This is a genomic window from Pseudomonas sp. GW821-FHT07G06 (assembly GCF_058986625.1).
Genome location: NZ_JBYSVW010000020.1, coordinates 57,149 through 114,819, shown reverse-complemented (window position 1 = coordinate 114,819; position 57,671 = coordinate 57,149). Strand labels below are relative to the sequence as shown.

Sequence of the window (57,671 nt, the reverse complement as noted above, 5' to 3'; positions counted from 1 at the left end):
ATCGCACGGAACGCCGGTTGCTGGCGTATGGCGCCGGGCTGATCGGCCTCGGTTTGCTGTTCGGCGCGTTGTTGTCCTGGTGGCTGAGCCGCGCCCTGCGCAGATTGACGGCGTACGCCCAAGGCGTCAGTGCGGGCCGGCGGGTTGAAGTGCCGCATTATCGCGGTGGTGAGCTGGAACAATTGGCCACGGCGGTGGAGCAGATGCGCACGCAGCTTGAAGGCAAGGCCTACGTCGAGCGTTACGTGCACACACTGACCCATGAGCTGAAGAGTCCGCTGGCAGCCATTCGTGGCGCGGCGGAATTGTTGCAGGGCGATATGCCGCTGGTCCAGCGGCAGCGTTTCGTCGGCAACATCGACAGCGAAAGTGCGCGCATGCAGCAGTTGATCGAGCGCTTGCTGAATCTGGCGCAAGTCGAGCAGCGTCAGGGGCTGGAAGAACGCGTCGACGTGCCGCTGGGTGCTTTGGTGAGGGAGTTGCTGAGTGCTCAGGCGGCGCGAATCGAATGCCGTCAGTTGCAGGTGGAACAAAGCATTGCAGCGGATCTGATGTTGAGCGGCGAGCCGTTTTTACTGCGGCAGGCACTGGGCAACCTGTTGGAAAACGCGCTGGATTTCACCCCGGCCAAAGGCGTGCTGCGCCTCGGTGCCCGGCGAATTGACGAGCAGGTCGAGTTCAAATTGTTCAATCAGGCCGAGGCCATTCCGGACTATGCGTTGCCAAGGCTGAGCGAGCGTTTCTACTCGCTGCCGAGACCGGACAGCGGGCGCAAAAGCACCGGGCTTGGGCTGAACTTTGTCGAAGAAGTGGTCAAGCTGCACGGCGGCACCCTGAGCATCGGGAATGTCGACGGCGGAGTGGAAGTGACCGTGCACCTGCCTTAGGGCCGGCTCAGTCTCCACACAGTCTCCACATTCCCTCCATTCATTCCTCACACAGCCACGCCAGACTTTCCCCATCCAAAACAGGGAGAGTCCCATGAACCGTAGCCTGACCCTAAAACTCGGGGCGATTGCCCTGTTGATTCTGTTGTTGCTGATCCCGCTGCTGATGATCAACGGTGTGATCCGCGACCGTCAGCAATTGCGCGACGGCGTGCTCGACGACATCGCCCGCAGTTCCAGTTTCAGCCAGCAGGTGAGCGGTCCGTTGCTGGTGGTGCCGTATCGCAAAGTGGTGCGCACCTGGAAGACCCGTGAAAAAACCAACGAGCGTTATCAAGACATCAGCGAAGAGCGCGGTCGTCTGTACTTCCTGCCGGAACGCTTCGAGCTCGACGGCCAGGTGCAGACCGAGTTGCGTTCCCGGGGGATTTACCAAGCGCGGCTGTTTCATGCCGACAATCGCATTAGTGGGCTTTTTTCGCTGCCGGCGCGGCTTGGTATCAAGGAAGACTTTGCCGATTACCGGTTCGACCAGCCGTTTCTCGCCGTTGGCATCAGCGACATCCGTGGCATCGAAAATGCCTTGAAACTCGAGCTCGACGGCCAGAGCCTGGACTTCATTCCCGGTAGCCAGGTCGGCTGGCTGGGTGAGGGCGTGCACGTGACACTGCCGGCGCTGAACACCGAACAGGCCGCGGAGCTGGCTTTCGGTTTTAACCTGCGCCTGCAAGGCACGGGCGTGTTGCAGGTATTGCCGGTGGGTAAAACCAGCACCGTCTCGCTGAGCGCCGACTGGCCTCACCCAAGCTTCATCGGCAACTATCTGCCGGCCCAGCGTAACGTCACCGATCAGGGGTTCACCGCCAATTGGCAGGCGTCGTTTTTCTCCACCAATCTGCAGGAGGCCTTGAGCAGCTGTGTCACTGGCGGTGACTGCGCAGCCTTCAGCGGCCGCAGCTTCGGTGTGAGCTTTATCGACCCGGTGGACCAGTACCTGAAAAGCGACCGGGCGATCAAATACGCACTGCTGTTCATTGTCCTGACGTTCGCCGGTTTCTTCCTCTTCGAAGTGTTGAAAAGCCTGGCCGTGCACCCGGTGCAATACGCGCTGGTGGGGGTGGCCCTGGCGTTCTTTTACCTGCTGTTGCTGTCGCTGTCCGAGCACGTCGGTTTTGGGCTGGCCTATCTGTTGTCGGCGGCGGGCTGCGTGTTGTTGATCGGTTTTTATGTGTGCCATGTGCTGCGCAGCGTCGTGAACGGGTTGAGCTTCTCCGCGGGACTGGCGGCGTTGTACGGCCTGCTTTACGGCGTGTTGAGCGCCGAGGATTACGCGCTGTTGATGGGCTCGTTGCTGCTGTTCGGTTTGTTGGGTGTGTTCATGGTGCTGACGCGCAAGCTGGATTGGTATGGGGTTGGGCAGAAAGCGGTGAAACCGTTGGACTTCGATATTGGAGCGGTGCAATGAACCGGTCGGTGGGGTTGCGCGAGGATCAGCGCTGGAGCGAGGTGTTAGTGACGCTGATTTTGCAGTGGTTGCCTGATGAACCGCGTTGGTATTTTCGCGAGCAGGCTCGCTCCCACAAGGGTTCTCCAGTGAATACAAAATTTGTACGCACCGACGACCTGCTGTGGGAGCGAGCCTGCTCGCGAAGCGGCCAGTACTGCCGGCGAAGTTCTAAGCCTTCGGCATCGTCGCAATCATCGAAGGCCGCTGGCTCACCTCGAAGTACCACCCCGCCAGCTGCGGATTCGCCGTGCGCCAATCCAGATCCGGATGGCGCAGGTCCAGGTAACCCAGTGCACAGGCCACGCTGATCGCGGCCACGTCGAAGTGGCAGGTCAGCTCGGCAATCGCGTCCTTTTCCAGCAAGGCCAGGGCGCGGCGGATCTTGTCGCGCTGGCCGTCGAGCCATTCGTCCCAGTGTTTCTCCGGGGCACGCAGGGCGACTTCGTAGCGCACCAGCACGGCCGCGTCCATGATCCCGTCGGCAAGGGACGCGAGGGTCAGGCGCCGCCAGCGGGCCGAGCCTTCGCGGGGAATCAGCGGGTTGCCGACGTGTTGCTGATCGAGGTAGTCGAGGATGACCCGGCTGTCATGGATGACATTGCCGTCCGCCAGGCGCAGGGCCGGGATTTTGCTCAGGGGGTTGTCGTCGATCAGGGTCGTGTCCGGGGTGACCGGGGTGAGGACGCTGGTCTGCAGCGCCACGCGGTCCTGTTGACCGGTTTCGTGCAGCAGCACCATGACTTTGCGAACGAAGGGAGAGAGCGGGTTGTGGTACAGGGTCATGCTCGGGGCGGACATGGCAGCGTCTCGATCGGTGGCAGAGTCGGGCAGCATAGCGTGTTGGAGCGATAGCTCAAGATGGCAAACACCCCTGTAGGAGCGAGCTTGCTCGCGATGGACTTGAGAGCGCCGCTGGGTGTCAGGTTCCCCGCGTTATCGTTAACGTCCATCGCGAGCAAGCTCGCTCCTACAGGGGGTTAGCGGCGTTGCAGGAGGCCGCGTAGGGCCAGCACAGCCGGGATGCCCAGCCCCACCCAGCTCAGTGAATCCCACACACCATCCCCGAGCAACGCGGCAAACAGCCCTGCCGCGCTGAGCACCGCGATGACGGTGGGAATGGCAAAGACCTTCCAGAAATTCGACTGCCGGGGCTTCATGCCACGTTCTCCGCTTTTTCCAGCACAGGCCTGGCAACCTTGCGCCGCACCACCCACAGATAGACTCCGCTGCCGAGCACAATGATGGTCAGCACATCCAGGGTCGCCCAGAGGATTTGCATCGGCATGCCGCCGTAGTCGCCGAAGTGCAGCGGTTGCGACATGCCCATGGCATCCATGTACCAGGGCCGCTCGGCTACGGCAGTGACTTGCAGGGTACTGGCGTCGATCAGCACCGGCGTCAGCAGGTGCGAGGTCAGGTGCGTGCTGCCTTTCATGAACACCGCGTAATGGTGCTCGCTGGAAAACCGCGTGCCGGGGAAGGCGATGAAGTCCGGCTGCATGCCCGGCGCGACTTCCTTGGCGATGTCGAGCAGACGGGTGGCCGGCGCCAGGTGCGTCAGCGGTGGCGCATCACGGTACGGCGCGACCATCGCGCTCAGGCTGTCGTTGCGCCAGGCGGCAATGATCAGGTCGGCGCAGGCACTGATCACGCCGGTCACGCCGACCACCAGGGCCCAGGTCAAGGTCACGACGCCGATCAGGTTATGCAGGTCGAGCCAGCGCAGACGGGTGGATTTGTCCTGGCGCACGGTGGCGAACTTCAGGCGGCGCATGAATGGCAGGTACAAGACGGTGCCGGAGACGATCGCCACCACGAACAGAATCCCCATGAACGCCAGCAGCAGTTTGCCCGGTAAGCCGGCAAACATGTCCACGTGCAGGCGCAGCATGACCATCATGAAACCACCGTTTGCCGACGGCATCTCCAGGGCCTCGCCGGTACGGGCGTCGAGCATGAAGGTATGGGACGAATTGGGTTCAGTGCCGGCGGTGGGGGCCATGATCGCAATCGCGGCATTGGGTTCGTCATCCTCGAAGCCGAAATACTGCATGACTTCGCCAGGGCGATGCTTTTCAGCCGCCGCTACCAGCTGCTGCAGATCAAGCAGCGGGGTGTCTGCCGGCATCTGCTTCAGCTCGGCCGCATCGCCGAGGAGATGGTCGATCTCGTGGTGGAAGATCAGCGGCAGGCCGGTCAGTGCCAGCAGCAACAGGAACATCGTGCAAATCAGGCTGGTCCAGGTATGAACAGCGGACCAGCGGCGAATTGTTTTACTTTTCATTTCATAGCCTTCAGAAAAACCAAAGCCGTCCTTTGGGGACGGCTTGGTCATAGGGCGTGTCAGCTCAAACTGTTACCACTTGTACGTTGCACTGGCGACGACACTGCGCTGGTCGCCGTAGTAGCAGTAGAAGCTGTCGCAGGTCGAGATGTAGTCCTTGTCGAACAGGTTGGTTGCGTTAACGGCCAGCGAAGCGCCCTTGAGGCTGTTGTCCAGGCGGCCGAGGTCGTAGTGTACCGCGGCGTCGAACACCGTGTAGGCGTCGGCCTTGCCCAGCCAGGTGTTGGCCTCGTCGCCGTAAGTGTTGCCGGTGTAGCGCGCGCCGGCGCCGATGCCGAAGCCGTCGAGTACGCCGTTGTGCCAGGTGTAGTCGCCCCATACCGATGCTTGCTGGTTAGGCATCAGTTGCAGGCGATTACCCTTGAATGCGCCGTCTTGCACTTCGGACCTGGCCAAGGTGTAGGCGGCGGTGACCTTGAGGTTTTCGGTGACGTCGGAAACGGCTTCCAGCTCCAGGCCTTTGACTCTCACTTCGCCGGTCTGGCTGGTGATCGTCACGTTGCCCACATTGTTGGTGACGGAAACGTTTTTCTGGGTCAGGTCATACACAGCGGCCGTCAGCAGTGTGTTGCTGCCTGGTGGCTGGTACTTGATGCCCAGTTCCCACTGCTTGCCTTTGGTCGGCTTGAACGAATCGGTCGGCGAGGCGACGGCATTGCTGGCCGGCTGGAACGATTCGGCGTAGGACAAGTAAGGCACGAAGCCCGAGTCGAATACATAGCTGATCGCCGCGTTGCCGCTGAAGTTTTTGTCGCGCTCGGTGTTGGTGGCATCGCCCTTGTTGAAGAATTTGGTACCGGTATGTACCCAGTCTTCACGACCGCCGAGGGTCAGGCGCCATTGGTCGAGGGCCATTTGATCCTGGACGTACAGACCGGTCTGGTAGGTCTTCTGGTCATAGTCATAAAACGCCGAGGAGCGTGGTGGACGGGTGATCGGCAAGCCATAGACCGGATCGTTGACGTTGATGGCCGGTGCGCCGCCAAAGATCGAGGTGTAGTTGGTGTTGCTGCGCTGGTGGTCCAGGCCGATCAACAGCGTGTGATTAATGTCGCCGGTGGCGAAGTCGGCCTGGAGGTTGTTGTCTACGGCGAACTGGCTGATGTCTTCGTCGACATTGGTCGTGCCGCGCCCGGTGTTGCCTTCATCGTCTACGACAAATCCGATGGAGGGGAAGTAGCTGTTGACGGTCACCGTCTGGAACGACAGGTCCGACTTGGTGTAGCGCAGGTTCTGGCGGAACTGCCAGACATCGTTCAAGCGATGCTCGAAGGCATAACCCAGTGCGTAATAGGTGCGGTCGTAGAAATCGTAGTCCGGATCACCCAGGTTCTTGTGGTGCGAGATCTTGCCGAACGGCATGTCGATCTTGGTGCCTTGAATCGGATAGAACTGGCTGGTAACGCCGGTATCGTCACGGGTGAACTGTGTCAGCAGGGTGAAGCGGGTGTCTTCGTCGATGTTCCAGGTCAGGCTTGGCGCAATGTTGTAGCGCTTGTCATCGATATGGTCGATCTGGGTGCCGCCGTCACGCACCACGCCGCTCACGCCATAGAGAAAGCGGCCTTCGTCGTCGATCTTGCCGGTGCTGGCGAAGTTGATCTGGCGATGGTTGTCGCTGCCGTACTGCAGCTGGATTTCGCTGCTGGCTTCGGCGCTCGGGCGACGGCTGACCATGTCCAGCAGGCCGCCTGGTGGGGTCTGGCCGTACACGGACGAGGCCGGGCCGCGCAGCAAGGCCAGGCGGTCGAGGTTCCAGGTTTCCTGTTTCGGGTTGGCGTATACGCCTTTTGGCAGGGGCAGGCCGTCGAGGAATTGAGTCGGCTCGAAACCACGCACGCGCAGCCAGTCAGCGCGGGTGTCGCTGCCGTAGCTGCTGGCGGTGATGCCCGGCAGGTAGCGCACGGCGGCGTCAAGGGTATGCGCGTTGCGATCGTCCATCTGCTCGCGCGTGACGACCGAAATCGAGCGCGGTACCTCGACCAGCGCGGTATCGGTCTTGGTGCCGGCGGCGGTGCGCTTGGCCACGTAGCCTTGCACCGGGCCCCAGGCGCTTTCAGCGTCTTCCACGCCAATCACGCTGGTTGCCGGCAGAGCCATCACACCCTCGGGCACGGCCACCAGGCTGTAGGTGCCGGCACTGCTTTGCTCCAGTTGCAGCCCGGTGCCACGCAGGGCCTCACGCAGGGCGCCGGCGGCGTCGAACTGGCCGTTGACTGGCGCCGAGGTTTTGCCTGCCGCCAGGGATGGGTTCAACGACAAGGCCAGGCCGGCCTGGCTGGCGATCTGGTTCAGGGTGCTGGCCAGTGGTGCGGCTGGCAGGTTGTAGGCGCGAACGCTTGACGCCTGCTCAGCGGCGACCAGTTGGCTGCTGGCCAAAGGAGTGCAAAGGGCAACGGCGACCGCCAGCAAACTGGGGCGCAACAGGGTGTTCAGCGAACGGGACATACAGCGGCTCCTGAATGGAAACATTTCTCAATTGCCTGTGTGCCGAACGAGAATCAGAAAGTGATAGGGCTGGATGAAAATAATTTCTATTCAGTTATTCAATAAGCACTGAAGGGTTTCAGGCGTGCGCCTTTGTGGCGAGGGGGCTTGCCCCCGTTGGGTCGCGAAGCGGCCCCCTGCATTTTCCTGACAGACTGTGTTCGCTGACTTTACGACTGCTTTGCAGCCGAGCGGGAGCAAGCTCCCTCGCCACAAAGGGGCTGTGTGCGGGTTCAGGGCTTTGTTTCGGCCTTGGCTACTACCTTCACCCACCATTGCGTGTGCTGTTCGATCTGCACGGGCAGGGTCGGCAGCAGGGCATTGAGCGCCAGGTCGGTGTCACGCAGCGGGAAGCTGCCAGTGATGCGCAGGTCGGCCACTTCCGGCGCAACGCCAACGTAACCGGTTCGATAGCGACCGATTTCATGCACCAGATCTTCCAGCCGCGTGTTGTCCACCACCAGCATGCCGCGGGTCCAGGCATCCGCGCCGAAGTTGACGGCCAGAACCGGGCCCAGGCCGTTATTGCGGATCAACACCTGCTGGCCTTCGCGCAGAATCTGTTCATCCGGGCTGGACTCGGGGTGAACCGCCACCGCCGACTGCAACACACTCAGGCGTGTGCCTTCTTCTTCACGCTTGACCAGAAACCGCGTACCCAGTGCGCGCATGCTGCCTTCACGGGTTTCGACGATGAACGGCCGGGGATCGCCGTGACCGGTTTCAACCAGGATTTCGCCTTCCTGAAGCACGATGCGCCGCTGCTTCTCATCGAAGCGCACATCCAGGGCACTGTGGGTGTTGAGATTGACCAGCGTGCCATCCGCCAGGCGCAGGGTGCGCTGCTCGCCAACGGCGGTGCGCTGGTCGGCCAGCCAGTAATCGATCGGCAGGTAACGTGGCCCGGCAAACAGCGCCAGGCCGATCACGGCCACCACGCTCGCCACGCCATTGCCGAGCTTGCGCACCCGTCGGCGGATGCCTTCGCGCGATTGCAGCAGGGCAGTGCGGGCCGGGCCACTGGCTGCGCTGAAGCGTTGGTCGAGCATGCCCAACTGGCGCCAGGCGCGGGCGTGCTCTTCGTGGGCAGCGTGCCACTTGGCGAATTCTTCGCGCTCTACCGGGTTGGCGCCCTCCATGGACAACTGCCAGGCAATCGCTGCGTCAAGCACGTTGGCCGATACCGGTTTGGAATTGACCGGGTTCATGTCGGCTCACCGTACAGCGCGATGTAGCATTGGCGAATGCCCTGGGCCAGGTACTGGCGCACCCGCGGCACCGATACCCCCAGGCGCTCGGCGATTTCTGCGTGGCCAAGACCGTCGAGACGGTTGTAGAGGAACGCCGCCCGGGCCTTGGTGGAAAGCTTGCCGAGCAAACGGTCGATGTTTTTCAGGTCTTCGAGGATCATCTGCTGCTCTTCCGCCGACGGTTGTTCGGCTTCGGGAATCAGCATCAGCTCGGTGAGGTAAGCCTGTTCCAGCGCGGCGCGACGGAAGTAATCGAACAGCAGGCCCTTGGCGATGGCAACCAGGAATGCCCGCGGTTCGCGTGGTTCCTTCAGTTCCTCACGGCCCAGCAAGCGCACAAAAGTGTCCTGGCTCAGGTCTTCGGCCCGCTGTGGGCAGGCGACATTGCGTCGAAGCCAGGCCAATAGCCAACCGCGATGGTCGCGATATAACGCACCGACGAGCTCACTTTGAGGGCTTGGGACTGACGACACGCCGCATCACCGCTTGGGAAGTGTTAACTAACGAGAATTGTTCGCGATTGTGGCAGAGGCGCGGGAGGTCCGCAATCGGCGTTGGTCGGGAGACCGCGTCATCGTTCATCGCGGTGCAAGCCCGCTCCCACAGGGGGTTCGGTACTCCTGTGGGAGCGGGCTTGCCCGCGATAAGGCCAGAGCAGGCGCCGAAGACTAGAAGGACGGCGCTTGCTGCCGACGCTTCCACTGACTCAAGCGCTGTTGCAAATTCAGCGGGCTATGAATCTGCTGCTGCCGCGCGCGGCTGAACAGGATCAGCGCCAGCTCAGCGGTGGCCAGGGCGTCGGCGCTGGCGTGGTGACGTTCGAAGACTTCGAGCTTGAACCAGTCGATCCAGTCGTCCAGCCCGGCCTCGCGAAAGTGCGCCTGGGGGCATAGCAGCGGTGCAATGTCCGCCACGTCCAGAAACGGATGCTGCAACTTGAAGCCCAGGTGATCTTTCAGCGCACGGCCGAGCATGTGCTGGTCAAACGGCGCGTGGAAGGCCAGTACCGGGCTGTCACCGAGGTATTCCATCAGATCCACCAGCGCTTCTGCGGGATCGCTGCCCGCCGCAATGGCGCTGGGGCCAATGCCGTGGATCAGCACGCTGGGGCCGAGTTTGACTTGCGGATATTGCAAAGTGCGTTCGAACAGTTGGCGAAAGTCGATGGCCCCGTCCTCGATCGCCACCGCGCCAATCGACAACACATGGTCCTTGTTCAGGTTCAGCCCGGTGGTTTCCAGATCGAGCACCACCCAGCGCTGCTCACGCAGGCTGCATTCGCCCAGGGCGGTAGCGGCCGGCAAGCGATCCAGGCGATGTTGCAGGTCGGCGGGCAGGGTGGGGCTCGGCGGGCGCAGCCAGGAAAACAGGCTCATAACTGATACCGCAAGGTCAGGCTGCTCTGCAGGCGTTGGGCCTGACGCAGGGACTCACGCAGGATGCGCCGGTCCAGATGATTGAGGCTGTCGGGATCGACCCGGTTCGAGTAGGGAAAATTCTCCCGGGTCTGTAATTGATGTTGCTGCATGCGGGTTTGCTGAATGAAGTGATAGGCCTCTTCGTACGCGGCGCCGTCCAGGGGTTCGATGACCTCTTTGGCGACCAATTGGCGAAAACGCTCCAGCGTGTTATTGGCTTCGATGCCATGGGCCAGGGCCAGCAGTCGGGCGCCATCGACAAACGGTGCCAAGCCCTGGATCTTCAGGTCCAGGGTGGCCTTCTCGCCATTTTTGCGCGTCAGCACGAACTCGCGCAAACGCCCTACGGGGGGGCGATTGCGCAGCGCATTCTCGGCCATCATGCGCTGGAACAAACGGTTGTCGCCAACCTGATCGAGAATGCTCCGACGCAACTGCTCGCAGCCTTGCTCGCTGCCCCAGACCACGCGCAAATCGAAATAGATGCTCGAACCCAGCAGGTTCTCCGGGGTGGCCTCGCGGATGAACGCCGCAAAGCGCCGCGCCCATTCGGCCCGGGACAGGCACAGCTCGGGGTTGCCGGCCATGATATTGCCCTTGCACAAGGTGAAGCCGCACAGCGCCAGGCTCTGGTTGATCTGCTGGGCGATGGGCAGCAGCTTGCCGCGAATCTCGGCGGCATGCGCCGCATCCCTGGCTTCGAACAGAATGCCGTTGTCCTGATCGGTGTGCAGGGTCTGCTCGCGACGACCTTCACTGCCGAAGCACAACCAACTGAATGGCACGCCGGGATCACCTTTTTCGGCGAGGGTCAGTTCGATCACCCGGCACACGGTGTGATCGTTGAGCAGGGTGATGATGTGGGTGATCTGCGTCGAAGACGCGCCATGGGCCAGCATGCGCTCGACCAGTTGGCCGATTTCGCCCCGCAGCGCCACCAGGTTTTCCACCTTTTGCGCGTTGCGGATGGTGCGCGCCAGGTGCACCAGATCGACCCGTTGCAGGGAAAACAGATCGCGCTCGGAAACCACGCCGCACAAGCGTTGGTCCTTGACCAGGCAGACATGGGCGATGTGACGCTCGGTCATGGCAATCGCCGCGTCGAATGCACTGTGATCCGGCGACAGGTAAAACGGTGCCCGGGTCATGTGCCCTTCGATGGCTTCGTTGAAATCACTGCTGCCATTGGCCACGGTCTGACGCAGGTCGCGCAGGGTGAAAATCCCCAATGGCGCCTTGAGTTCATCGACCACCACGATGCTGCCGACCTGTTGTTCGTGCATCAACGTCACGGCTTCGCGCAAGGGCGTCTGCGGGGCGCATGACACCGGGTGGCGCATGGCCAATTCACCCAGTCGGGTATTGAGCGAATATTGGGTGCCGAGGGTTTCCACGGCTTTTTGCTGCACTTGCTGGTTGACCTGATCCAGCAGGCTGCTGACGCAGCGCAGGGCGAAGTTGCGGAAGGTGTCCGATAGCGAAAACAGGCGGATGAACGCCGGCTTGTTCAGTTGCAGGCAAAAGGTGTCTTCGCCGGCCAGGTGCTCGGTACGGGTCGCCCGTTCACCCAGCAACGCAGCGAGGGGGAAACATTCGCCGGTGGTGATCTCGAAGACCGTTTCGGTGCCACCTTTTGCCGTATCCGGACGCTCGCCTACGACCCGGCCTTGCTTGACGATATAGAAGTGCTCGACCGGGCCGTCGGCGGGTTTGATGATGCTCTCGCCGGGGGCGTAAAAACGCAGCTGACATTGTTCGACCAGATACGCCAGGTGCGCGTGTTCCATCTGGTTGAACGGCGGGAAGCGCTGAAGGAATTGCAACGTGCCCTGGATGTTCTGCAACACCGCGGTTTTCCCTGCCTGTGTGAAGGCGTCCGCTTTACTCATAACCATTACCGCAGTCTTTTTTGAATTGTTGTAGTCGGATGACTTGGACATGGTCGACCCCTGTAGCCGGGGTGCCCATTGGACGTAAGTCTAGGTAGGCCGTTAGCGCTCTGAAATGTCGGAAAAATCCTACGCAAGTGTGCGAAAAACCTCTCAGTCCCCCTATTGGAAAATTATCTGCCGGAGTGCACATTGGTGGTCAGCTTAGCGATGTCTCATAACTGTGCTAGGGAATTGAATTGAACATGTAGAGAACGCCATGTCCGACCACGATATTTTGAGCGACGCCGAGCGCGAAGCGCTGAGTGCCGTCATGCTGGAACCTGACCTGCCACCGCAACGCGTACTGATCGTCGATGACGATAAAGACGCCCGGGACCTGCTGTCAGAGATCCTGGCACTGGACGGTATTCGCTGCCTGACCGCGGCCAGTGGCGAAGCGGCACTCAAGATGCTGGAGGAGAAACCTTCGATCGGACTGGTGATTACCGACCTGCGTATGGGGCATGTCGACGGGCTGGACCTGATCCGGCAGGTGCGCGAGTCGGTACGGGCGGCGTTGCCGGTCATCATCGTATCGGGCGATGCCGACGTAAAAGATGCGATCGCCGCGATGCATTTGAGTGTGGTGGACTTTCTGCTCAAGCCGATCGATGCCGGCAAGCTGCTGGAGTTGGTCAAGCATGAGCTTGGGATGGAGCCTTAGTCCAAGCCCGCTCCCACAAAGAGCAACAAATCACACAAACAAAAAAGCCCTGATCTTTCGATCAGGGCTTTTTCATGTCCGGCGCAGACGCTCAGTTACAGGCCATTGGCGGCCTTGAATTCGCGACGACGACGGTGCAGGACCGGCTCGGTGTAGCCGTTCGGTTGTTTGGTGCCTTCGACCACCAGTTCGACCGCCGCCTGGAAGGCGATGTTGCTGTCGAAGTTCGGGGCCAGCGGACGGTACAGCGCGTCGCCGGCGTTCTGACGGTCAACCACTGGCGCCATGCGCTTGAGGCTTTCCATGACCTGCTCTTCGGTGACGACGCCATGGCGCAGCCAGTTGGCGATGTGCTGGCTGGAAATACGCAGCGTGGCACGGTCTTCCATCAGGCCGACGTCGTTGATGTCCGGCACTTTCGAACAGCCGACGCCCTGGTCGATCCAGCGCACCACGTAACCGAGAATGCCCTGGCTGTTGTTGTCCAGTTCGTTCTTGATCTGTTCGGCGGTCCACTGCGGGTTCACCGCCAGCGGGATGGTCAGGATGTCGTCTACCGATGCATGGGCACGCTTGGCCAGTTCGGCCTGACGGGCGAACACGTCAACCTTGTGGTAGTGCAGCGCGTGCAGTGCGGCAGCGGTCGGCGAAGGTACCCAGGCGGTGTTGGCACCGGCCAGTGGGTGAGCGATTTTCTGTTCGAGCATCGCAGCCATCAGGTCCGGCATGGCCCACATGCCTTTACCGATCTGCGCGCGACCTTGCAGGCCGGTGCTCAGACCGATATCGACGTTGGAGTTCTCGTAGGCGCCGATCCATTTTTCCGCCTTCATGTCCGCCTTGCGCACCATCGGGCCGGCTTCCATGGAGGTGTGGATTTCATCGCCCGTGCGGTCGAGGAAACCGGTGTTGATGAACACCACACGCTCGCTCGCCGCCTTGATGCAGGCCTTGAGGTTGATCGTGGTACGACGTTCCTCGTCCATGATCCCGACTTTGAGGGTGTTGCGTGGCAGGCCCAGCACGTCTTCGATGCGACCGAACAACTCATTGGTGAACGCGGCTTCTTCAGGGCCGTGCATCTTTGGCTTCACGATATAGACCGAGCCGGTGCGGCTGTTCTTGCGCGAGCTGTTGCCGTTGAGGTTGTGGATCGCCGACAGGCAGGTCACCAGGCCATCGAGAATGCCTTCCGGCACTTCATTGCCCTCTTTGTCGAGGATCGCGTCGATGGTCATCAGGTGGCCAACGTTGCGCACGAACAGCAACGAACGACCGTGCAGGCTCAGTTCACTGCCATCGACCGCGGTGTAGGTGCGGTCGGCGTTCATGGTGCGGGTAAAGGTCTGGCCGCCCTTTGCGACGCTTTCCGACAGATCGCCCTTCATCAGGCCGAGCCAGTTGCGGTAGATCACCACTTTGTCATCGGCGTCGACGGCGGCAACCGAGTCTTCGCAGTCCATGATGGTGGTCAGTGCGGCTTCCATCAGGATGTCTTTGACGCCGGCCGCGTCCGTCTGGCCGACCGGAGTGCTGGCGTCGACCTGGATTTCGAAATGCAGGCCGTTGTTTTTCAGCAGGATCGCGGTCGGTGCAGCGGCATCGCCCTGGAAGCCGATCAGCTGAGCGTCGTTGCGCAGGCCGGTGTTGCTGCCGCCTTTAAGGGCGACCACCAGTTTGCCGTCGACGATCTTGTAGCCGGTGGAATCGACGTGGGAGCCGGCCGCCAATGGCGCCGCTTCGTCGAGGAAGGCACGGGCGAAGGCGATGACCTTGTCACCGCGCACCTTGTTGTAGCCTTTGCCTTTTTCCGCACCGTTGGCTTCGCTGATGGCGTCGGTGCCGTAGAGCGCGTCGTACAGCGAGCCCCAGCGGGCGTTCGAGGCGTTAAGCGCAAAGCGTGCGTTCATGACCGGCACCACGAGTTGCGGGCCGGCCATGCGGGCGATTTCGTCATCGACGTTTTGCGTCGTTGCCTGGAAATCGGCCGCTTCTGGCAGCAGATAACCGATGTCTTGCAGGAAGGCTTTATAGGCCGCGGCGTCGTGTGGTTGACCAGCACGCGCTTGGTGCCAGCCATCGATACGAGCCTGGAAATCATCGCGTTTGGCGAGTAGGGCTTTGTTCTTCGGCGCCAGGTCATGGATGACCTTGTCGGCACCGGCCCAGAACTTATCGGCGGTGAGGCCGGTACCGGGAATGGCTTCGTTGTTCACGAAGTCGAACAGGACTTTGGCGACCTGCAGGCCACCGACTTGAACGTGTTCAGTCATTGCTTGCCTCACTCTGCTCAGCTATTTCGCTTTTCAGCTCTTCAAATTAACAATGAAGCCATTGGCCATTTAAACCACAAACCCCTCTGCCAGTACATGCCCATGACGGGCGGCTGGGTTGGGACCAATCAACGGCTTGGGGCCTTGCTGACAGGGCTTTCAGGGTTGCGAACGGGCCGGCGGCAGACATCGATCCAACGTTATGTAGTGCGCGCTGCGGCATACTACATGATGAATTGCGGATGTGAAAATTAGACTAATCACGTCGTTCTGCGACCCCATGACGCATTGCGGTCACGGCGCGGAACAGGATGTTCTCAAAAAACCAGTGGATTGTTCCAGCTAAATATCAAAAGTTGTACACGATTTGTTTGATCGGTCAGATCGGCGGTGCATCCCTTCGCGAGCAAGCCCGCTCCCACAAGGACAGCGCATAACCCTGTGGGAGCGGGCTTGCCCGCGAAGGGGGCAGTCGATACACCTTTGATTCCGGATCTGCCCAGGCACCTTCCAACCCTTGCCTATACTTGGTTCTCTGCAACAAAAATCATGACCAGAGGGCTGCGCCATGGACCACCTCGTACTCACCGTTTTCGCACCGGACAAGCCCGGGCAAGTCGAGCGCATTGCCCAATGCATTGCCGAGCACGGCGGCAACTGGCTGGAAAGCCGTATGTCGCGCATGGCCGGACAATTCGCCGGCATTCTGCGGGTGGGGGTGCCAGCCGAGGCCTATGACGAATTGGTCGATGCCTTGCAAGGCTTGTCCACCCTGGGCATTCGCGTGTTGATCGCCGAAAGCAGCATCGAACAATCCTGCACCTGGAAGCCGATCGCGATGGAACTGGTGGGCAATGATCGCCCGGGGATCGTGCGCGATATCACACGCTTGTTGAGCGAGCAGGGGGTAAGTCTGGAGCGGTTGGTTACCGAAGTGCGCCCGGCACCGATGAGCAGCGAGCCGTTGTTCCATGCCGAAGCGATTCTTGCCGTTCCGCTGACGCTGTCGCTGGACGTCCTGCAATCGCGCCTGGAAACCCTGGCCGACGATCTGATGGTCGAATTGGTGCTGCGCAGTGAGCCCTGATCAGGTTATCCAAGTTAAACGTGCACCGGCCTGTGGATAACCTGTAGAGACACCCCCGCCAGGCCACGCCGACCGGGGTTCTTCAGGATCTGATCAAAAAACCAGCAGTTTCAGCCACTTGCGCACAATCGGCGGGGATCACGCTGTGGATAACCTTGGGAAGGAATGTTGCAGGCCACGGGACTCGTGGCCTGTAGAGGTTTGTGTGTTTTTTGATCAGCTGCGGCGACGCAAACTGAGCCACGCATCGATGCTGTAAACCGCCAGACCGGCCCAGATGAACATGAACGCTACCAGGGTGCTGGACGACAGGTGCTCGCCAAACAGCAACACCGCTTGCAGCAGCACCAATGTCGGCGCCAGGTACTGGAGAAAGCCCAGTGTCGTGTAGGGCAAATGCCGTGCAGCCGCGTTGAAGCAGACCAGCGGCACCAGCGTGACCGGCCCGGCCGCCACCAACCACCAGGCTTCTGACGTGGTCCAGAACTCGGCCTGAGCGCTGTGGGCGGTCGGATTGAACAGCAACCAGGCAATGGCGATCGGCACCAGCATCCAGGTTTCCACTACCAGCCCCGGCAGTGCCTTGACCGGCGCCTGCTTGCGAATCAGCCCGTAGAAACCGAAGGTCAGTGCCAGCACCAGCGACACCCACGGCAGGCTGCCGACTTGCCAGACCTGTTGCGCCACACCCGCAGCCGCCAGACCGACGGCAATCCACTGCATGCGCCGCAGCCGTTCGCCAAGGATCAGCATGCCCAGTAACACGTTCACCAAGGGGTTGATGTAGTAACCGAGGCTGGCCTCCAGCATGCGGCCGTTGTTCACCGACCAGACGTAGGTCAGCCAGTTGGCCGCGATCAGCGCACCGCTAAGGGCCAGGATCGCCAGGCGTCGCGGGTTCTCCCGCAGCTCGCGCCACCAGCCGGGATGCTTCCACACCATCAGCAGCAAGGCACCGAACAGCGCTGACCACAACACCCGGTGGATGATGATTTCCACGGCGGGCACGCTGGCGATGGCTTTGAAGTAGAGGGGGAAAAGTCCCCAGATGATGTAGGCACTCAGGCCCAGAATGTACCCGCGACGCGGGTTGGCGGCTTGCATGCAGAATCCTTGCTTAGGCAGCTAACAAAGAGGGGATTGTAAGGAGATTCGTCTGCGAATGTCCTGACTGAATAGGTAGGTTATTTGTGAACATCGGTACCTGTAGGAGCGAGCCTGCTCGCGATGGACGTCAACGATAACGCGTGCTGTCTGGATAAACGCGTTGCCCTTGCGTTCTTCGCGAGCAGGCTCGCTCCTACAGGGGGGGCGGGGTGGTCAGAAGAGTTTTAGTGGCTCTTCCTGGAGCGCCGCCAATTGTTCGCGCAGTGCCAACACCTGATCGCCCCAGTAACGCTCGGTGCCGAACCACGGAAAGCTGCGGGGGAACGCCGGATCGTCCCAACGACGGGCGAGCCACGCGCTGTAGTGCAACAGACGCAGGGCGCGCAAGGGTTCGATCAGCGCCAGTTCACGCGGGTCGAAGTCGTGGAATTCGTTGTAGCCATCCATCAGTTCCGACAATTGGCTCAGGCAATCCTGGCGATCGCCGGCGAGCATCATCCAGATGTCCTGTACCGCCGGGCCCATGCGGCAGTCGTCGAGGTCGACGATATGGAACATCTCGTCGCGGCACATCATGTTGCCGGGGTGGCAGTCACCGTGCATGCGGATGTTCTGGTGCGGTGTGTTGCTGTAGGCATCCTCCACACGCTTGAGCAGATCGCGGGCCACCGATTCGTAGGCCGGCAGCAGACTGCGGGGGATGAAGTTGCCGTCGAGCAACGTGGCCAGCGAGTCATGGCCGAAGTTTTTCACCGCCAGCGCTTCACGGTGCTCGAATGGCCGGGTCGAGCCGACCGCATGCAGGCGTCCGAGCAACTGGCCCAGGCGATACAGTTGATCGAGGTTGCCCGGCTCCGGTGCGCGGCCGCCGCGGCGGGGGAACAGGGTAAAACGGAAACCGCTGTGTTCGTGCAGGGTTTCACCGTTGTGAATCAACGGCGCCACGACCGGCACCTCGCAATCGGCGAGTTCGGCGGTGAACTGGTGTTCTTCCAGAATCGCCTCGTTGCTCCAGCGTTGCGGCCGGTAGAACTTGGCGATCAGTGGCTCGGCGTCTTCGATACCGACCTGATAGACGCGGTTCTCGTAGCTGTTGAGCGCCAGGATGCGCGCGTCGCTGAGAAAGCCGATGCTTTCGACGGCATCGAGCACGAGGTCTGGCGTAAGGGTTTCAAACGGGTGGGCCATGCTGACTCCTGCGCGCAGCAGGCTGCTGCGTCCGGCCAGGCATGGTAGCGCAGACGGCAGGGCTTTAGGGGGTAGGCTTGAGATGTGCGTTGATTGCGCTGACGCTATCGCGAGCAAGCTCGCTCCCACAAGGTTCTGCGCAGGTTTCAAGTCAGCACCAATCCTGTGGGAGCGAGCTTGCTCGCGATGAGGGCCTGTCAGGCGCCGACGATCCCGCCATCTTCCCGGCTGATCGCCATCACCGAAGAGCGCGGTTTGCCGTTTGGCAGATGCTCGGGGAAGGTCGAGCCACCGTTTTCACCCGGGTGCTGGATCCCGACGAACAGGGTTTTCTGGTCCGGCGAGAAGCTGATCCCGGTCACCTCGCAGCCCACCGGCCCGACCATGAAGCGGCGAATCTCGCCGGTCGCCGGATCTGCGCAGAGCATCTGGTTATTGCCCATGCCGGCAAAGTCACCGGTGTTGCTCACATCACCATCGGTCAGGATCCACAAGCGTCCGGCCTTGTCGAAGCCCAAACCGTCCGGGCTGTTGAACATGTTTTGCGGCGTGATGTTCGACGAGCCGGCCTTTGGCGTCCCTGCATGTGCGGCCGGGTTGCCGGCCACCACAAACAGGTCCCAGGCAAAGGTGTGTGAGGCGTGATCGTCGCGCTCGGTGCGCCAGCGCAGGATCTGGCCGTAGACGTTCTTCTCCCGCGGGTTCGGTCCGCCCACCGGTTGTCCGTCTTCGCCGCGCTTGGCGTTGTTGGTCAACGTGCAGTAGACCTGGCCATCCTTGGGGCTGACCACGATCCATTCCGGGCGGTCCATGCGCGTGGCTTTCACCACACTGGCGGCGAGACGGGCGTGGATCAGCACCTCAGCCTGATCGGCAAAGCCGCTGCTGGCGTCGATACCGTTTTTACCGTGGGTCAGTTCGATCCATTCACCCTGGCCTTTCGGGTGGTCGGCGTTGCCGTCCCCGGCATCGAAACGCGCCACATAGAGGGTGCCGTGATCGAGAATGTCGCGGTTGGCCTTGGGGTTCTTGTGGTCGATCTTGTCGCGGCTGACGAATTTGTAGATGAACTCGCCGCGCTCATCGTCACCCATGTACACCACGGCATGGCCATCGCCGGTTTCGGCCAGGGCGGCGTTTTCGTGTTTGAAGCGGCCGAGGGCGGTGCGTTTGACCGGCGTCGACTGCGGATCGAACGGATCGATTTCCACCACCCAGCCGTGACGGTTGAGTTCGTTGGGGTTCTTGGCCAGGTCGAAGCGCTCGTCGTGTTGGTGCCAGTTGATCTCTTTGCTGGTCACCACCGCGCCGTAGCGTTTTTGCGCCGGGTCGAATTTCTGCTCGGCGTTGCTGCTGCCGAAGCAGTCGGTGAAGTTCTCTTCACAGGTCAGATAGGTGCCCCACGGCGTCTTGCCGTTGGCGCAGTTCTGGAAGGTGCCGAGGACGTTCTTGCCCTGGGCATCGGCGCTGGTCTTCAGCAGTGCGTGACCGGCGGCCGGGCCGCTCAGGGTGATCGGCGCATTGCCGTGAATGCGGCGGTTGTAGCGCGAGCCCTGGACGAATTGCCATTGGCCGTTCTTGCGCTGTACTTCAATCACCGACACACCTTCGCAGGCCAGCGCCTTGCGCACGTCTTCCGCCGATTGCGGCATGCCGCCGTGGGCGTAGAGGTAGCGGTAGTTGGTGTATTCGTTGTTGATCGCCATCAGCGCCCGGTCTTTTTCGCCCGGAAATTCGAACAGGCTCATGCCATCGTTGTTGTCGCCGAACTGGGCTTCCTGATGTTCGGCGCTGCCGTTGCCGCTCGGGTCGAACGCCGGGCCGTCCTTGTGCAGGGGCTGGCCCCAGCTGATCAGCACCGAGGACTTGTAGCCCGGTGGCAGGGTGATGGAGTCGCTGGTGGCGGCAGCAATGCTGTCAAAGCCCAGCAACTGGCTGTTACCGGCGCTGACGCTGGCAGCCATCACACTGCGGCTCAGCAGGTTGCCGCCGAGGAACATCGCCGCGCCGCACAGGGCACCTGCGCTGATGAAGCTGCGACGACTGAGGCCGACCATGGTTTCGAGGTCGGTGGACTGGTTTTCTTCTAATAGGCTCATTTCAGGCTCCCTGCGGTTTTGCAGACACCTTAATGATGAGTAATGAACCTTTTGTTGCAGTTTGCTTAAAGCGGCGTACCCAGCAGAACCCTGGAGGGCGAAAACTCCACGCGCACGGGTTTGCCGCAGGTCAGCCCCAATGCCTGCAGATGTGTGGGTTCGTCCAGCGCGCACAGGGTCAGGCCGTTAGGCAGGGTGATGCGCACTTCGCTGGGGCCATCGTCGGCGTCGAGAATTTTATCGATGGTGCCTTTCAGGCAATTGTTTCCCGGCGTTTCGGCTGAATCGACCTCCAGCACATCGAGCCAGCCGGCCTTGATCAAGGCCACGACTTCGGTGCCGATTTGCAGTTCCAGGCGCTCGGTGCTGTCGTGGGTGATTTGCGCATCGACGATCAAGCCTTCGGCGACTTCGAGACGAATCAGGTCGTTGCGTCCCTGGGGCTCGATCGCCATTACCTTGCCGTGTAACTGATTGCGCGCGCTGGTGCGCAGCATCAAGCGCCCGAGGAGGTCGAGGTCGCTGGCATCTTCAGCGGCTTCCAGCACCTGGGCCTGCAAGGCTTGCAGCTTCTGGTACAGCCGCAGCACCCGCTCGCCTTCGTTGGAGAGACGGGCACCGCCACCGCCCTTGCCGCCGACAATCCGCTCCACCAACGGCTTCTGCGCCAGGTTGTTCAGCTCATCGATGGCATCCCAGGCAGCCTTGTAGCTCAGGCCCGCGCTTTTTGCCGCACGGGTGATCGAGCCTTGCTCGGCGATGTGCTGCAGCAGGGCGATGCGCTGCGGACGGCGGACAATGTGCTGGGACAACAAGGTGGGCAAAGACATGGCAAGTCGCTTTGGGTGGTGGCGATGGGGAGGACGTTGGCGGCTGAAAGCCTGGGAGTCAAGTCACGCCACAATCCTTGTGGGAGCGAGCCTGCTCGCGATGAGTTCATCTCATTCAACATTGGCGTGTCTGATACACCGTCATCGCGAGCAGGCTCGCTCCCACAGGTTTTGTGCGCTCAGGTCAAACCGCGTCGCCGGGTTTTGGCGTGCGGGCCAGGCAATAGACGTCGACCCTCGCTGCACCGGCGTCGATCAACAGCCAGGCCAGGGCCTGGGCCGTGGCACCGGTGGTGAGGACGTCGTCGATCAGGGCCAGGTGCCGGCCTTTGACGGTCGCACCGGGTATCAGGCTGAAAGCGTTGCGCAAATTCTTGCGGCGCGCTTGGGCATTCAAGGCCTGTTGGGCATCGGTGTCCTGGGTTCGAAGCAGCAACCGTTCGTCGCATGGAATGTCCAGGGCGTCACTCAACCAGCGGGCCAGCATCGCCGCCTGGTTGAACCCGCGCTGGCGCAGGCGCCGGTTGGCCAGCGGTACCGGAATCAGCGCATGGGGTCGCTGCAGATCGTCTTCGAAGCGATGTTGCAGGTATTGAGCGAGAAGTTCGGCGAGCAAGCGGCCAAACGGCCACTTTGCGTTGTGTTTGAAACGGGTGATCAGGCTGTCAACCGGAAAGCTGTAGGTCCAGGGGGCAATCACGTGTTCGAAGGCCGGTGGCTGCTTCAGGCAATGGCCGCAGGTCAGGCCCGCAACCGGAAGCGGCAGGGCGCAGGTACGGCAGTGATCGCCCAGCCAGGGCAGCTCGGTTTCGCAGGCCGTGCAGACAGGGACGATGCCGTCGGCGGGCTCATCGCACAAAAGACACGATTGTTTGTTTTTTGACCAGATGTAAACCTGTCCTTTGTACTGTGGTTGACAGCGCATCGCTCTTCCTTAAATATGCCGAAACATCTGTGAGGCGGCTGGGACATTCCATGACCCAGCCGCATGCCAAAGCATAATTCAAAGGAAACGCCCATGAGCGCCAGCACCACTGCAACCCTGCGTCATGACTGGACTTTGGCCGAAGTCAAAGCACTCTTCGTTCAGCCATTCAACGACCTGCTGTTCCAGGCGCAGACGGTGCACCGTGCGCATTTCGACGCCAATCGTGTTCAGGTGTCGACCCTGTTGTCGATCAAGACCGGCGCCTGCCCGGAAGATTGCAAATATTGTCCGCAGTCCGGTCACTACAACACCGGCCTGGAAAAAGAAAAACTGATGGAAGTGCAGAAGGTCCTCGAAGAGGCCGCACGCGCCAAGGCCATCGGTTCGACCCGCTTCTGCATGGGCGCGGCGTGGAAGCACCCGTCGGCCAAGGACATGCCGTATGTTCTGAAGATGGTCGAAGGCGTGAAAGCCCTGGGCCTGGAAACCTGCATGACCCTCGGCCGCCTGGATCAGGACCAGACCGAGGCGCTGGCCAAGGCCGGCCTCGACTACTACAACCACAACCTCGATACATCGCCGGAGTTCTACGGCAGCATCATCACCACCCGCACCTACAGCGAGCGCCTGCAAACCCTGGCCTACGTGCGTGAGTCGGGAATGAAGATCTGCTCCGGCGGCATCCTCGGCATGGGCGAGTCGCTGGACGACCGCGCCAACCTGCTGATCCAACTGGCCAACCTGCCGGAGCATCCGGAGTCGGTGCCGATCAACATGCTGGTGAAAGTCGCCGGTACGCCGCTGGAAAATGCCGACGACGTCGACCCGTTCGATTTCATCCGCATGCTCGCGGTCGCGCGCATCCTGATGCCGCAATCCCACGTGCGCCTGTCCGCCGGCCGCGAAGCCATGAACGAGCAGATGCAGGCTCTGGCGTTCTTCGCCGGTGCCAACTCGATTTTCTACGGCGAGAAACTGCTGACCACCGCCAACCCGCAGGCCGACAAGGACATGCAACTGTTCGGGCGCTTGGGAATCCTGCCGGAAGCCCGCGAAGAGCACGCCGATGAAGTGCATCAGGCCGCTATCGAGCAGGCGCTGGTGGAGCAGAAGAGCAGCGAGCAGTTCTATAACGCCGCCGTCTGATCGCTCTCTGTAGGAGCTGCCGAAGGCTGCGATCTTTTGATCTTAAAAAATCAAGATCAAAAGATCGCAGCCTTCGGCAGCTCCTACAGGCATTGATGTTTCTTTCTTTTTCGCGAGGCCTGCATGTCTTTCGATCTCGCCGCACGCCTTGCTGCCCGTCGTGCCGAAAATCTCTACCGCCAGCGTCCGCTGCTCGAAAGCCCGCAGGGGCCGCAAGTGGTGGTTGATGGCCAGCCGTTGCTGGCGTTCTGTAACAATGACTACCTGGGGCTGGCCAATCATCCACAAGTAATCGAAGCCTGGCGTGCCGGCGCTTCGAAGTGGGGGGTGGGCGGCGGCGCCTCACATCTGGTCATCGGCCATAGCGCCCCGCACCATGCCCTGGAAGAAGCCTTGGCCGACCTGACCGGTCGCCCGCGCGCGCTGCTGTTCACCACCGGTTACATGGCCAACCTCGGTGCGGTCACGGCGCTGGTGGGGCAGGGTGATACGGTGCTCGAAGACCGGCTCAATCATGCGTCGCTGCTCGACGCGGGGCTGTTGTCCGGCGCGAGGTTCAATCGCTATCTGCACAACGACCCGGTGAGCCTGGCCAAACGCCTGGAAAAAGCCACCGGCAATACCCTGGTGGTCACCGACGGCGTGTTCAGCATGGACGGCGATATCGCCGACTTGCCGGCACTGGCCCGAGAGGCCAAGGCCAAAGGCGCCTGGTTGATGGTCGACGATGCCCATGGCTTTGGACCGCTGGGCGCCAACGGTGGCGGCATCGTCGAGCATTTTGGCTTGAGCCAGGATGACGTTCCGGTGCTGGTCGGCACCCTCGGCAAAGCCTTCGGTACGGCGGGCGCCTTTGTGGCCGGCAGCGAAGAGCTGATCGAAAGTCTGATCCAGTTTGCCCGGCCTTACATCTACACCACCAGCCAGCCACCGGCGCTGGCCTGCGCCACGTTGAAAAGCCTGGAACTGTTGCGCAGCGAACACTGGCGACGCGAGCATTTACAGACGTTGATCCGCCAGTTCCGCCAGGGTGCCGAACAGATCGGCCTGGAACTCATGGACAGCTTCACACCGATCCAGCCGATCATGGTCGGCGATGCCGGACGCGCGGTGCGTCTTTCGCAAATGTTGCGCGAGCGCGGGTTGATGGTGACGGCGATTCGCCCGCCGACCGTGCCTGCTGGCAGCGCCCGACTGCGGGTCACGCTGACGGCAGCCCACAGCGAGGCCCAGGTGCAGCTATTGTTAAACGGACTGGCCGATTGTTTTCAACAACTGCAGCCGGAGCCAAGCCATGCGTGATCGTTTGATTCTGCTGCCCGGCTGGGGCCTCGGCGTTTCACCGCTGGAGCCTTTGGCTGCGGCTTTGCGCGGCCTGGACGAACACTTGCGTGTCGAGATCGAGCCGTTGCCCGACCTGGAGTCGAGCGATCTTCAAGAGTGGCTCGATGAGCTTGATGCGACGTTGCCGCAAGACGCCTGGCTGGGCGGCTGGTCATTGGGTGGCATGCTCGCCTGCGAACTGGCGGCCCGGCGTGGCGATCGCTGCTGCGGCGTGTTCACGCTGGCCAGCAACGCGTCTTTTGTCGCTCATGAACACTGGTCGGCCGCCATGTCCGGGGAAACCTTCGATGCGTTTCTGGCGGGATGTGCAGCCGATCCGCGCGCGACCTTGAAACGCTTTTCACTGCTCTGTGCCCAAGGCGCCGAAGACCCGCGCGGATTGTCGCGGTTGTTGCTCGCTGGCGCACCGAGCACTGCCGCGCCAGTGCTGCTGAGCGGTCTGCAAGTGCTTGCGCAACTGGATACGCGGCAGGCACTGCAATCGTTCCGCGGTCCGCAACTGCATCTGTTCGCCGGCCTCGACGGGCTGGTGCCGGCGGAGGCGGCGGGCGATTTACTGGCGTTGCTGCCGGATATAGAAATCGGTCTGATTGAGCAGGCCGGCCACGCGTTTCTTCTGGAAGATCCCCACGGTGTGGCGGGGGCGATCCAGGCCTTTTTGCATGAGTCCGGCGATGACTGATTTATCCCTTCTCAACCTGCCCGGCGGCTTGCCCGACAAACGCCAGGTCGCTGCATCTTTCTCCCGCGCAGCGGAAAGCTACGACAGCGTGGCCGAGCTGCAGCGTGATGTGGGCAGCCAATTGCTCAGGTGCTTACCGCAGGATTTTGTACCACAGCGCTGGTTGGACCTGGGCTGTGGCACCGGGCATTTCAGTCGTGCCTTGGGTGAGCGGTTTGCGGGCAGTCACGGTGTAGCGCTGGATATCGCCGAAGGCATGCTCAACCACGCCCGGCCGTTGGGCGGTGCCACGCATTTCGTGGCCGGCGATGCCGAGCGGTTGCCACTGCAGGACTCGACCTGCGACCTGATCTTCTCGAGCCTGGCGGTGCAATGGTGTGCGGACTTCGACTCGGTGCTCAGTGAAGCTTATCGAGTGCTGAAACCGGGTGGCATGTTTGCGTTTGCTAGTCTTTGTACAGGGACGTTGTTTGAACTGCGCGACAGCTGGCGACAGGTCGATGGCATGGTGCACGTCAACCGCTTCCGGGAGTTTGGCGTGTATCAACATTTGTGCGCTGCCAGTGGTTTGCGGGTCGTCAGTCTGCAAAACCAGGCGCACGTGCTGCATTACCCGGATGTGCGCAGCCTGACTCATGAGCTCAAGGCACTGGGTGCGCACAATCTCAACCCCGGTCGACCGGGTGGTTTGACCGGCCGGGCGCGGATTTTGGGATTGATTGAGGCTTATGAGCAGTTTCGTCAGGCCCGAGGCCTGCCGGCGACTTATCAAGTGGTGTACGCCATTTTGGAGAAACCCTTATGAGCGCAGCCTATTTCATCACCGGCACGGATACGGATGTCGGTAAAACCACGGTCGCTGCGGGGCTGCTGCATGCGGCGCGCTCGGCGGGTTTGAGCACGGCGGCGGGCAAGCCGGTCGCTTCCGGGTGCGATGTGACCCCCAAAGGCCTGCGCAACGCCGATGCACTGGCGTTGATGGCGGAGTGTTCGCTGCCGCTGACCTATGCACAGGTCAATCCGGTGGCCTTCGAACCGGCCATTGCTCCCCATCTGGCGGCACGGGAGGCGGGCGTGGCGTTGACGGTGCAGTCGTTGCTGGCGCCGATGCGGCAGATTCTGGGCCTGCAGGCGGACTTCACCCTGATCGAAGGCGCCGGCGGCTGGCGCGTACCCTTGGCGGATCAGGACAATCTGTCGGATCTGGCCATTGCATTGAAGCTGCCGGTGATCCTGGTGGTCGGCGTGCGCCTGGGGTGTATCAGCCATGCCTTGTTGACCGCCGAAGCGATCGCCCGGGACGGCTTGCAACTGGCGGGATGGGTGGCCAATATCATCGACCCGAAGACCTCGCGGCTGGAAGAAAACCTCGCCACGCTGGCCGAGCGCCTCCCGGCGCCGTGCCTGGGACGTGTGCCCAAACTCAAGGCCGTGACGGCAGAAGCCGTGGCCGAGCACTTGCAACTGGACTTGTTGGACTGACGTTTGGAAATGCGGGCTTTGCCTATGACAAGGCACTGTGCCATTAGTGTTTTTGACGGGTGTTTTGCCAGTCACTCTGCTTCAATGGCCGTTGTTGATCCTTTGAAAGGACGAGTTCTCCCATGGAAATCTCAGGAAACACCGCTTTTTATGCCGGTCTGAGCACTCTTCAGACAGGGCAGAACCGTGTCGATCAAGCCGCCGGGCAAATCGCCAACACCACTCTCGAGCGTTCGCTCACCAGCCAGTCCTCCGAGGCGCAGGTCGACCGTCTGCGATCGGTTGATCGCAGCCGGCAATCGGACCTGGCCAGCAACGTGGTCGAAATGGCCCAAGGCAAGATTCAGGCGGAGCTGGGCGTGAAAGTCGCCAAGGCCGCCGATGAAGTGCTCGGAACATTGATCGATACCTACGCCTGATTCCTTGCCGAATCCGCACCTTCCAGCGCCGCGCCTGTTCGCGGCGTTTTTGTGCGTAAGTCTTTCTTGCTCAACTAATCTTTTCAGGGTGACGGGCTGCTTCGGCAGCGCGGCGGCGGTGTCGTGTGCCTGAATGTCCAATCCTGCGATGACGAACGGCAAAAGATCGACGCTTGACAAGATTTGGGCGTAAACGTATGTTTCAAACAACTGTTTGATCGCAACAACAAATCAATGCGGTCGTTCATTCCCGGTTACATCAGCAGAGGTTTATCGCTATGCCTGACTACAAGGCCCCCTTGCGTGATATTCGCTTCGTTCGTGACGAACTGCTCGGCTACGAAGCGCACTATCAGAGCCTTCCGGCTTGTGCCGACGCAACTCCGGACATGGTTGACGCCATTCTCGAGGAAGGCGCCAAGTTTTGTGAGCAGGTACTGGCTCCGCTGAACCGTGTGGGCGACCTCGAAGGTTGCACCTGGAGCGAGTCCGGCGTTAAGACGCCGACTGGCTTCAAGGAAGCCTACAAGCAATTCGTTGAAGGCGGCTGGCCGAGCCTGGCTCACGACGTCGAGCACGGCGGCCAAGGCCTGCCGGAATCCCTGGGCCTGGCCATCAGTGAAATGGTCGGCGAGTCCAACTGGTCGTGGGGCATGTACCCGGGCCTGTCGCACGGTGCGATGAACACCATCTCCGAGCACGGTACCCCTGAGCAGCAAGAGGCTTACCTGACCAAGCTGGTTTCCGGCGAATGGACCGGCACCATGTGCCTGACCGAACCGCACTGCGGTACCGACCTGGGCATGCTGCGCACCAAGGCCGAGCCTCAGGCCGACGGTTCCTACAAAGTCTCCGGCACCAAGATCTTCATCTCGGCCGGTGAACACGACATGGCCGACAACATCGTCCACATCGTACTGGCCCGCCTGCCGGATGCGCCGGCTGGCACCAAAGGCATCTCCCTGTTCATCGTGCCGAAGTTCCTGCCGAACGCCGATGGTTCGGTTGGCACGCGTAACGCCGTGTCTTGCGGTTCCCTGGAACACAAGATGGGCATCCACGGCAACGCCACCTGCGTGATGAACTTCGACGGCGCCACCGGTTTCCTGATCGGCCCGGCGAACAAAGGCCTGAACTGCATGTTCACCTTCATGAACACCGCTCGCCTGGGTACCGCGCTGCAAGGCCTGGCCCACGCTGAAGTCGGTTTCCAGGGTGGCCTGAAATACGCTCGCGACCGTCTGCAAATGCGCTCGCTGACTGGCCCGAAAGCGCCGGACAAAGCCGCTGACCCGATCATCGTGCACCCTGACGTACGTCGCATGCTGTTGACCATGAAGGCGTTCGCCGAAGGCAACCGCGCGATGGTTTACTTCACCGCCAAACAGGTCGACATCGTCAAGTACGGCGTGGACGAAGAAGAGAAGAAGAAAGCCGACGCACTGCTGGCCTTCATGACGCCAATCGCCAAGGCCTTCATGACCGAAGTCGGTTTTGAATCGGCCAACCACGGCGTGCAGATCTATGGCGGCCACGGCTTCATCGCCGAGTGGGGCATGGAGCAGAACGTTCGCGACAGCCGCATCTCGATGCTGTACGAAGGCACCACCGGCATCCAGGCACTCGACCTGCTGGGCCGTAAAGTGCTGATGACCCAGGGCGAGGCTCTGAAAGGCTTCACCAAGATCGTCCACAAGTTCTGCCAGACCAACGAAGGCAACGAAGCGGTTCAAGAGTTCGTCGCGCCGCTGGCTGCACTGAACAAGGAATGGGGCGAGCTGACCATGAAGGTCGGTATGGCCGCCATGAAAGATCGCGAAGAAGTCGGCGCGGCCTCCGTGGACTACCTGATGTACTCCGGTTACGCCTGCCTGGCCTACTTCTGGGCTGACATGGCGCGCCTGGCTGCCGAGAAACTGGCGGCCGGCACTTCCGAAGAGGCGTTCTACACCGCCAAGCTGCAGACTGCGCGCTTCTACTTCCAGCGCATCCTGCCGCGTACCCGTACTCACGTCGCAACCATGCTGTCGGGCGCCAACAACCTGATGGACATGAAAGAAGAGAACTTCGACCTGGGCTACTAAGCCTTAACGAAGTACTTGAAAAAGCCGCTGCTCCTTCGGGACCAGCGGCTTTTTTTGCTTTAAGGATTGCCCGTGGAATTAATGTTTGTAACGCCCTTTGAAAAATACCTCAGTAATTCACTCAGCAACTCGGGCTTTCTGCCGTTACAGTAGTGGGCACATTGCCATCTATTGATCTGACGGGTCGGAGCTTTACCCTTGCCGCGCTCATCTGCTGTACGTTTCAGTCATTTCCTGCCGTCATTACTGCTGTTGCTGGCGGGGCTTGCGGCTGCGTACATCAAGGATCTGAACGTCTTTTTCACCTCGCTGTTCAACGTGCTGCCCACCCTGGTGTTGTTGCTCGGTGGCGCCTATTGCGCGGTGTACCGACGCCAGCGTGAACTGTTTCTGATGGTCACGGTGTACATCGCCTACTTCCTGCTCGACACCCAGACCGACTATTACCGCGACAACGGCAAGGTGCGTGACGATGCCGCCGTGGTCTTTCACCTGTGTTGCCTGCTGCTGCCATTGTTGTATGGGGTATTCGCGGCGTGGCAGGAACGCACCCATCTGTTCCAGGACATGGTGGCGCGATTCGCAGTCTTGCTGGCGGTCGGCAGCGTGGCGCTGGGGCTTGAGCAAAGTTATCCACACGTGCTGCTGATCTGGTTGTCGGAGATTCGCTGGCCCGCGTTGCATGGCGCCTGGATGAGTCTGATTCAGTTGTCCTATCCGGTGTTCTTTGCCGCGTTTGTGCTGCTGACCTGGCAATACTGGCGCAACCCGCGACCGCTGCATGCCGCGCAACTGGTGGGATTGCTCGGGTTGTTCTGGATGTTGCCGAAGACCTTCATCCTGCCGTTCACGCTGAACATCATGTGCAGCCAGGTGATGCTGATGATCGCCGCCGCCGTTGCCCACGAAGCCTATCAAATGGCCTTCCGCGACGAACTGACCGGGCTGCCGGGCCGCCGTGCGCTGAATGAACGCATGCAACGGCTGGGACGCAACTACGTGTTGGCCATGAGCGACGTCGACCACTTCAAGAAATTCAACGATACCCACGGCCACGATGTCGGCGACCAGGTACTGCGCCTGGTGGCCAGCAAACTGTCGAAAATCGGCGGTGGCGGTAAGGCGTATCGCTATGGCGGCGAGGAATTTGCCCTGGTGTTTGCAGGCAAGACCCTCGAAGAATGCATGCCGCACCTGGAAGTCATCCGCGAGTCCATCGCCACTTACAACATTCAATTGCGCAATCAGGAAAACCGCCCGCAGGACGACAATCAGGGGCGCCAGCGGCGTGCCGGTTCCAGTGCGTCAAGTGTGTCGGTGACGGTCAGTATCGGCGTTGCCGAACGGATCGATCAACGTACCCCGGAAGAGGTACTCAAATCCGCTGACCAGGCGCTCTACAGCGCCAAGGGCGCCGGGCGCAACTGCGTGATGGCGTTCGGTCAGAACCGTCGCGGCGCCGTGCGCATGGACGCCGCTACGGTTGAGTGATGATCGCGCATTCAGCGACTGGACATTGATTGTGGCGTAGTGTCGGCGGCAGTAGGTTGGAAAAAACTGCCGACGGAGAATGACCATGCCCGAGTACAAAGCTCCCTTGCGCGACATGCGCTTTCTGATCGACCACGTCTTCGACTTTCACAGTAGTTACGCCGCGCTGGGGGCCACCGATGCCAGCCCGGACATGGTCAATGCAATCCTGGAAGAAGGCGCGAAGTTCTGCGAAAACGTGCTGTCGCCGCTCAACCGCAGCGGCGATGAAGAAGGCTGCCATTTCGACAACGGCGTGGTCACCACGCCCGCGGGTTTCAAGCAGGCCTTCGCCCAATATGTCGAGGGCGGCTGGCATGGCCTGGCGGCGGACCCGGTTTACGGCGGCCAAGGGTTGCCGATCTCTCTGGGCCTGGTCATCAGCGAGATGGTGGGGTCCAGCAACACCTCATGGGGCATGTACCCCGGCCTGACCCACGGTGCGATGTCGGCGATCCACGCCCATGGCACCGAGGAGCAGAAGCAGACCTATTTGAAGAAGCTCACCGCTGGCCAATGGACCGGCACCATGTGCCTGACAGAAGCCCATTGCGGCACCGACCTGGGCATCATCAAGACCCGTGCCGTGCCAGCGGCCGATGGCAGCTATGCGATCTCCGGCAGCAAGATCTTCATCTCTGCGGGCGAGCACGACATGAGCGCCAACATCATTCACCTGGTGCTCGCCAAATTGCCGGACGCACCGGCCGGGACCAAGGGTATTTCGCTGTTTATCGTGCCCAAGTTCCTGCCCGACGCGATGGGTGAAGCGGGTGAGCGCAACGGCGTGTCCTGCGGCTCGATCGAACACAAGATGGGCATCAAGGCCTCGGCCACCTGCGTGCTGAACTTCGACGAGGCCAAGGGCTTTTTGATCGGCGAGCCGAACAAGGGCCTGAACTGCATGTTCACCATGATGAACCACGCGCGGTTGGGCACGGGCATGCAAGGTCTGTGTCTGGGCGAGGCGAGCTTCCAGGGCGCGATCAAATACGCCAACGACCGATTGCAGATGCGCTCGCTGACCGGCCCGAAAGCTCCGGAAAAAGCCGCCGACCCCATCATCGTGCACCCTGATGTGCGGCGGATGTTGCTGACCATGAAAGCCTTCAATGAAGGCAATCGCGCGCTGACTTACTTCACCGCGCAGTTGCTCGATGTTGCACACCTGAATCCGGATGAAGCGGCGCGTCAGGAAGCCGAAGACTTGCTGGCGTTCCTCACGCCGATCTGCAAAGCCTTCATGACCGATACCGGGCTTGAGGTGACCAACCATGGCATGCAGGTGTTTGGCGGCCACGGGTTCATTCGTGAGTGGGGTATGGAGCAACTGGTGCGCGACTGCCGCATTGCGCCGATCTATGAGGGCACCAACGGCATTCAGGCACTGGACTTGCTCGGGCGCAAGGTACTCGGCAGTCAGGGCAAGTTGCTGCGCGGGTTCACCAAAATCGTCCACAAGTTTTGCGCGGCGCACGCCGGACATTCACAACTGGCGGGGTATGTGGCGCAGCTTGATCAACTCAACCAGCAGTGGGGTGAGTTGACCACCAGGGTCGGCATGGCGGCGATGAAAAACCCTGACGAGGTCGGCGCCGCGTCAGTGGATTACCTGATGTACAGCGGTTACATCATCCTTGGCTACCTGTGGTTGCGGATGGCGCTGGTGGCTCAGGCGCAACTCGATGCTGGCAGCGGTGATGTTGGCTTTTGCCGGGGCAAACTGGCGACCAGCGAGTTTTACTTCAAGCGTCTGCTGCCACGCACTACCGCTCATCGGGCGGCCATCGAAGCGGGGAGCGATTGCCTGATGCAGTTGCCAGCGGAGATGTTTGCGCTTTAGACATGTAAATCCGCTACAAAGAAGCTCGCCTTGTGCGGGCTTTTTTGTTAATGACCAAAAATAACAAAATAGTCATGAGCTGACCCTATGTGTCTTAAAAGTTGTTGGGGTACACTCCGACCCAACGAAAACACTCTTCCTGTGAATCACCTGTATAGATCTTGCGAGGTTTGCCATGGCTGACTACAAAGCGCCCCTGCGCGATATGCGCTTCGTCCTCAATGAAGTTTTCGAGGTCGCCAAACTCTGGGCTGAACTGCCTGCGCTGGCCGAGACCGTCGATGCGGAAACGGTCGAAGCCATCCTGGAAGAAGCCGGCAAGGTCACCAGCAAAAGCATTGCCCCGCTGAGCCGTGCCGCGGACGAGGAAGGTTGCCATTGGGCCGACGGTGCCGTCACCACGCCGGCGGGTTTCCCGCAGGCCTATCAGACCTACGCGGAAGGCGGCTGGGTCGGTGTCGGTGGCGATCCGACCTACGGCGGCATGGGCATGCCCAAAGCCGTTTCGGCCCAGGTCGAAGAAATGGTCAACTCCGCCAGCCTGTCGTTCGGTCTGTATCCGATGCTGACCGCCGGTGCCTGCCTGTCGATCAACGCCCACGCCAGCGAAGAGCTGAAAGCCGCGTACCTGCCGAACATGTACGCCGGCATCTGGGCCGGTTCCATGTGCCTGACCGAGCCACACGCCGGTACTGACCTGGGGATCATTCGCACCAAGGCCGAGCCTCAGGCCGACGGTTCCTACAAGGTCAGTGGCACCAAGATCTTCATCACCGGTGGCGAACACGACCTCACCGAAAACATCATCCACCTGGTGCTGGCCAAGTTGCCGGATGCACCGGCGGGGCCGAAAGGCATTTCGCTGTTCCTGGTGCCGAAGTTCATGGTCAATGCCGATGGCAGCCTGGGCGCGCGCAACCCGGCGAACTGCGGGTCGATCGAACACAAGATGGGCATCCAGGCGTCCGCGACCTGCGTGATGAACTTCGATGAGGCCGTGGGTTACCTGGTTGGCGAGCCGAACAAAGGCCTGGCGGCGATGTTCACCATGATGAACTACGAGCGCCTGGGTGTCGGTATCCAGGGCCTGGCCACGGGCGAGCGCTCGTACCAGAACGCCGTGGAATACGCCCGTGACCGTCTGCAAAGCCGTTCGCCGACTGGTGCGCAGAACAAGGACAAAGTGGCTGACCCGATCATCGTCCACCCGGACGTGCGTCGCATGCTGCTGACCATGAAAGCCTCGAACGAAGGTGGCCGTGCATTCTCCACTTACGTGGCCATGCAACTGGACACCGCCAAGTTCAGCGAAGATGCCGCCACCCGCAAGCGTGCGGAAGACCTGGTGGCCTTGCTGACCCCGGTGGCGAAGGCGTTCCTGACCGATCTCGGTCTGGAAACCACCGTTCACGGCCAGCAGGTGTTCGGCGGCCACGGTTACATCCGTGAGTGGGGCCAGGAGCAACTGGTGCGTGACGTGCGCATCACCCAGATCTACGAAGGCACCAACGGCATTCAGGCGCTGGACCTGGTCGGGCGCAAGATCGTCGGCACCGGCGGGGCGTTCTACAACCTGTTCGCCGACGAGATTCGTCACTTCACCGCAACGGCCAGCGCTGACCTGGCGGAGTTCACCAAGCCGCTCAACGACGCCGTCACCACCCTCGACGAACTGACCGCGTGGTTGCTGGACCGGGCGAAGAGCAATCCGAACGAAATCGGCGCGGCATCGGTCGAGTACCTGCAGGTCTTCGGCTACGTGGCGTATGCCTACATGTGGGCCCTGATGGCCAAGGCCGCTTTGGGCAAGGAAGCGCAAGACGATTTCTACGCCAGCAAACTGGGCACCGCACGGTTCTATTTCGCCCGTCTGTTGCCGCGGATTCACTCGTTGAGCGCGTCGGTCAAGGCCGGTAGCGAATCGTTGTTCCTGCTGGATGCAGGACAATTCTGATGAAGTAATGGTTTGTAAGCATTCTCTTACATAGCGTGCTGCTGTTCTCCCATAGATGCAAATTGGATCCACAGCTAATCTACTTCTCATGGACGTAGCGCAGGAAGCGCAAAGCAACAACAGGGACACGTAGGATTCTGCCAGGACGGCGGAGTGAAATGGATGTCAGGGAAACAGTCTGCAAAGCCCCGCTTCGGCGGGGTTTTCTTTTGCCCGAAGAAAAGTTTCTAACTCAGCCCGTCCAGGGCCTGCGGGCTGTTCAAACGTTCAGCCGGGCCATTTATCACTTCTTCCAGCAATGTCCGCAGCAAGGCCAGCGAGGCCTGCTGCCGTTGCACATCCCGACACACCAGCCCGACTTTCAGTGGGACTCGTGGTTCGCTCAGGGGTTTCCACAGCAGTTCTTGGTTGCCATGGGTCTTTTGCGAGCGTCCGGGCAGCACCGTCGCCAGGCGTGTGTGCGGCAGGCTGTCGAGGATGCCGGCCATGTTGTTCAGTTCGGCTTGCACCTGTGGGCGACGTCCGAGGTTCGCCAGTTGGGTTTGCCAGATCTGCCGGATTTGAAATTCCTCGCCCAGCAGCAACATCGGCAACTCGGCGGCCTGGCTCATGGACACCTTCTTGAATTCACGCAGCGGGTGCTCTGCCGGGATGACCAGGGTCAGTTCATCTTCGTACAGCATCACGCCATGCAAACCAGGTTGGCGGGGCGGCAGGTAGCTGATGCCGATATCCAGAGAGCCGTTGAGCAGTCGCCGCTCGATTTCCAGTCCGGTCAGTTCGTAGATCTGCACGACAAGATGCGGCTGCGCCTTGCGCACGCGTTCGAGCATCTGTGGAACGAGGCTGGTATGCACCGTCTGCAATACACCGATGGCCAGGGTGCGCAGCGCCTGACCCTTGAAGTTGCCGAGCGCCTCCCGTGCCCGTTGCAGGCCATCGAGCAAAGGCAGGGCGTGGTTGTACAGCGTGTGCGCTGCGAGGGTTGGCAACAGGCGTTTGCTGTTGCGTTCGAACAGGCTCACATCGAGGTTTTGCTCGAGGTGGCGGATTTGCTGGGACAACGCCGGCTGGGAGATCGACAGGCGTTCGGCGGCCCGGCCCACATGGCCTTCTTCATAGACCGCGACGAAATAACGCAGTTGCTTGAAATCCATAAGTATTACTTATCGAAAATGCTGAGAAATCGAAATGGCTGAATGCCTTGCCTGAGCCTAGTCTAACCGCATTCACAGGGCTTACAGGGCCACAGAGTGCGATGAATACCCTTTGCTTCGATGGTGTTGACATAGGTAAGGCAAAAAACCTCATCAGAGGTTTTTTCGGATGAATCTGTTCAGTCTGCGCCGTAGTCCTCCCAGTCTTGATGATCTGGTCATGGACGCCTCCCTGCCTTCCAAAGACAACAGTCTTTCCAGCGAGTACTTGATGCCCGGTGTCGAGCGGCCGAAACAAGTGTTTGTGCGTGGCCAGGGTTCATGGTTGTGGGACAGCGATGACCGTGCGTACCTGGATTTCTCTCAAGGCGGTGGGGCTAACAGCCTTGGTCACAGCCCTTCGGTACTGGTCAACGCCATCACTGCCCAGGCTCAAGCGCTGATCAATCCGGGTTTCGGCCTGCATAACCGTGGCACGCTCAAACTTGCCGAACGCCTGTGTGCCAGCACCGGCAGTGATCAGGCCTACCTGCTCAATACCGGCAGCGAAGCCTGTGAGGCGGCGATAAAGCTGGCGCGCAAATGGGGTCAACAGCATCGCGGTGGTGCGTCGCGAATCATTGTGGCCAACAACGGTAACCATGGCCGTAGCCTGGCGACGATGTCGGCGTCGGACAGTTCGACATTGGCCAACCGATTCGAGCCGCAACTGCCGGGCTTCAGCCATGTCCCGTTCAATGACCTTCCGGCATTGCATGCGGCCGTGGATGAACGGACTGTCGCGATCATGCTCGAACCGATCCAGAGCGAAGCCGGTGTGATCCCGGCCACCGCGCATTACCTCAAGGGCGTCGAACGCCTGTGCCGTGAACTCGGCATTTTGCTGATCTTCGACGAAGTGCAAAACGGCATCGGCCGTTGTGGCACCTTGCTCGCGGAACAGTCCTTCGGGGTCACGGCGGATATCGTCGTGCTTGGCAAAGGCCTGGGCGGCGGCGTGCCATTGGCCGCACTGCTGGCACGGGGCAAGGCCTGCTGTTTTGAACCCGGCGAGATGACCGGTACCCACCATGGCAATGCACTGATGACCGCCGCGGGACTTTCGGTGCTCGATACGGTGCAGGACAAGGCTTTCCTCAAGCACGTCGCAGAAGCCGGTCAGCACCTGCGTGAAGGTTTGGGGCGTTTGGCCCATCGATATGATCACGGCGAGTTGCGCGGACAAGGGCTGCTTTGGGGGCTGACGCTGTCGGACGATTCCGCTGAGGCGGTAGTCAAGGCCGCGCTTTACGAAGGCCTGTTGCTCAACGCCCCGCAACCCGACTGCCTGCGCTTTACCCCTGCGCTGAATGTCAGCAACGCCAACATCGATGAAATGCTCCTGCGCCTGGCGCGCGCCTTCTCCCGAGTACGCACCGCGCAATTGCAGTGCCGCAAAGGGATTGCCGTCTGATTCGACGCGACCTGCACACGTTCCCGAACCGTCTCGCGGTAATACGCACGCCTCACGCCCGATATTTTTGGCGTGGGGCGTTTTTTTGTGGCTGGTTTTTGCCAAAGGCAATTTCGGCTTGAGCGGTTAGCCGATCAATGGCTTTCTAGCGTGCATCGGCAGGGAGTGCCGGTGCCAGCGATTGAACTTTGTTTTGTCGTTGGCTTTGAATTCCATACCACTGGGTGGTATGTTTTTGCGGAAGGGATACCTATGTCGCCGAGGCTGTTCAAGACAAAACGTTTTGCGATGCAGGCCGCCAAGGCCTGGATCGGTGATGACGAACTCCGGGAGGCATTCACCGAAATGCTCAATGGCCAGGCTGACAATCTGGGTGGCGGGGTCTGGAAGAAGCGTTTGAATGCCAACCGTCATCGCTCGATTGTCCTGGCCAAAGGAGGCGGTAATTGGATCTATCAGTTCCTGTACGCGAAGAAAGATCAGAGCAATATCAATCAGGCCGAACTGATCGGATTTCGGAAAATGGCAAAGACCTACGAAAGCCTGACAGAGAGGCAAGTCCAGTACTTGCTGGATACGAAGGAGTTTGTGGAGATACCTGATGAGTAAGAAATTCAAAAGTGAAGCGTTTGAGTCGATACATGAGTCTGCCAGTGCCCTGTACGCCATCGGTGCAATCAGCAAGGCGACCATGCGTGAATTCGATGAGTCTTGTCTTGCAACGGTGCCGAATGCGATTCCCGCTGAGGAGATAAAGGCATTGCGCGAACGCAACAATGTCAGCCAACCGGTGTTTGCGCGCTACTTGAACACCAGCGCTTCCACGGTCAAACAATGGGAAGCAGGGGATAAACACCCCAGTGGCATGGCGTTGAAGTTGCTGAGTATCGTGCAGAAACACGGCCTGGAAATACTGGCCTGAGGAATCGGGCTGAACCCTGACAAACGGCACAGGTCGATTAGCTGTAGGGCTCGAACGAGTCCACCCCAATCAGGAGCTGCCCCATGGACTTTATTCGCATCATCATCGCCATCCTGTTGCCGCCGCTGGGTGTGTTTTTGCAAGTAGGATTCGGCGGAGCGTTCTGGCTGAATATTCTGCTGACGTTGTGCGGTTACATTCCGGGGATCGTGCATGCGGTTTACATCATCGCCAAACGCTGAGTTTTGCGGCGGCAGGTCGGCCGCCTTCGCGAGCAAGCCCGCTCCCACAGGATTTGTGCAAACCACAGAACCTGTGGGAGCGGGCTTGCCCGCGAAGGGGGCGCCACCGTCTCGGCAATGAGCACGGGCCTCAGTCCACTGAATCCATCACCCGCCGATAAAACAACCATTCCTGCTCCAGCGCATGGGCCTGATTGCCGGCCTTGCGAAAGCCATGGCGTTCGTCCGCGTAGTAATGCGCTTCGACCAGGATGCCGTTGTCCTGCAGCGCCGCGACCATGTCGCGGGTCTGTTGCGGGACGACCACGGCATCCAGTTCTCCCTGAAAGAAGACCACCGGCACGCGGATGTTGCTGGCATGCAGCAGCGGAGTGCGGGCGGCGTAGCGTTCGGCGTCCAGCAAAGGATCGCCGATCAACCAGTCCAGATAGTCGCTTTCGAATTTATGGGTCGCGCGCCCCAGCGCTACCGGGTCACTGACCCCATACAGGCTGGCGCCGGCGCGGAACACGTTGTGAAACGCCAGGGCGCAAAGCGTTGTGTAGCCACCGGCGCTGCCGCCGCGAATGAAGGCCTTGTCGCCGTCGATCAGGCTGCGTTCGTTGAGGTAACTGACCACGGCGCAAGCGTCTTCGACATCCACATCACCCCAGCTCAAATGAAGCGCCTGACGATAGGCCCGGCCATAACCACTGCTGCCGCGATAGTTGAGGTCGGCCACGGCGAAGCCCCGCTGTGTCCAGAACTGGATGCGCGGATCGAGCATCGGGTAGCACGCCGACGTCGGGCCGCCATGGATGAACACCACCAGTGGCGGTTTCGCCTCGCCGGTCATTGCCGGGTAGAAGAAGCCGTGTGCTTCGCCTGAGCCACTGGGGTAGCGCAAGGTCTGCGGGCGACTGATCCGTTCGGGAGGAAGCGGTGCGATGCCGCCGGCCAGCACCTTCACTTGCCGGCTCTGACGGTCGATGGCAATGACGGCGGTTGAGCTGACGGGCGACGCTGCAATGCAATAAATGAACTGCCCATCCACCGCAAGATGGCGGAAGCGGCTGTAGTCGCCGGTGAAGTCGGCGCAGGAGTCGCCGCCTATACCCAAACGGCCAAACCCGCCTTCGGTCCAACTGGCCAGATAACTGTGGTCGCCCAGCGGCAACCAGGTGCTGCCGCCGAGTTGCCAGGGCGCGGGGCCATGGTCGGCGTTGGCACTTGGTAATGGGCTCAGGCCATTTTCAGATTCCACCCATGGCTGCCAGTAACCGGCGCGATCCGTCAGGCAGTACAAGCGACCGTCGGCATCAAACCGTGGCTGTTGCACCGACTCTTGAGCACCGTCGCCCGCCACACAACGCGCCTCGGCAAACCCGCCATGGGCGAGGCGTTCGGCAACCATCAAGCGGGTTGCTGTCCATGGCTGATCCGGGCGACTCCATTCGATCCAAGCCAGGCGCCGGGCATCAGGGCTCAGCATCGGTGCCGCGTAGAAATCAGCACCTTCGGCCAGCAGGTGGCGTGCGCCATCCAACAGGTCGATCGCTACCAGTCGGTGTTGGTCTTTATGCTCCTCGACCGCCAGTACCTGCCCGTTGGCGAACTGCAGATCGCCAAAACGGCACGCACCGGATGTCAGCCTTTCGGGCGAATCGTCTTGCAGTGTTTGCCGATACAACTGCTGGTCGACCTCGTTGACGAAAACGATGCCGTCGTCCGTCAGACAAAACGCGCCACCGCCATATTCGTACACCCGACTGCGCACGCTGAACCCCGGTGGCGTCAGGCATTTCGCTGTGCCCTCACGCCAATGCCAGATCCGGCACGCCGCGTCTTCGGGGCGGTACTCGTTCCAGAACAGGCCGTTTGGACCGACCTGCAGTTCTGCAAAATCGATACCAGCGGCCACGGCTTTGGCAGCGCTGAACGGTTCAGCTTTTGGCGATGAGGCGTGAGTTTCGTTCATTGCGAAAGGCCAGTTGGTCGATGGTCTGGGTCGCGTGTTCGGCTTCTTCGCGAGCCTTGAGGATCACGCCGTGTTGTGGCGACTTGCTGCACACCGGGTCGGCGTTGCTGGCGTCACCGGTGAGCATGAACGCCTGGCAGCGGCAGCCGCCGAAGTCTTTTTCTTTTTCGTCACAGGAGCGGCACGGCTCGGGCATCCAGTCGTAACCGCGAAAGCGATTGAAGCCGAACGAGTCGTACCAGATGTGCTGCATGCTGTGGTCGCGTACGTTGGGAAACTGCACCGGCAGCTGTCGGGCACCGTGACAGGGCAGGGCGGTTCCGTCCGGCGTGACCGTCAGAAAAATACTGCCCCAGCCGTTCATGCAGGCTTTCGGGCGTTCTTCGTAATAGTCCGGGGTGACGAAAATCAGCTTGCACGGATGCCCTTGGGCTTGCAGTTTGGCGCGGTATTCATTGGTGATGCGTTCGGCGCGCAGCAGTTGCTCCCGGGTCGGCAATAGCCCGACGCGATTGAGTTGCGCCCAACCGTAGAACTGGCACGTGGCGAGCTCGACGAAGTCCGCTTCCAGGGCGATGCACAGCTCGATGATGCGGTCGATCTGGTCGATGTTGTGCCGATGAGTGACGAAGTTCAGCACCATCGGATAACCATGGGCCTTCACCGCCCGGGCCATTTCCAGTTTCTGCGCAAAGGCCTTTTTCGAGCCGGCCAGCAGGTTGTTCACCTGCTCGTCGCTGGCCTGGAAACTGATCTGGATGTGATCGAGGCCGGCCTTCTTGAAGTCGCTGATTTTCTGCTCGGTGAGGCCGATGCCGGAGGTGATCAGGTTGGTGTAGAAACCCAGTTGGCGGGCTTCGGTAATCAGCTCGGCGAGGTCCTGGCGCACCAGCGGTTCACCCCCGGAAAAGCCCAGTTGCGCGGCGCCCATTTGCCGCGCTTCACGGAATACCTTGATCCACTGTTCGGTGCTCAGCTCTTTGCCCTGTTCGGCGAAATCCAGCGGATTGGAGCAGTACGGGCATTGCAGCGGGCAGCGATAGGTCAGCTCGGCGAGCAGCCACAGCGGCAGGCCGACGTCCGGTTTGGGCGGCACTTGCACTGATGAATCAGGCAAGTTCGATCCAGTGCTGCGCACGGGCCACCTCCATGAATTGCTCGATGTCGTCACCGAGCTCGGGTACGCCGGGGAACTGCTGCTCGAGTTCGGCGATGATCGCCGCGACATCCCGTTCACCGTCAATCAAGCCACCGATCAGTGCGGCACTTTCGTTGAGCTTGATCATGCCTTCCGGGTACAGCAGCACGTGGCCTTTCTGCGCCGGTTCGTACTGGAAGCGGTAGCCGGGACGCCAGGTCGGGGTCTTGCTGCGATCGAAACTCATAAGGTGATTCCTTTGTGCCAGACCCGCTCCCCGGTCACGCTGTGATACGGCGGGCGTTTCAGTTCGTAGGCCATGCTCATGGCATCGAGCATGCTCCAAAGAATGTCCAGTTTGAACTGGAGAATTTCCAGCATGCGCTCCTGGCCTTCGCGGGTGGTGTAGTGCTGCAACGTGATTGCCAGACCGTGCTCGACATCACGCCGTGCCTGACCCAGGCGTGTGCGGAAATACGCGTAGCCGGCCGGGTCGATCCATGGGTAATGCTGCGGCCAACTGTCCAGGCGCGATTGGTGGATCTGCGGGGCGAACAGTTCGGTCAGCGAGCTGCTGGCGGCCTCCTGCCAGCAGGCGCGGCGGGCGAAGTTGACGTAGGCGTCCACGGCGAAGCGCACGCCGGGCAGCACCAGTTCCTGGGAACGCAACTGGTCCGGGTCGAGGCCGACGGCCTGGCCCAGTCGCAGCCAGGCTTCGATGCCGCCGTCTTCACCGGGCGCGCCGTCGTGGTCGAGCAGGCGCTGAATCCACTCGCGGCGGATCTCGCGGTCAGGGCAATTCGCCAGAATGGCCGCGTCCTTCAGGGGAATGTTCACCTGATAGTAGAAACGGTTGGCGACCCAGCCCTGGATCTGCTCGCGGGTCGCCCGGCCTTCGTACATCGCCACGTGATAGGGGTGATGGATGTGGTAGTAGGCGCCCTTGGCGCGCAGGGCCGCTTCGAATTCGGTGGGGGACATCGGGGTGTCAGTCATTGCGGTTCTCCGGGAAACAACCGTAGAGGTCTAGTGCCTGTGCCGGCCTCATCGCGAGCAAGCTCGCTCCCACAGGGGAATGCGGTCAACTGTGGGAGCGAGCTTGCTCGCGATAGGGCCATCCGCTACAGCACAATACTCATACCGTCATACGCCACTTCAACCTGGCGCCGATCCAGCTCCGCGCGCTCGGGCGAATCTTCATCGAGAATCGGGTTGGTGTTGTTGATGTGGATAAGCACCTTGCGCTGCGTGGGCAGTTGCTCCAGCACTTCGAGCATGCCGCCGGGGCCGTTTTGCGCCAGGTGGCCCATCTCCCGACCGGTGCGGGTGCCTACGCCACGACGCTGCATTTCATCGTCATCCCACAGCGTGCCGTCGACCAGCAAACAATCGCTGCCGGCCATGATCTCCAGCAGCGCTGCATCCACCTTGCCCAGACCCGGTGCGTAGAACAGTTTGCCACCGGTGTTGAGGTCTTCGACGATCAGGCCGATGTTGTCGCCCGGATGCGGGTCGAAGCGGTGCGGCGAGTAGGGCGGTGCGGCACTGCGCAAAGGCAGCGGGGTGAAACGCAGGTTCGGGCAGGCGGGGATGGTGAAGCTTTGATCGAGCTCGATGCGGTTCCAGTTCAGCCCGCCGTTCCAGTGGGTCAGCATGTTGAACAGCGGAAAGCCGCTGCTCAGGTCTTCGTGGACCATGTCGGTGCACCAGACCTGATGCGGGCAACCCTCGCGCAGCATGAGCAGGCCGGTGGTGTGGTCGATCTGGCTGTCCATCAGGATGATCGCGCCGATCCCGGTATCGCGCAGGGCGCGGCCAGGCTGCATCGGGGCGAAACCCTGGAGTTGGGCGCGGATGTCCGGGGAGGTGTTGCACAGTACCCAGTTCACGCCGTCATCGGAAATCGCGATGGACGACTGCGTCCGCGCCTTGGCCCGCAGGCTGCCGTCGCGAAAGCCTGCGCAGTTCACGCAGTTGCAGTTCCACTGGGGGAAGCCGCCGCCGGCGGCGGAACCTAGAATCTGGACAAACATGGACGCTCCATCAATTCAACGCTGAAAATAAAACGCCTCGGATAACCGAGGCGTTGTGCTGCACATCTGCCAAAGCAGAGATTAGCGGCTTGCGAAGTACATGGTGACTTCAAAGCCGATACGCAGGTCGGTGTAGGCAGGTTTGGTCCAGGCCATCAATTGAACTCCTTCAGGTAGGTGGGACAGCGCTATCTATAGGTTTAGTCCACCTCAGGTCAGAGATGTTCCAAATAGTTAGGTTGCTATGTTACTCAAAATTTCAAAGAGATTGCCCGTGAAACTTTGAGAAAGCTCCTTACAGCCCCGGTAATGATCATTTTGCCGCTTGCCATGGCGTGCCTGGCGCAGGGCTGTTCGCCAGGCAAAGCCAACCGCCCTCGGCCCGATTCAATCGCTGGGCTGCGGCAAGCAGTTGGGAGCGCTCGATCAGCAGGATTGCCTCGGGCAATTGCATAAGATAATCCGACGAGCGGCCGCCCAGCTTGCCCTGCCAAAGCAATTCCGCGGCCTGGGCAGTGGGCAATGCAGCCTGGGAAAATTGCTCGGCCAAGGTCTGGCGACCAGCGATGAACGCGTTGTCATCGAGGGCATTGATCAGCATTGGCAGATCGCTGAGGAACTGCTCGATGTGTTGCAGCAGATCTGCCGGCGCTACGTTCGGTGATTGCACACCGAACAGTAATCCGGTTGTCCCGTGAATCTGGCGCAGGGCGCTGAACACCGCATAGCCCAGTTGCAATTCCACTCGCAGGCGCTGGTAGAACGGCGTCTGACAGAAGTGCGCAAGCAGACGCCACGCGGCTTCGTCGGCCAACTCCCCGGTTGCGGCAGGGCAAAACAGCAGCAGTGCGTGCTCGCTGGAATCGCTGTCGACGGCGCTCCACAGACGATGTGACGGGAGGGTTGGCGGCGGGGTCAATTGATTGTCCGGCGTGCCGGGTATACGGCTCAAGGCCAGGCCCATGGCCGCTTGAGTCTGGGCGGACAGGCCAATCGCCAAGCCATCCCAGCGTGCACTCGACCAGAGTTGCTGCGCGTCGTCCGTGTTCGCGGTGTGCGCAAGGCAGTGATTGGGCAATGCCTTGAGCAGCTGTCGAATGGGCATCAGTGCGACACTCTCCGGCGCGGCTTGTGAGACTGCAGCGTCAGATTGTGTCAGCTCTTTCAGCGCATGCTCCAGAACGCTGGGCATCGGCTCCTGCAGTCCGGTCATTTTCAGCAGCCATTCGTTGCCCGAGGCACTGAAGGAAACATCCACACCGGCCTGAAGTGCGTCTTCGCGCAACGATTGCAGGTTGCTTTCCAAGCGTGATTGAAGGGCACTGGCGGGACTCGAGTCCAGACGCCAGCGCAGATAAATCGCACCTTCCGCGCTGTTGTCCGGCAAGGCCTGGCTGAATTGCATCGGCGAACGTTCACGACGGCTGCGCGAGCGATCCTGGGCAAAGGTACGCAGGCCGCGGTGGGCGCTGGTCTGGCCACGAATCAGTCCGGCGTTGGACGCGGGCGCTTCGGTGCGCAGGAACGGGTTGGGTGCGGGTAACTGCCATGGGCCGCTGAAGTTATCCACAGCGCCGATTTGAGTGAGGATTTGCTTGAGCGCTGTAACGCCTTGGCCAGATAACCCGACTTCGCGTTGTTCGCTGTCCAGCCGGGCCAATTGCAAGGCACTGCTGACCTGTTGCTGGCGCTGGTGCAGGGTTGCGTATTCTTCGCGCAACGGGGTCCAGTCTTGCTGGGCAAAAAAGCTCAGCCAGTCCATAAGGCATTCGTGAATCCCTGTTGCCGAGTCGGCGGCGGGCAGGGTGAACTCGATATGCAGCAAGGCTTGACCGGCGAACTGGTACAGCGGCTGGGCTTTCAGGTGATCGGCCAGCCCGCGCTCGCGCAGGTCCGCCGACAAGCCACCGGGTTTTGCCGAATTCAGCCAGTGGCACAAGAATGCCAACGCCTCGGCGCAAGACTCGGGCAGCGATTCGAGGGCGAACAGCCAATCCAGTCGCCGTGCTTCAGCCTGTTGATAACTTCTTTCTGAGCTCGACATCAGTGGCACAGGAGCGTGTTGCTCAATGCTTTGTCCCTTGACGATGACGTTACCAAAGGTTTCTGCCAGGGTCCTTAGCTCTTCGAGGCTTTGCGGCCCGGCCAGGCTCAACGTCATCTGCCCGGTCTGGTAAAACCGCTGATAAAAATCCTGCAGGGCCTGCTGAAACTCGGGCTGCTCTACAGCCAGAGTGGCGCGATTGCCGGCATGAAAACCGCGAAGCGGATGTGCTTCTGACAGTCCGTCGAACAGCGCAAATTGCTGCTGCGCCGCCGCATCCTGCGACCAGGCGACAAATTCCGCCTGCAGCACTTCCCGTTCCCGCTGCTGATCGTCCGGATTCATACGCGGATGGGCGAGCATGTCTGACAGACGCTCCAGCCCACCGGCAAATGCCTGGGGTGGCAGTTCGAAAAAGTAGTCCGTGGTGCGCTCGCTGGTTCGCGCGTTTATCTGGCCGCCATGACTCTGGACGTAGGCCATCAACCCTTGCCCGGCAGGAAAACGCTCGGTCCCCAGAAACAGCAGATGCTCAAGAAAATGCGCCAGGCCCGGCCACGCCAGCGGCACATCATGGCTGCCCGCGGCGACCCGCAACGCTGCTGCGCAACGCTTCAGATTCGGGACATGACGCAGCGTCACCCGCAAGCCGTTGGCCAGGGTTTCAGTGTGGGGGCGAGGGTGATTCAGCGCGGGCATGGGCACTTCCAGAACAGTGAAGTGCCAATGCTAGCGGATTAGGACTTGTTCAGCTCGCCGTAAAGCTCGGGACGACGATCGATCAGGTAGCGATTGGCGGCACGGGAATCGACCATCAACTGTCGATCCAGCTCACCGACAATCAGCGATTCATCCAGTCCCGCCTGAGCGATACGGCTGCCATCCGGCGCAGCAATGCTGCTCTGGCCGCAATAGTGGATGTCGCCTTCATGACCACAGTAGTTGGCGTAAGCCACATAGCATTGGTTTTCGAAGGCGCGGGAACGCACGGTGACATCGGCGACGAAATCGAACGGAATCATGTTCGCGGTCGGCACCAGAATCAGCTCGGCGCCGCCCAGGGCCAGGCGTCGGGCATTTTCCGGAAACTCCAGGTCGTAGCAGATCAGGAAGCCGAGTTTCCAGCCGTTGAGCTCAACGATGGGAAACTCGTCCGCGCCTGCACTGAACATCGAGTGATCGAGGTCGCCGAACAAGTGCGTCTTGCGGTAGTTGCACACGCGCTCGCCATTGGCGTCGATCAACTGCACGGCGTTGTAGATCTGCCCGTCCCCGGTGCGCTCGGGGTAGCCATACAAGATGGCAATCCCGGTTGCCTTGGCAATGCGTGCGATCTGCTGCGCCGACTCACCGTTGTACACCTCCGCCAAAACGCTGACGGCATCGACGCCGATGTTGTAGCCGGTCAGGAACATCTCCGGCAGCACCAGCAGGTCCGCGCCTTTTGCCTCCAGCGCCAGTTGTTGCAGGCGTTGCAGGTTGCCGGCGACATCCAGCGGCAACGGTGGACATTGGTAAAGGGCTACGCGCATTTCGGATTCCTCTTACTCGGGCAGGGCGATCGGTCCGATCTCGTTGAATACATCTCCTGGACCCGGATTCTCGGCGTGAGTTGCACCGCCGAAGTGTTTCATGATGCCCCACACCGCGTTGAGCGAGGTCTGTACTGCGCCTTCAACCCAGGCTGGCGTCCACGAGACGTCGTCGCCAGCGATGAAGATCCCGCGCTGTTCTGCCGGCATATCGTCCTGCATGAAGTGCGCGTACATACGCTGGTTGTAGCGGTAGTGACCGGGCAGTGCGCCTTTGAACGCACCGAGGAAATGCGGGTCGGCTTCCCAGGACACTGTGATCGGATCGCCGATGATCCGCGCGGCGATGTCGACTTTCGGGTAGATCTTCTTCAGTGCATCCAGCGCCAGTTTCACGCGTTTTTCCACCGGGTGCGGGAGCATTTTCAGCGCGTCGCTCATCCACGAGTACGACAGGCAAATCACCCCTGGCTTGTCGTCGCCGTTGTCGAATAGGTAGGTGCCACGGGTCAGGCGATCGGTGAGGGTCATGCTCATCAGGTCGCGGCCGGTTTCCGGATCCTTGTCCTTCCAGAACGGGCGGTCGACCATCACGAAGGTTTTCGACGATTGCATGTAGCGGGTGCGGTCCAGGGCCATCCACATCTTTTGCGAGAACAGGGTTTCGTCGCATTCGATCTGGGTGGTCAGCAGCCAGCTCTGGCAGGTGGTCAACACGGCGGCGTATTCGCGGGTGTCGCCCCAGTTGTCGGTGACGGCGAAACGGCCACCCGGTGCGTGGGCAATCTTCTTCACGCCGGTGCGCGGCGCGCCGCTGTGCAGGGAGCTGAGGCTGGTGCCGGCCGGCCAGTGTGCGCAACGCTCCGGCACATGGCGCCAGATGCCTTGTGGCACTTGTTCCACGCCACCGACCACCAGATGCTGGTGATCGTCGCAGTTGGTCATCACCACGCGGAAGATTTCCAGCATCGAGTTGGGGAAGTCAGAGTCCCAGCCGCCGGTGCCGAAACCGACCTGGCCGAACACTTCGCGGTGATGGAACGACAGCTTGGCAAAGGCTTTGGACGTGGCGACGAAGTCATAGAAGGTGCGGTCGTCCCACAGCGGCACCAGGGTGTTCCACAGCTCCTTGAGGCGCGGCACGTCGCGGTCGCGAATGGCTTGCTGGATATCCGAGAACTGCGAGCCGGCTTCCAGGGCGTCGGCCCAGGCGTCAGCCACTTCCTGGAACAGCGCAGGAAGGTCCGACAGCTTCTGTGCGTAATGGGTCTGGCCTTCGAGGTCGATGACCGTGCTGCCCGATGCAGGCGTCAGCGGGTTGGGGAACGGTTTGGTTTCCAGGCCGAGCTTGTCGACGTAGTGATAGAACGCGGTGGACGACACCGGAAAGCGCATGCCACCCAGCTCGGCCACGATACCTTCGGCGCCGTTGAACGCCTGGGAGCGCAGACGGCCACCCATTTTCGAGGCTTCGTAGACAACCGGCTTCAAACCCAGCTTCATCAGCTCATACGCGGCCACCAGCCCGGCAATCCCGCCGCCGACAATCGCCACTTCGGCACCGTGATTGTGCTCGGGAATGCTGCCCAGCCCGGCCGGGTGTTCGATCCAGTCGTCGAAGGCGAAGGGAAAGTCCGGGCCGAAAATGGTGATTGGTTTTTTACCGTCTGCAGGATGGCGATTGTTCTTGTTCATGGCTGACCTTGCTGGCGACCCGACGCGGAATGCGCATCTGAGTATAGGAAAAGATGCCAGCCATTCTAGAGAGCACAGAACACGTTAATAAGACGCAAAGTGTCGTCGTTTTGCCATTCTATTGGTCGATATGACTAACGCATACTTCAAAGTGACAATGTGAACCCCTGTGGGAGCGAGCCTGCTCGCGAAGAGGCCCGAACAGACACCACCTAAACCCCCGGCAAAAACTCAAACCGGCTGCCCCCGATCAATCTTGCTGCTCAAGATGATCGACGTGGTGGTCTTCTCGACCCCATCCACACTGCCAATCTGATCCAGCAACTGATCCAGCTGCTCCGGCGAATCGGTGCGCAACCACGCTACATAATCAAATTCGCCACTCACCGCACACAACTGCTGTACCTGCGCCATCGCGCTCAGGCGGCGCAACACCTCCTTGCCGGAACGCGGTTGCACCGTGATCCCGACATACGCCTGCAACCCGCCGTCCACCACCCGCTGCCCGAGGCGCACGCCGTAACCGGTGATCACTTTGGCCTTTTCCAGCCGCGCCAAACGCGAAGTGACAGTGGTGCGGGCGATGCCCAGTTGCCGGGCGAGCATGGCCACGCTCTCACGGGCGTTGATCTGCAGGGCTGCAATCAACTGGCGGTCGATTTCGTCGAGAACGGGCGGGCGAGTGTCAGGCAAAGGGTTATCTCCAGCGGCATGGATCAGTGCGCAAGCATGTTACAGGCAGATTCTGTACGACGCTCGCGACGGAGCCCTGATCAAGCCTCCGTACCGTTCATGACATTTCTGCCTGCGACAAATTGCCATAAGTAACCAGTTAGTACATTATTCCGTCCTTGTCACAAATGGGGAAAATGTCCGACATGAACAATTCTGGGGCTGCCGCCGGCAGCAAATGGTTGCTGGCGGGGCTGGGTGTGCTGATTGCACTGATCGGGCTCGGCCTGGCGGGTGGCGGCGGCTACCTGATTGCGCTGGGCGGCAGTGGGTATTTCCTGCTGATGGGCCTGGCGATGCTGGTGTCCGGCCTGTTGATTGCCCGTCGCAAGCCGCTGGGCGCCTGGCTGTATGGTGTGGCGCTGGTCCTCACTGCGATCTGGGCCGTGTGGGATGCGGGCCTCGAATACTGGCCGCTGGTCTCGCGGGTGCTAACTTTCGCCGTGATCGGTCTGGTGGTGGCGTTGATTTATCCGACCCTGGTCCGCGCTTCGGGCACGACCGGCGGGCGTGGCGCCTACGGTCTGGCCAGCATTCTGGGCGTGGGCGTCGTTGCGACGATGGCCTACATGTTTGTGCCGACCCACGTGGTCAAGGCCTCCGTTGAACCTGCGGTTACGCCGGTCACTCCGGGCACCGAACAGAAAGACTGGGCGCACTGGGGCAACACCACCGCCGGCAACCGCTTTGTCGCGCTGGACCAGATCAACAAGGGCAACATCGACAAGTTGCAGGTCGCCTGGACCTTCCGCACCGGCGATATCCCGCAAAGCACCGGTGCCGGCGCCGAAGACCAGAACACCCCGCTGCAAATCGGTGACACGGTCTACACCTGCACCGCCTACGGCAAAGTCTTCGCCCTGGATGCCGACACCGGCGCCCAGCGCTGGAAGTTCGACCCGCAAGGCACCGCACCCAACTGGCAGCGCTGCCGTGGCCTGGGCTATTCCGAAACCCCGGCGACTTCGGACAATCAGCCAGCCGCCTGTACGAAACGTCTGTTTCTGCCGACCGGCGATGCCCGCCTGATCGCCATCAATGCCGACACCGGCAAGCCCTGCGAAGAGTTCGGCAACAAGGGCACCGTCGACCTGACCACCGACATGGGTGAAGTGAAGCCCGGTTACTACCAGCAAACCTCGACCCCGCTGGTCGCAGGGGACGTGGTGATCGTCGGTGGCCGCGTGGCCGACAACTACTCCATCGGCGAACCGCCGGGCGTGGTGCGTGCCTACGACGTGCGTAGCGGCGAACTGGTGTGGGCGTGGGATCCGGGCAATCCGAACACCAGCAAACGTCCGCCGGCCGGTGAGACTTACACCCGTGGTACGCCGAACGTGTGGTCGGCCATGTCCTACGACGCCAAGCTCGGTCTGGTCTACCTGCCGACCGGTAACGCAACGCCAGACTTCTTCGGCGGTCAACGCACCGAGTTCGACGACAAGTGGAGCTCGTCCATCGTTGCCATCGACGTGAAAACCGGTCAGGTGCGCTGGCACTTCCAGACCACTCACCACGACCTGTGGGACTTCGACCTGCCGGCACAGCCGCTGCTGTACGACGTGCCGGACGAAAAGGGCGGCACCCAGCCAGCCCTGGCGCAAGTCACCAAACAGGGCGAGATCTTCCTGCTCAACCGCGAGACCGGCGTACCGATTGCCCGCGTCGAAGAACGTCCGGTGCCGCAAGGCAAGGTTCCCGGCGAACGCTATTCGCCAACCCAACCGTTCTCGGTCGACATGCCGTCAATCGGCAACAAGACCCTGACCGAGTCCGACATGTGGGGCGCCACGCCGTTTGACCAGTTGATGTGCCGCATCCAGTTCAAAGGCATGCGCCACGAAGGCGTCTACACCCCACCGGGCATGGACCGCGCCCTGCAATTCCCGGGCTCGCTGGGCGGCATGAACTGGGGCAGCGTCTCGGTCGATCCGAACACCAGCTACATGTTCGTCAACGACATGCGCCTGGGCCTGGCCAACTACATGATCCCCCGCGACAAGATCAAAGCCGGGGCCAGCGGCATCGAAATGGGCGTGGTGCCACAGGAAGGCACACCGTTCGGCGCCATGCGCGAACGCTTCCTCTCGGCGGTCGGCATTCCGTGCCAAAAACCACCGTTCGGCACCATGTCGGCCATCGACCTCAAGACCCACAAACTGATGTGGCAAGTACCGGTCGGCACCGTACAAGACACCGGCCCGCTGGGCATCCGCATGCACCTGCCGATCCCGATCGGCATGCCGACCCTCGGCGCATCGCTCGCCACCCAGTCGGGCCTGCTGTTCTTCGCCGGCACCCAGGACTTCTACCTGCGCGCCTTCGACACCGGCAACGGCAACGAAATCTGGAAGTCGCGCTTGCCGGTGGGCAGCCAGTCCGGGCCGATGACCTACGTTTCACCGAAAACCGGCAGGCAGTACATCCTGCTGACGGTGGGCGGTGCGCGTCAGTCGACGGATCGTGGGGATTATGTGATTGCCTACGCTTTGCCCAAATAATGTGATGTAGGAGCGAGCTTGCTCGCGATGGGCGTGAACGATAACGCGTGCTGTCTGAATGGCCGCGGCGCGTTCAAGTCCATCGCGAGCAGGCTCGCTCCTACATGATTGTGCGGGGCGTCAGGATGGACAGCGACCGTCACTCGTAGTCGAATGCGAGTACGAAGGATCCGAGGCAATGGACATGACGACGAACCTGCCTGCCGCTGTACGCGACCGCGCATTGCAGATCGCCCATCACGAAATGGGGCACTACGTGGTGGCCCGCGCCCTGGGCTTTGAAACGGGCGGCGTGACCCTGACCGTGACCAGGGATTTACGACACCAGGGAGGGGCCTCCATTACGCTGGTGCGGCCAATTTCGTCGATAGATGCCATGAAGGAACATCTGGAAGCCCGGATGATGGTGCTCCTGGCGGGCGCCATGGCGCAGACACTGCCTTCAAAACCTTCAGCCGCAAAACGCATCGACAAGCCCAAAGCCACCGCCATCCTCAAAGGCGAGCAGGGGGCGGAACAGGACTACGCAAAAATCAGGGAGCTTCAGCATCTGCTGCGCAACATCGTCTACCCCGATACCGACCCAGCGTCGAGCGAGCGCGTAACGGCGGAGCTTAAGGCGATGACTGATCGGGTGTGGCTTCGAACGCAAAAAATTATCGAGGACCAGGCTGAGACGATTGCCGAATTGGCTGCGGCGCTGGTGGACGGGATGGCTCTTGTGGAGCAATGGGGGCGGGCGGCGGATACGTATGAGGTGGTGTTCACCGGGCCGATGCTGGAGCGGCTGCGGGAGGTGAAGGCCATCCCTACATGATGTGTTTGGACTGAAGAGCCCAGCCCTATCAGTCCCAAAAAGGGAGCGCTCGGTCCCTTTTTGGGAGCTTTCAGGCTCTGTTTATTCTATTGATCTGCTTGCGCTCTCGTTTGAGCAGGTCTGCGCGTCAGCACCTTCACCACATCATCAATCACCGCTTTGCTCATCGTCGTCAGGTAGTGCGCGGCCCAGGCGTGGCGGTCGGAGTCTTGGGCGTAGGCGGCATCGACGGTCAGGGACTTGGCGAGGTATAGCGGTCGGAGGCTTGGGCCAGGGCGTCGGCGATGGGAACGTTGCGGCAGACGTGGAACAGTGGTTGGTCCGAGAGAAACAGGAAGGGGGTGAAGCCGACGGTTTTTAGTTCTGAAGGTGCGGGCGCATTGGTTTTGGACATGTTCAATCTCCTAAGCTTGAGGAGCTGCCACGTTCGTTTCCAAGCGAATGGGTGGCAGCTGTGCGCAGGTTGGAAAACCGGGAGCCTAGGAAACCGGCACGTCCAAGGACGTCCCACGCACAGCCGCCATGACACAGGATTGCAGTCGTAAAACGTCTGCGGTCATGTTGGGCACGTTGTTGCGATTCGCTCGACGGGTTTCCAAGCCCGATCGCTGATTGGTCAGCGACGTCCGGAGACTATCCCGTCAAAGAAAAGCGCAACAAGGCGGCAAAGTGCCCAACAGCAAGATTCGGAGTTTGCCTACAAGGTCATAAGGCGTCATCCGATATTTCGATCAAGCAAGTGTGTCCAGGGCTCAAGGTTCAGGCGTGGCTGGAAACTGTCATTAACAATTCAGCAAGAAACAGGGGGTGGTCGGACGGCCGCTCAAACCCATAGAGTTATTCCCTTGAGGTCATATTCCTTGGGTGGCATATTGTATGGGCTGGGATGTTGAATACACCGATCAATTTGGAGGCTGGTGGGAGGGGCTGGATGCAAAGGAGCAGGCTTCAGTCTCGGCCAGCGTCGATCTGCTGGAGCTCTTTGGACCAAGCCTGCGTTTTCCCCATAGCAGCGACATCAAAGGCTCGCGACATGGCAATCTGCGAGAGCTGCGGGTCCAGCATGCGGGAAGGCCTTATCGTGTGTTGTATGCGTTTGATCCTCGTCGATGCGCTCTACTATTGATCGGCGGGGACAAAACCGGTCAGGACCGCTGGTACGACGAACATGTCCCGCTGGCGGACAAATTGTATGACGAACATTTGGAAACACTGCGTAGTGAGGACCGCAACGATGGCTAAGAAATTTGCTGAGCTCCAAGCTCGAATGACGGCGGAATCTCGCGCTGACGCAGAGCGGCAGTTCCAACAGCATCTTAAGGAAATGCCTCTGCACGAGTTGCGTAAGGCCCAGGAGCTGAGCCAGGAGACCTTGGCCAAGGCGCTACATGTCAATCAGGCGGCAATTTCCAAGATGGAGCGACGAACCGACATGTACATCAGCACGTTGCGCAATTACATCCGCGCCATGGGCGGCGAGCTGGAAATCATCGCTACCTTTCCCGACGGACAGGTGAAGATCGAGAACTTTGCCCATTGAGGCGATAAAACGTCTCTGCAAAAACCGATCAGTCAGACACGAAAAAGCCGCGCATTGCGCGGCTTTCTTGTTTGGTGGGCCCACACGGACTTGAACCGTGGACCAAAGGATTATGAGTCCTCTGCTCTAACCAACTGAGCTATAGGCCCTCAGTAGGTCGCGGATTATAGCGACGGTTTCACGGCTGTGCTATCCGAAAAAGCCATTACGGTTGTACGAAGAAACGTCGCGGCAAATTCGTCGGGTGGCAAGGGCAGGCTGACGATGTAGCCCTGGATCTGTTCGCAGCCCTCGGCGGCGAGGAATTGCTGTTGCGCCTGGGTCTCGACGCCTTCGGCGATCACGGTGAATTGCATGCTGCGCCCGAGGGCGATGATGGCGCGTACGATCGCCGCATCGTGGGGATCGTCCGGCAGGCCGCGGACGAAGGACTGGTCGATCTTGAGGATGTCCAGCGGCAGTCGCTTGAGGTAACTCAGGGACGAGTAGCCGGTGCCGAAGTCATCGATGGCCAGTTGCACGCCCAGATGTTTGAGTTGATGCAGCACCGCCAGCGCTTCTTCGGCCTGGCTCATGATGAAGTTTTCGGTGATTTCCAGTTGCAGGAAGCCGGGGTTGAGGCCGTTGTCCTTGAGTAACTGTTCGATGCGGCCCAGCAGGTTGGGCTGGCGCAATTGGGCGCCGGCAAGGTTGACCGACAGCGGGCCGGGGCTTTCGTACAGGCGGTGCCATTCGGCCATCTGCCGGCAGGCGGTTTCCAGGACCCAGTCGCCGATTTGCAGGATCATGCCGTTTTCTTCAGCCAGCGGGATGAAGTGTTCCCGTGGCACGTCGCCAAAGGTCGGGTGGCGCCAGCGGATCAGGGCTTCGGCGCCGACCAGGCTGTAGTCGTCGAGGCTGATTTTCGGTTGGTAGCACAGGTGCAATTCGTTGCGTTCGATGGCGCGGCGCAGTTCGTGTTCCAGCGCCACGCGTTCGCTGGCCTGGGCGGTGAGGTCGCGGGTGTAGCTTTCGACGCGGTTGCGGCCCTTGGCCTTGGAGCGGTACATCGCCGCGTCGGCGTTCTTGATCAGCGTGGCAACGTCGCAGCCATCCTTGGGGTAGAGGCTGGTGCCGATGCTGGCGCTGATGAAGAACTCGTGTTCGCCGGCCTGGAACGGCGCGGCAAAACAATTGAGCAGCTTGGTGGCGATGTTGTCGGCATCACTGGATTGTTGCAGGCCCGGCAGCAGGATAATGAACTCGTCACCGCCCAGGCGTGCCACGGTGTCGATGTCACGCAGCTGCTCCTTGAGACGTGCGGCAATGCCCTTGAGCAGCAGGTCTCCCACCGGGTGGCCAAGGCTGTCGTTGATGTGCTTGAAGCGGTCAAGGTCAAGGAACAGCACGGCGCCCTGGCCGCCGTTCTCCTGCTGGTTGTTGAGTGCCATCAGCAAGCGGTTTTCGAACAGCGTGCGGTTCGGCAGGCCGGTCAGCGGGTCGTGGTGCGCCTGGTAGTCGAGTTTGGCCTGGGCATGCTTGAGGCTGGAGATGTCGGCGAATACCGCGACGAAGTGGGTGATGAACTTGTCGCGGTTACGCACGGCACTGATGGTCAGCCAGCTCGGGTACAGCTCGCCATTTTTGCGTCGATTGGAAATCTCGCCCTGCCAATGACCTTCGGCAGTCAATTGATGCCACATGGCCGCGTAGAACGCGCTGTCATGCAAGCCTGAAGCGAGCAGGCGCGGCGTGTGGCCCAGCGCTTCGCTTTCGCTGTAACCGGTGATTTCGGTGAAGGCTCGGTTGACCGCGCTGATGTGCTGTTGGGTATCGGTGATCAACACGCCTTCGGCGGTGCTTTCGAACACGGTGGCGGCTTGTTGCAGTTTTTCCTGCATCAAGTGCCGTTCAGTGATGTCCCGGGCAATGGTCAGCATGCAGTCGTCATCGCCGATCGGCAGCGGACGGCTGGACACTTCACAGAGGCGGATCTGCCCGTCGCTGCGGCGGATATGGCAACTGAAGTCGCGGACAAAACCGTCCCGATGCAGCAGGTCGAGCATTTGTTTGCGCTCATTGAGATTGACCCAGATCCCCAGGTCCAGCACCGAACGATCCACCGACATGGCGCTGTTGAACCCGGTGATGCGACTGAAACCCTCGTTGACCTCCAACAGCAAGCCGTCACTTTGCCGCGACAGCAGCAGGCCGTCGGGGGATGCATGGAAAGCCTTGGCGAACTTTTCTTCGGACGTTTGCAGTTGTTGCTGGGTTTCCTTGAGCTGGGTGATGTCCCGCACCACGACCACCAGCGCCGGTGTCATGTCGAGGTCGAACGGTTCGGCGGAGATCAGCCCGGTGAACACCTGGCCGTTGCTGCGACGAAAGGGCATTTCCAGGTTGCGGATGCTGCCGGCCTGCAAGCGTTGCAACAGACCCGGCCCAACGCCGGGAATCCCCCAGATGTTCAGGTCGGTGGCGGTCAGTCCAATGACGTCCTCGGCCTTGAGGCCGATCTGTTCTTCGAACGCTTCGTTGACCTCCAGCAGGCAGCCGTCGCTCAGGCGGGCGATCACCAGAATGTCAGGGCATTGCTGGAACACGGAAGCGAATTTCTGTTCCGACAGGCGCAGCGCTTCTTCGGTGCGCTTGGCGTCGGTGATGTCGATCATCAACCCGCGCATCACCGGCTCATGCCCGTGTTCGATCAGGCTGACGATGTCGCGCACCCACAGGCAGCGCCCGTCGGCGGTGATCACCCGGTAATCGAGGCGGTGATCGCGCCCGGCCAGCACTTCGTGATCGCAGAAAGTCTGGGCACGAATCAGGTCGGCGGGGTGAATGATGTTGCGCCAGAAGCCCGGAATCAGCCAATGGGAGAGGGGATAGCCCAGGAGATCTTCGGCGTGGGGCGATACATAGCTGTAGGTGTAGTCGGTGACCCTTGCCTCCCAGGCGATGGCCGACAGGCTCTCTACCAGGCCACGGTAGTGGTACTCGCTGCTGCGCAGTTCCTGTTCAAGATCGACCCGGCGGGCGATTTCCGAACTCAAGCGGCGGTTGATGCGGATAACCGTCGCCAGCACCAGGGTCAGCAGCAGCATTCCGGGCAGGCCATACAGCAGCAGGTCATTCCAGAATGCTCGATGATCGATGACGTTACCGACCCAATGCTCCTGAATGGCGCTGATTTCGGCGGGACTCATGTCCGCCAGGACTTTGTCGAGAATGCCGACGAGGATTGCGTTGTCGCGGGGTACTGCCATGGCCAGTTGATAGCGATAGGGGGTTTCACCGCTGACATACAACCCGTCGAGCTTGAGCTGACGCAGGCTCCAGACGCTGGACGCCAGATCGCCCACCACCGCATCCACTGCACCGGTGGCCAGCGCCTGTAACGCCGAGCTGACATTGGGCATCGCCACCAGGTTCAGGTCGGGAT

48 protein-coding genes, 1 tRNA gene and 1 pseudogene (2 of these 50 running past the window's edge) are annotated in these 57,671 nt (G+C 60.8%); 22 read left to right on the top strand and 28 right to left on the bottom strand.

Annotated features, from left to right (window positions below; all coding sequences use genetic code 11):
• On the top strand, positions 1–887 hold the 3' portion of the coding sequence (gene creC / locus AC3WJW_RS26515) for a two-component system sensor histidine kinase CreC (protein ID WP_493728026.1). The gene continues 532 nt to the left of window position 1, outside the view; the window shows 887 of its 1,419 coding nt (coding positions 533–1,419); its start codon lies off the left edge, out of view; the stop codon is at positions 885–887.
• Positions 888–981: 94 nt separating this feature from the next.
• Entirely contained in the window at positions 982–2,352 is a 1,371-nt protein-coding gene (gene creD / locus AC3WJW_RS26510; RefSeq protein WP_493728025.1) for a cell envelope integrity protein CreD, read from the top strand.
• 210 nt (positions 2,353–2,562) lie between these two features.
• Here the strand turns inward: creD and AC3WJW_RS26505 are convergent, their stop codons facing one another.
• The 8 genes from AC3WJW_RS26505 to AC3WJW_RS26470 all read right to left on the bottom strand — a co-directional run bounded on the left by AC3WJW_RS26505 (position 2,563) and on the right by AC3WJW_RS26470 (position 11,788).
• On the bottom strand, positions 2,563–3,192 hold the full coding sequence (locus AC3WJW_RS26505) for a glutathione S-transferase (RefSeq protein WP_493728024.1): 630 nt from the start codon (positions 3,190–3,192) through the stop codon (positions 2,563–2,565).
• 179 nt (positions 3,193–3,371) lie between these two features.
• Positions 3,372–3,551: a hypothetical protein gene (locus AC3WJW_RS26500; protein WP_056726593.1), complete on the bottom strand. Its 180-nt coding sequence runs from the start codon at positions 3,549–3,551 to the stop codon at positions 3,372–3,374.
• Positions 3,548–4,678 carry a PepSY-associated TM helix domain-containing protein gene (locus AC3WJW_RS26495; RefSeq protein WP_493728023.1) on the bottom strand — a complete coding sequence of 377 codons (1,131 nt, stop codon included), beginning with the start codon at positions 4,676–4,678 and terminating at the stop codon, positions 3,548–3,550. The genes AC3WJW_RS26500 and AC3WJW_RS26495 overlap by 4 nt, the downstream gene beginning before the upstream one ends.
• 72 nt (positions 4,679–4,750) lie before the next feature.
• A complete protein-coding gene (locus AC3WJW_RS26490; protein WP_493728022.1) occupies positions 4,751–7,186 on the bottom strand; it encodes a TonB-dependent siderophore receptor in 2,436 nt (811 codons plus the stop codon).
• Between the two features lie 272 nt (positions 7,187–7,458).
• Positions 7,459–8,433, bottom strand: a complete 975-nt coding sequence (locus tag AC3WJW_RS26485) for a FecR domain-containing protein (RefSeq protein WP_493728021.1) — start codon at positions 8,431–8,433, stop codon at positions 7,459–7,461.
• On the bottom strand, positions 8,430–8,948 hold the full coding sequence (locus AC3WJW_RS26480) for an RNA polymerase sigma factor (RefSeq protein WP_102700728.1): 519 nt from the start codon (positions 8,946–8,948) through the stop codon (positions 8,430–8,432). Before AC3WJW_RS26480 ends, AC3WJW_RS26485 begins: the two co-directional genes overlap by 4 nt.
• Before the next feature lie 195 nt (positions 8,949–9,143).
• Positions 9,144–9,851 (bottom strand): 3'-5' exonuclease, encoded by a 708-nt coding sequence (locus tag AC3WJW_RS26475; RefSeq protein WP_493728020.1) that lies wholly within the window; start codon positions 9,849–9,851, stop codon positions 9,144–9,146.
• Positions 9,848–11,788 carry a putative nucleotidyltransferase substrate binding domain-containing protein gene (locus tag AC3WJW_RS26470; protein WP_493728019.1) on the bottom strand — a complete coding sequence of 647 codons (1,941 nt, stop codon included), beginning with the start codon at positions 11,786–11,788 and terminating at the stop codon, positions 9,848–9,850. Before AC3WJW_RS26470 ends, AC3WJW_RS26475 begins: the two co-directional genes overlap by 4 nt.
• Positions 11,789–12,041: 253 nt before the next feature.
• Between AC3WJW_RS26470 and AC3WJW_RS26465 the strand changes: the two genes are divergently transcribed.
• Positions 12,042–12,488, top strand: a complete 447-nt coding sequence (locus AC3WJW_RS26465; protein WP_493728018.1) for a response regulator — start codon at positions 12,042–12,044, stop codon at positions 12,486–12,488.
• A gap of 95 nt (positions 12,489–12,583) precedes the next feature.
• Here AC3WJW_RS26465 and AC3WJW_RS26460 read toward each other — a convergent pair whose 3' ends face one another.
• On the bottom strand, positions 12,584–14,761 hold the full coding sequence (locus tag AC3WJW_RS26460; RefSeq protein WP_493728017.1) for a malate synthase G: 2,178 nt from the start codon (positions 14,759–14,761) through the stop codon (positions 12,584–12,586).
• 568 nt (positions 14,762–15,329) lie between these two features.
• Between AC3WJW_RS26460 and AC3WJW_RS26455 the strand changes: the two genes are divergently transcribed.
• Positions 15,330–15,848, top strand: coding sequence for a glycine cleavage system transcriptional repressor (locus AC3WJW_RS26455; RefSeq protein ID WP_008048231.1), 519 nt, complete (start codon positions 15,330–15,332; stop codon positions 15,846–15,848).
• 216 nt (positions 15,849–16,064) lie between these two features.
• On the opposite strand, the gene rarD is transcribed toward AC3WJW_RS26455, so the two are convergent.
• From rarD to AC3WJW_RS26430, 5 genes are all read right to left on the bottom strand, one after another.
• Complete coding sequence (gene rarD, locus AC3WJW_RS26450) at positions 16,065–16,952, bottom strand: EamA family transporter RarD (protein WP_493728016.1); 888 nt, start codon at positions 16,950–16,952, stop codon at positions 16,065–16,067.
• Positions 16,953–17,168: 216 nt separating this feature from the next.
• Positions 17,169–18,143 (bottom strand): serine/threonine protein kinase, encoded by a 975-nt coding sequence (locus AC3WJW_RS26445; RefSeq protein WP_007980356.1) that lies wholly within the window; start codon positions 18,141–18,143, stop codon positions 17,169–17,171.
• A 197-nt stretch (positions 18,144–18,340) separates the two neighbouring features.
• Positions 18,341–20,242 carry a PhoX family protein gene (locus AC3WJW_RS26440; RefSeq protein ID WP_493728015.1) on the bottom strand — a complete coding sequence of 634 codons (1,902 nt, stop codon included), beginning with the start codon at positions 20,240–20,242 and terminating at the stop codon, positions 18,341–18,343.
• A 65-nt stretch (positions 20,243–20,307) separates the two neighbouring features.
• Positions 20,308–21,072: a TOBE domain-containing protein gene (locus tag AC3WJW_RS26435; protein ID WP_493728014.1), complete on the bottom strand. Its 765-nt coding sequence runs from the start codon at positions 21,070–21,072 to the stop codon at positions 20,308–20,310.
• A gap of 184 nt (positions 21,073–21,256) precedes the next feature.
• Positions 21,257–21,997, bottom strand: a complete 741-nt coding sequence (locus tag AC3WJW_RS26430) for a ComFC family protein (protein ID WP_493728013.1) — start codon at positions 21,995–21,997, stop codon at positions 21,257–21,259.
• Between the two features lie 93 nt (positions 21,998–22,090).
• On the opposite strand from AC3WJW_RS26430, the gene bioB reads away from it, so the two are divergent.
• The 10 genes from bioB to AC3WJW_RS26380 all read left to right on the top strand — a co-directional run bounded on the left by bioB (position 22,091) and on the right by AC3WJW_RS26380 (position 34,484).
• On the top strand, positions 22,091–23,146 hold the full coding sequence (gene bioB, locus AC3WJW_RS26425) for a biotin synthase BioB (protein ID WP_008054312.1): 1,056 nt from the start codon (positions 22,091–22,093) through the stop codon (positions 23,144–23,146).
• 123 nt (positions 23,147–23,269) lie between these two features.
• A complete protein-coding gene (gene bioF, locus AC3WJW_RS26420; protein WP_493728012.1) occupies positions 23,270–24,448 on the top strand; it encodes an 8-amino-7-oxononanoate synthase in 1,179 nt (392 codons plus the stop codon).
• Positions 24,441–25,172, top strand: a complete 732-nt coding sequence (locus tag AC3WJW_RS26415; RefSeq protein ID WP_218473419.1) for an alpha/beta fold hydrolase — start codon at positions 24,441–24,443, stop codon at positions 25,170–25,172. Before bioF ends, AC3WJW_RS26415 begins: the two co-directional genes overlap by 8 nt.
• Positions 25,165–25,977 carry a malonyl-ACP O-methyltransferase BioC gene (bioC, locus tag AC3WJW_RS26410; protein ID WP_493728011.1) on the top strand — a complete coding sequence of 271 codons (813 nt, stop codon included), beginning with the start codon at positions 25,165–25,167 and terminating at the stop codon, positions 25,975–25,977. The genes AC3WJW_RS26415 and bioC overlap by 8 nt, the downstream gene beginning before the upstream one ends.
• On the top strand, positions 25,974–26,654 hold the full coding sequence (gene bioD / locus AC3WJW_RS26405) for a dethiobiotin synthase (protein WP_492584875.1): 681 nt from the start codon (positions 25,974–25,976) through the stop codon (positions 26,652–26,654). The genes bioC and bioD overlap by 4 nt, the downstream gene beginning before the upstream one ends.
• A gap of 122 nt (positions 26,655–26,776) precedes the next feature.
• Positions 26,777–27,073 (top strand): hypothetical protein, encoded by a 297-nt coding sequence (locus AC3WJW_RS26400; protein WP_015097095.1) that lies wholly within the window; start codon positions 26,777–26,779, stop codon positions 27,071–27,073.
• A 278-nt stretch (positions 27,074–27,351) separates the two neighbouring features.
• Positions 27,352–29,157, top strand: a complete 1,806-nt coding sequence (locus AC3WJW_RS26395) for a phenylacyl-CoA dehydrogenase (RefSeq protein ID WP_015097094.1) — start codon at positions 27,352–27,354, stop codon at positions 29,155–29,157.
• A gap of 198 nt (positions 29,158–29,355) precedes the next feature.
• The gene (locus tag AC3WJW_RS26390; protein ID WP_493728010.1) at positions 29,356–30,648 is read left to right on the top strand and encodes a GGDEF domain-containing protein; all 1,293 of its coding nucleotides are present in this window, start codon (positions 29,356–29,358) and stop codon (positions 30,646–30,648) included.
• An 85-nt stretch (positions 30,649–30,733) separates the two neighbouring features.
• Positions 30,734–32,530, top strand: a complete 1,797-nt coding sequence (locus AC3WJW_RS26385) for an acyl-CoA dehydrogenase C-terminal domain-containing protein (protein ID WP_493728009.1) — start codon at positions 30,734–30,736, stop codon at positions 32,528–32,530.
• 175 nt (positions 32,531–32,705) lie between these two features.
• Entirely contained in the window at positions 32,706–34,484 is a 1,779-nt protein-coding gene (locus AC3WJW_RS26380; protein WP_493728008.1) for an acyl-CoA dehydrogenase C-terminal domain-containing protein, read from the top strand.
• Between the two features lie 227 nt (positions 34,485–34,711).
• On the opposite strand, the gene AC3WJW_RS26375 is transcribed toward AC3WJW_RS26380, so the two are convergent.
• On the bottom strand, positions 34,712–35,641 hold the full coding sequence (locus tag AC3WJW_RS26375) for a LysR family transcriptional regulator (protein WP_493728007.1): 930 nt from the start codon (positions 35,639–35,641) through the stop codon (positions 34,712–34,714).
• A gap of 169 nt (positions 35,642–35,810) precedes the next feature.
• Here AC3WJW_RS26375 and AC3WJW_RS26370 point away from each other — a divergent pair, with 169 nt between their 5' ends.
• The 4 genes from AC3WJW_RS26370 to AC3WJW_RS26355 all read left to right on the top strand — a co-directional run bounded on the left by AC3WJW_RS26370 (position 35,811) and on the right by AC3WJW_RS26355 (position 38,258).
• Complete coding sequence (locus AC3WJW_RS26370; protein WP_493728006.1) at positions 35,811–37,094, top strand: aspartate aminotransferase family protein; 1,284 nt, start codon at positions 35,811–35,813, stop codon at positions 37,092–37,094.
• Between the two features lie 252 nt (positions 37,095–37,346).
• On the top strand, positions 37,347–37,703 hold the full coding sequence (locus tag AC3WJW_RS26365) for a type II toxin-antitoxin system RelE/ParE family toxin (RefSeq protein ID WP_493728036.1): 357 nt from the start codon (positions 37,347–37,349) through the stop codon (positions 37,701–37,703).
• On the top strand, positions 37,696–38,016 hold the full coding sequence (locus tag AC3WJW_RS26360; RefSeq protein WP_218473429.1) for a helix-turn-helix domain-containing protein: 321 nt from the start codon (positions 37,696–37,698) through the stop codon (positions 38,014–38,016). The genes AC3WJW_RS26365 and AC3WJW_RS26360 overlap by 8 nt, the downstream gene beginning before the upstream one ends.
• A gap of 83 nt (positions 38,017–38,099) precedes the next feature.
• A complete protein-coding gene (locus AC3WJW_RS26355) occupies positions 38,100–38,258 on the top strand; it encodes a YqaE/Pmp3 family membrane protein (protein WP_003228885.1) in 159 nt (52 codons plus the stop codon).
• A 130-nt stretch (positions 38,259–38,388) separates the two neighbouring features.
• Here AC3WJW_RS26355 and AC3WJW_RS26350 read toward each other — a convergent pair whose 3' ends face one another.
• From AC3WJW_RS26350 to AC3WJW_RS26305, 10 genes are all read right to left on the bottom strand, one after another.
• On the bottom strand, positions 38,389–40,215 hold the full coding sequence (locus AC3WJW_RS26350) for a S9 family peptidase (protein ID WP_493728005.1): 1,827 nt from the start codon (positions 40,213–40,215) through the stop codon (positions 38,389–38,391).
• A complete protein-coding gene (pqqE, locus tag AC3WJW_RS26345; protein ID WP_493728004.1) occupies positions 40,181–41,353 on the bottom strand; it encodes a pyrroloquinoline quinone biosynthesis protein PqqE in 1,173 nt (390 codons plus the stop codon). Before pqqE ends, AC3WJW_RS26350 begins: the two co-directional genes overlap by 35 nt.
• On the bottom strand, positions 41,325–41,600 hold the full coding sequence (gene pqqD, locus AC3WJW_RS26340) for a pyrroloquinoline quinone biosynthesis peptide chaperone PqqD (RefSeq protein WP_007980311.1): 276 nt from the start codon (positions 41,598–41,600) through the stop codon (positions 41,325–41,327). Before pqqD ends, pqqE begins: the two co-directional genes overlap by 29 nt.
• On the bottom strand, positions 41,597–42,349 hold the full coding sequence (gene pqqC, locus AC3WJW_RS26335) for a pyrroloquinoline-quinone synthase PqqC (RefSeq protein WP_493728003.1): 753 nt from the start codon (positions 42,347–42,349) through the stop codon (positions 41,597–41,599). The genes pqqD and pqqC overlap by 4 nt, the downstream gene beginning before the upstream one ends.
• A gap of 125 nt (positions 42,350–42,474) precedes the next feature.
• The gene (pqqB, locus tag AC3WJW_RS26330; RefSeq protein ID WP_104450014.1) at positions 42,475–43,386 is read right to left on the bottom strand and encodes a pyrroloquinoline quinone biosynthesis protein PqqB; all 912 of its coding nucleotides are present in this window, start codon (positions 43,384–43,386) and stop codon (positions 42,475–42,477) included.
• Positions 43,387–43,467: 81 nt separating this feature from the next.
• A complete protein-coding gene (gene pqqA / locus AC3WJW_RS26325) occupies positions 43,468–43,542 on the bottom strand; it encodes a pyrroloquinoline quinone precursor peptide PqqA (protein WP_003444522.1) in 75 nt (24 codons plus the stop codon).
• 157 nt (positions 43,543–43,699) lie between these two features.
• On the bottom strand, positions 43,700–46,129 hold the full coding sequence (gene pqqF / locus AC3WJW_RS26320) for a pyrroloquinoline quinone biosynthesis protein PqqF (protein WP_493728002.1): 2,430 nt from the start codon (positions 46,127–46,129) through the stop codon (positions 43,700–43,702).
• A 38-nt stretch (positions 46,130–46,167) separates the two neighbouring features.
• Entirely contained in the window at positions 46,168–46,962 is a 795-nt protein-coding gene (locus AC3WJW_RS26315; protein WP_493728001.1) for a carbon-nitrogen hydrolase family protein, read from the bottom strand.
• A gap of 12 nt (positions 46,963–46,974) precedes the next feature.
• Complete coding sequence (locus AC3WJW_RS26310; RefSeq protein ID WP_007980300.1) at positions 46,975–48,657, bottom strand: flavin monoamine oxidase family protein; 1,683 nt, start codon at positions 48,655–48,657, stop codon at positions 46,975–46,977.
• 231 nt (positions 48,658–48,888) lie between these two features.
• Positions 48,889–49,350 carry an Lrp/AsnC family transcriptional regulator gene (locus tag AC3WJW_RS26305; RefSeq protein ID WP_007980298.1) on the bottom strand — a complete coding sequence of 154 codons (462 nt, stop codon included), beginning with the start codon at positions 49,348–49,350 and terminating at the stop codon, positions 48,889–48,891.
• 185 nt (positions 49,351–49,535) lie between these two features.
• Between AC3WJW_RS26305 and AC3WJW_RS26300 the strand changes: the two genes are divergently transcribed.
• Together AC3WJW_RS26300 and AC3WJW_RS26295 are read left to right on the top strand one after the other, a co-directional pair.
• Positions 49,536–51,890 (top strand): glucose/quinate/shikimate family membrane-bound PQQ-dependent dehydrogenase, encoded by a 2,355-nt coding sequence (locus tag AC3WJW_RS26300; RefSeq protein WP_493728000.1) that lies wholly within the window; start codon positions 49,536–49,538, stop codon positions 51,888–51,890.
• A 184-nt stretch (positions 51,891–52,074) separates the two neighbouring features.
• Positions 52,075–52,707 (top strand): zinc metalloprotease, encoded by a 633-nt coding sequence (locus AC3WJW_RS26295; protein ID WP_493728035.1) that lies wholly within the window; start codon positions 52,075–52,077, stop codon positions 52,705–52,707.
• An 86-nt stretch (positions 52,708–52,793) separates the two neighbouring features.
• Here the strand turns inward: AC3WJW_RS26295 and AC3WJW_RS26290 are convergent.
• Positions 52,794–53,101, bottom strand: a pseudogene (locus tag AC3WJW_RS26290) (DUF3077 domain-containing protein).
• A 482-nt stretch (positions 53,102–53,583) separates the two neighbouring features.
• Here AC3WJW_RS26290 and AC3WJW_RS26285 point away from each other — a divergent pair.
• Together AC3WJW_RS26285 and AC3WJW_RS26280 are read left to right on the top strand one after the other, a co-directional pair.
• Entirely contained in the window at positions 53,584–53,949 is a 366-nt protein-coding gene (locus AC3WJW_RS26285; RefSeq protein ID WP_493727999.1) for a type II toxin-antitoxin system RelE/ParE family toxin, read from the top strand.
• A complete protein-coding gene (locus AC3WJW_RS26280; RefSeq protein WP_493727998.1) occupies positions 53,942–54,247 on the top strand; it encodes a helix-turn-helix domain-containing protein in 306 nt (101 codons plus the stop codon). Before AC3WJW_RS26285 ends, AC3WJW_RS26280 begins: the two co-directional genes overlap by 8 nt.
• A 72-nt stretch (positions 54,248–54,319) precedes the next feature.
• On the opposite strand, the gene AC3WJW_RS26275 is transcribed toward AC3WJW_RS26280, so the two are convergent.
• A tRNA-Ile gene (locus AC3WJW_RS26275) sits at positions 54,320–54,396 on the bottom strand.
• Between the two features lie 15 nt (positions 54,397–54,411).
• Positions 54,412–57,671: the 3' portion of a bifunctional diguanylate cyclase/phosphodiesterase gene (locus tag AC3WJW_RS26270; RefSeq protein ID WP_493727997.1), read on the bottom strand. It continues 487 nt past the right edge of the window; the window shows 3,260 of its 3,747 coding nt (coding positions 488–3,747); the start codon falls outside the window, past its right edge; the stop codon is at positions 54,412–54,414.

Coding starts and splice junctions, on each gene's coding strand:
- AC3WJW_RS26495 (WP_493728023.1), bottom strand. CDS start 4,678: ATGAAAAGTAAAACAATTCGCCGCTGGTCCGCTGTTCATACCTGGACC.
- AC3WJW_RS26440 (WP_493728015.1), bottom strand. CDS start 20,242: ATGAGCCTATTAGAAGAAAACCAGTCCACCGACCTCGAAACCATGGTC.
- AC3WJW_RS26380 (WP_493728008.1), top strand. CDS start 32,706: ATGGCTGACTACAAAGCGCCCCTGCGCGATATGCGCTTCGTCCTCAAT.
- AC3WJW_RS26505 (WP_493728024.1), bottom strand. CDS start 3,192: ATGTCCGCCCCGAGCATGACCCTGTACCACAACCCGCTCTCTCCCTTC.
- AC3WJW_RS26365 (WP_493728036.1), top strand. CDS start 37,347: ATGTCGCCGAGGCTGTTCAAGACAAAACGTTTTGCGATGCAGGCCGCC.
- AC3WJW_RS26355 (WP_003228885.1), top strand. CDS start 38,100: ATGGACTTTATTCGCATCATCATCGCCATCCTGTTGCCGCCGCTGGGT.
- AC3WJW_RS26315 (WP_493728001.1), bottom strand. CDS start 46,962: ATGCGCGTAGCCCTTTACCAATGTCCACCGTTGCCGCTGGATGTCGCC.
- AC3WJW_RS26415 (WP_218473419.1), top strand. CDS start 24,441: ATGCGTGATCGTTTGATTCTGCTGCCCGGCTGGGGCCTCGGCGTTTCA.
- AC3WJW_RS26475 (WP_493728020.1), bottom strand. CDS start 9,851: ATGAGCCTGTTTTCCTGGCTGCGCCCGCCGAGCCCCACCCTGCCCGCC.
- pqqD (WP_007980311.1), bottom strand. CDS start 41,600: ATGAGTTTCGATCGCAGCAAGACCCCGACCTGGCGTCCCGGCTACCGC.
- AC3WJW_RS26460 (WP_493728017.1), bottom strand. CDS start 14,761: ATGACTGAACACGTTCAAGTCGGTGGCCTGCAGGTCGCCAAAGTCCTG.
- AC3WJW_RS26455 (WP_008048231.1), top strand. CDS start 15,330: ATGGACCACCTCGTACTCACCGTTTTCGCACCGGACAAGCCCGGGCAA.
- AC3WJW_RS26295 (WP_493728035.1), top strand. CDS start 52,075: ATGACGACGAACCTGCCTGCCGCTGTACGCGACCGCGCATTGCAGATC.
- AC3WJW_RS26360 (WP_218473429.1), top strand. CDS start 37,696: ATGAGTAAGAAATTCAAAAGTGAAGCGTTTGAGTCGATACATGAGTCT.
- pqqC (WP_493728003.1), bottom strand. CDS start 42,349: ATGACTGACACCCCGATGTCCCCCACCGAATTCGAAGCGGCCCTGCGC.
- AC3WJW_RS26445 (WP_007980356.1), bottom strand. CDS start 18,143: ATGGCCCACCCGTTTGAAACCCTTACGCCAGACCTCGTGCTCGATGCC.
- AC3WJW_RS26465 (WP_493728018.1), top strand. CDS start 12,042: ATGTCCGACCACGATATTTTGAGCGACGCCGAGCGCGAAGCGCTGAGT.
- AC3WJW_RS26300 (WP_493728000.1), top strand. CDS start 49,536: ATGAACAATTCTGGGGCTGCCGCCGGCAGCAAATGGTTGCTGGCGGGG.
- bioF (WP_493728012.1), top strand. CDS start 23,270: ATGTCTTTCGATCTCGCCGCACGCCTTGCTGCCCGTCGTGCCGAAAAT.
- AC3WJW_RS26485 (WP_493728021.1), bottom strand. CDS start 8,433: ATGAACCCGGTCAATTCCAAACCGGTATCGGCCAACGTGCTTGACGCA.
- pqqB (WP_104450014.1), bottom strand. CDS start 43,386: ATGTTTGTCCAGATTCTAGGTTCCGCCGCCGGCGGCGGCTTCCCCCAG.
- AC3WJW_RS26395 (WP_015097094.1), top strand. CDS start 27,352: ATGCCTGACTACAAGGCCCCCTTGCGTGATATTCGCTTCGTTCGTGAC.
- rarD (WP_493728016.1), bottom strand. CDS start 16,952: ATGCAAGCCGCCAACCCGCGTCGCGGGTACATTCTGGGCCTGAGTGCC.
- pqqF (WP_493728002.1), bottom strand. CDS start 46,129: ATGCCCGCGCTGAATCACCCTCGCCCCCACACTGAAACCCTGGCCAAC.
- AC3WJW_RS26400 (WP_015097095.1), top strand. CDS start 26,777: ATGGAAATCTCAGGAAACACCGCTTTTTATGCCGGTCTGAGCACTCTT.
- AC3WJW_RS26430 (WP_493728013.1), bottom strand. CDS start 21,997: ATGCGCTGTCAACCACAGTACAAAGGACAGGTTTACATCTGGTCAAAA.
- creD (WP_493728025.1), top strand. CDS start 982: ATGAACCGTAGCCTGACCCTAAAACTCGGGGCGATTGCCCTGTTGATT.
- bioC (WP_493728011.1), top strand. CDS start 25,165: ATGACTGATTTATCCCTTCTCAACCTGCCCGGCGGCTTGCCCGACAAA.
- AC3WJW_RS26500 (WP_056726593.1), bottom strand. CDS start 3,551: ATGAAGCCCCGGCAGTCGAATTTCTGGAAGGTCTTTGCCATTCCCACC.
- AC3WJW_RS26435 (WP_493728014.1), bottom strand. CDS start 21,072: ATGTCTTTGCCCACCTTGTTGTCCCAGCACATTGTCCGCCGTCCGCAG.
- AC3WJW_RS26375 (WP_493728007.1), bottom strand. CDS start 35,641: ATGGATTTCAAGCAACTGCGTTATTTCGTCGCGGTCTATGAAGAAGGC.
- AC3WJW_RS26490 (WP_493728022.1), bottom strand. CDS start 7,186: ATGTCCCGTTCGCTGAACACCCTGTTGCGCCCCAGTTTGCTGGCGGTC.
- AC3WJW_RS26280 (WP_493727998.1), top strand. CDS start 53,942: ATGGCTAAGAAATTTGCTGAGCTCCAAGCTCGAATGACGGCGGAATCT.
- AC3WJW_RS26385 (WP_493728009.1), top strand. CDS start 30,734: ATGCCCGAGTACAAAGCTCCCTTGCGCGACATGCGCTTTCTGATCGAC.
- bioD (WP_492584875.1), top strand. CDS start 25,974: ATGAGCGCAGCCTATTTCATCACCGGCACGGATACGGATGTCGGTAAA.
- AC3WJW_RS26285 (WP_493727999.1), top strand. CDS start 53,584: ATGGGCTGGGATGTTGAATACACCGATCAATTTGGAGGCTGGTGGGAG.
- AC3WJW_RS26310 (WP_007980300.1), bottom strand. CDS start 48,657: ATGAACAAGAACAATCGCCATCCTGCAGACGGTAAAAAACCAATCACC.
- AC3WJW_RS26370 (WP_493728006.1), top strand. CDS start 35,811: ATGAATCTGTTCAGTCTGCGCCGTAGTCCTCCCAGTCTTGATGATCTG.
- AC3WJW_RS26350 (WP_493728005.1), bottom strand. CDS start 40,215: ATGAACGAAACTCACGCCTCATCGCCAAAAGCTGAACCGTTCAGCGCT.
- AC3WJW_RS26470 (WP_493728019.1), bottom strand. CDS start 11,788: ATGGTTATGAGTAAAGCGGACGCCTTCACACAGGCAGGGAAAACCGCG.
- bioB (WP_008054312.1), top strand. CDS start 22,091: ATGAGCGCCAGCACCACTGCAACCCTGCGTCATGACTGGACTTTGGCC.